Genomic DNA, 53,107 nt, shown 5'->3' with positions numbered 1-53,107 from the left:
GCCATGTGACCAAGGAAGGCGCCCTGGCCGGCCCGCGCGTGCTGGAGCACATGGTGGACACCGTGCTCTATTTCGAGGGCGACACGCACAGCAACTTCCGCCTGGTGCGCGCCATCAAGAACCGCTTTGGTGCCGTCAACGAGATCGGCGTCTTCGCCATGACGGAGAAGGGCCTCAAGGGCGTCACCAACCCCAGCGCCATCTTCCTGTCCCAGCACAGCGAGCCGGTGCCGGGCTCCTGCGTGCTGGTCACGCTGGAGGGCACGCGGCCCATGCTGGTGGAAATACAGGCCCTGGTCGACCAGGGCGGCCCCGCGCCCCGGCGCCTGTCCGTGGGCCTGGACCGGGACCGGCTGGCCATGCTGCTGGCCGTGCTCAGCCGCCATGCGGGCGTGGCCTGCGCGGACCAGGATGTCTTCGTCAATGCCGTGGGCGGCGTGCGCATCAGCGAGCCGGCGGCCGACCTGGCCGTGATGCTGTCCATCACCTCCAGCCTTCGCGGCCGCGCCCTGCCCAAGGGATTCCTGGCCTTTGGCGAAGTGGGCCTGGCCGGCGAAGTGCGCCCCGCGCCGCGCGGCCAGGAGCGCCTGAAGGAAGCCGCCAAGCTCGGCTTCACCATGGCCGTGGTGCCCAAGGCCAATGCGCCCAAGAAGGCCATCCCCGGCCTGACCGTGCATGCCGTGGAGCGCGTGGACGAAGCCATGAACATCGTCCGAGGGATGGGCTGAGGCACTGCCTTGCCGAGCGCATTGCGGGGGCATACGCACTGTCCGCAGCGGTCCTGCGGCGCCTCCATAAGACAATCGGCGCCATGAATTTGCGCAATATCCTGATTCCCCTGGGTCTGCTCGTACTGCTGGTGGCTGCGCACCAGTCCTATGGCTGGATGGGCGTGGTTGCCGTGGGCGGCGGCATCATGATGTGGCTGCTGCTGCATTTCACGCGGCTGATGTCCATCATGAAGAAGGCCTCGGACCGTCCCATGGGCTATGTGGGCAGCGCCGTGATGCTCAACGTCAAGCTCAAGCCCAAGGTCTCGCTGATGCACGTGGTGGCCATGACGCGCTCCCTGGGCGAGCGCCTGTCCGAAGACGGCCAGCATCCCGAGATCTACCGCTGGACCGACGGCACGCAATCCCATGTGACCTGCGAGTTCATGCATGGCCGGCTCGTGAAGTGGACCCTGGTGCGCCCCACGCCCGAACCCGAACCGCGACCCGAGACGGTGGCGGCCCCCGAGGCAGCCCCCGCGCCCTAAAATAGCGGGTTGGTGTTCTGTTCAATACCCCCAAGGATGTTTCTATGAGCCCCGTTGTTCCCTCGATGGCCGATCGTGACGGCAAGATCTGGATGGATGGACAGCTGGTGGACTGGCGCGATGCCAAGATCCACGTGCTGACCCACACGCTGCACTACGGCTGCGGCGCATTCGAGGGCGTTCGGGCCTACAAGACCGAACAGGGGCCGGCCATCTTCCGCCTGGAAGACCACACCAAGCGACTGTTCAACAGCGCCAAGATCCTGCGCATGCAGATCCCGTTCACCCAGGAAGCGGTGAACCAGGCCCAGGTGGAGGTCGTGCGTGCCAACCAGCTGGAATCGTGCTACCTGCGCCCGCTGACCTGGATCGGCGACCGCAAGCTGGGCGTCTCGCCCAAGGGCAACACCATCCACCTGATGGTGGCTGCCTGGGCCTGGGGCGCCTACCTGGGCGAGGAAGGCATGCAGCGCGGCATCCGCGTCAAGATCTCCAGCTTCACGCGCCACCACGTGAACATCACCATGAGCCAGGCCAAGGCGGTGAGCAACTACACCAACTCCATCCTGGCCAACACCGAGGCGCTGGACGACGGCTACGACGAGGCCATCCTGCTGGACGCCTCGGGCTTCGTCTCCGAAGGCTCGGGCGAGAACATCTTCGTCATCAAGGACGGCGTGGTCTACACGCCCGACCTGTCGGCCGGCGCGCTCAACGGCATCACGCGCAATACCGTGATGCACATCTGCAAGGACCTCGGCCTGGAGGTGGTGCAAAAGCGCATCACGCGCGACGAGCTGTACATCGCCGATGAAGTCTTCTTCACCGGCACGGCCGCCGAAGTCACGCCCATCCGCGAGGTGGACCGCATCGAGATCGGCGCGGGCAGCCGCGGCCCCCTGACCGAAAAGATCCAGCAGGCCTTCTTTGACATCGTCAACGGCCGCAACCCCAAGTACGCCCATTGGCTGACTCGGGTCTGAGAAAAATGACCCCCACGCTACCCTTGCTTTGCAAGGTCCACTGCCCCCCGAGGGGGTGCTTTTCATCTTGGGGCGGCCCGGCGATGAAAATGACAGATACCCACGAAAGAGATAAGTAAGCATGACAACGAATGCCACCGTCGAACTGGCGGCCAAGGACCTCAACGCCCAGGGCGGCGTGTTCTGCCCCAGCCCCAAGGCCGACATGAAGCTGTGGAACAGCCATCCCAAGGTCTACCTGGACGTGGCCCACACCGGCGAGGCCAAGTGCCCCTACTGCGGCACGCTGTACCGCTTGAAGGCCGGCGAAGTCTTCGCAGGCGGGCATTGAGCAAAGCGGGCCTCGGCCCGCTTTGCGTGTCTCAGCGCGCCGACAGCGCGCGGCCCCAGATGCTGCCGGGCGCAGCACCTCCGTGCAGGGCCAGCATGTCCGTGAAATGGCGCCGTTCCCCGCCGCGCAGCTTGACGATGGGCGCCGCCACCTGCGGCGCCTTCGCCAGGCACAGCTGGGGGTAGAGCAGGTACCACTTCCAGCGCAGGGCGCGGTGGTAGAAGAAGGCGGTGTCCTCGGCCTTGAACAGCGTGAGCCGGGCATCGGACAGCCGGCGCATCACCTGCTGGGCCGTCACATGGATCAGAAGGTAATTTGGATCGGGGATGCCCTGCAGCACCTCGGCGGCGTCGGGCCGCGACTGCAGGCGCTGCAGGTAGGCCGCAGGGCCCTCCACGATCAGCGCCTGGTGAAACTCCTTTTGCCATTCCGATACAAAGCGCGAGCCGGCCGGAGCGCAGAATGACCAGCTTTCGATCACGGGGTAGCGCCTGTCCCTGGTGAAGCCCTCAAGGTAGAAGCCGGTCAGCTCGGTGGCGCCTGCGCCGGCGCCCATCCAGTCCAGCGGCGCGGTCAGCAGCGTGGTGGCATCGAACCAGTAGCCGCCGTGGTGCGCCACCAGATACAGGCGCAGCCAGTCCGATTGCTTGGTGGGGTGGAGTTCGGCAAATGCCGCAGGAAGGTCGCCGCAGGCCACGTACTGGCCCAGGCTCTCTGGTGTCACGACGATGACCTGGTGATCCGGGCATTGCCGCCGCCAGCTGTCCACGCACTGCTGGACGAAAGGGTCCAGGCCGGACTGGTTCCAGTACGTCCAGATCGTCTTCGGGATGTCCGCTGCAAGACCATCGGCTGCCGGGGGCGATGGGGGCAGCTGCAAGGGCGCGGGCATGGTGTAATCTGCGCCGATTTTGGAAGGGGCTGCCCAGCGATGGAGCAGCCTGAATAAGACCGCAGGAATTTTTTTCATAGCGGATGGAAAGCGGAATGCCCGCATTTTGGGGCAGAAAGTCGCGGTCTTGATGAGATTTGACAAGTCGAAGCTGCCAGGGCTCCTCACGACCCTGGCCGCTGTTCTGGTGCCCGGACTGGCCTTGTGGCTGCGTTCGGGCTATTCCTATGGCGCGGGCCTCATGGCCCTGGGCGCCCTGTGTTTTCTGCCCCGCTGGGTCCGGTACAGGCAGTCGCCTGGCACCTGGCTGCTGGTGGCACTGTTCATGGGCATGGCGGTGATGTGGTACCACCTGTCCGTGCTGGACGGGGGCACCGGTCAGTTCGACCGCCCCGTGAAATTCATCCTGGGCGCGGTCAGCCTGCTGTTCGCCATGTGCTACCCGCCCACGGCGCGGATCTTCCTGTGGGGCATACCGCTGGGCAGCGCAGGCGCGGGCTTCATGGCCCTGTGGCAGGTCTGCGTGCTGGGCATGGAGCGGGCCACGGGCTACACCAATGCCATCCAGTGGGGCAACATGGCCTTGCTGCTGGGCTGCTTCTCCTGCATCTATGCCATGTCCTTCTGGCACCAGCGCTCCCTGCTGTGGCGCCTGCTGGTGCTGGCGGCCGCTGCAATGGGTGCGCTGGCTTCGCTGCTGTCGGGCTCGCGGGGGGGCTGGCTGGCGCTGCTGCCGATGTTCCTCATGCTGATGGTGCTGGTGCGCATGTACCGCCCGCAGTACTTCGGGCGCCTGTTGCTGGGCTGCGCTGCAATCGTGGTGGCGCTGGCCACCGTGATGGCCTTCATACCCCGCGTCAGCGAGCGCGTCGACGAGGTCTACCTGGATGTGAGCAACTACCTTCATGCCGGCAACTCCGACACCTCGCTGGGCACCCGGCTGGAGCAGTACCGGCTGGCCGTGCAGATGATCGGCGAGAAGCCCCTGCTGGGCTGGGGCATGCAGGGCTATGTGGACGAGATGCACCGGCGCGTGGACGCGGGTGACTATGGACGCTCCATCCGCGAATACAACTTCATCCACAACGACTTCCTGGACATCTGGGTCAAGCTCGGCGTGCCGGGCGTGCTGCTGCAGGCAGCGCTGTTCATCTCGCTGCTGTGGCTGTTCTGGCCCTCACGGCGGCGCATGGCGCTGTGGCCTGCGGACAGCACCCCCTGGCGCGAGGCCCTGCTGCTGCGTATCCTGGGCAGCCTGATGCCAGCCATGTACCTGGCGTTCGGCATGTCACAGCAATTTTTCGTGCACAACAGCGGCATCGTCTTCTTCGTCTTCCTCGTGGTGGCCCTGTGGTCATCGCTGCATGGCCTGGAAAGGGCCAGCGGAGCCGTGCGGTGACGGAGCGCGCCACCACCGCCCGGCCCCGGGTGCTGCACTTCGTGACGGGCGGCTTCTCGGGTGCCACCCAGGTGGCGGTGGATCTGGTGTCGGCGCACCGCGCGTCGGGCCGCTTCGACGCCAGGCTGGTGCTGCGGCGCAAGCGCAATACCTCCGATGAACGCGTGCAGAAGCTGCGCGACGGCGGCATCGATGTCGACGTGGTCGCCGGCTGGTCCCATGCCGCCACCGTCTGGCAGCTGCGCCGCATCTGCCTGGACTTCCGGCCGGACATCGTCGTCGCCCATGGTTTCAGCGACCACCTGTGGGGCCGCTTTGCCGCGCTGTGGGCCGGCGTGCCCTGCCTGGTGCATGTGGAACACAACTCGCGCGAGCGCTACACGCGCTGGCGGCTGGCGCAGGCCCTGTGGCTGACCGAGCGCACGGCCGCCATCATCGGCTGCTCCGAAGGCGTGCGCCAGAGCCTGCAGGACCGTGGATTTCCTGCCGCCAAGCTGATGGCCATCAGCAACGGCATCCGGCCCGAGCCCTATCTGCAGGAGCCGCCCCCCTTGCTGCAGCGCCGCCCGGACATCGTCATGGCCGCGCGCTTTGCGCGGCAAAAGGACCATGCCACCTTGCTGCGCGCGCTGGCCGTGCTGCGCCAGCGCGGCCTCAAGCCCACGCTGACCCTGGCCGGCGGCGGCAAGGCGCGCGCCCAGCAGGCGGCGCAGCGGCTCAGCGCCGAACTGGGCCTGCAGGATCAGGTGCAATTCATCGGCATCTGCAACGACGTGCCCGGCCTGCTGCGCGCGCACCGCGTCTGCGTGCTGTCCACGCACTACGAGGGCATGCCCCTGTCCCTGCTGGAGGGCATGGCGGCGGGCTGCGTGGTGGTGGGCAGCCGCGTGGTGGGCGTGCAGGAAGTGGTGCGGCCCGGCGACAACGGCCTGCTGGCCGCGCACGCCGACCCTGAATCGCTGGCCGACGCCCTGCAGCAGGCGCTGCAGGATGACGAGGCCGCCGTGCGCATGGCCGCCACCGCGCGGCAGGAAGCCCTGTCGCACTACAGCCTGCAGCGCATGACCGGCCAGTACGAAGACCTGTTCGCCCGCCTGCTGCAGGGGGAGCGTCCGTGACCTGGCTCAGCATCCTGGTGCCCGTCTACAACGTGGTGCCCTACCTGGAGGAATGCCTGCAGTCCGTCATGGACCAGGCCGATGCCGGCGTGCAGGTGCTGGTGCTGGACGACTGCTCCACCGATGACTCCTGGGCCCTGATGCAGCAGCTGGACCAGCGCTGGCCCGGCCGCCTGCAGCTCATGCAGCATGAGCGCAACGCCGGCCTGAGCGCGGCGCGCAACACCATGATCGAGGCGGCCACGGGCGACTACCTGTGGTTTTTGGACTCCGACGACAAGCTGCTGCCCGGCGCGATTGCCGGGCTGTCGGCCATCGTGAAACAACATGCGCCCGATGCCGTGCTCTGCGACTTCTCCGTCTGGCGCGAGGCCCCGCGCCTCAAGCACCGCCTGCGCGGCGAGGCGCACCGGCACAGCTTCCAGGGCCCCACGCTGCAGCGCTCGCAGGACCGGGGCGCCCTGCTGGCCGGCCTGCTGCGCACGGGCCAGCTGCATGCCTGGTCCAAGATCTCGCGCCGCAGCCTGTGGGATGCCGGCCTGCGCTTTCCTGCAGGCCGCTATTTCGAAGACATGATGACCATGCCGCAGATGGCGCTGCGCTGCAGCAGCTTCTACTACCACCCCCAGCCCTGGGTGGCCTACCGGCAGCGTGCCAACTCCATCCTTGCGTCCATGACGCCTGCCAAGGCCGCAGACCAGTCCGCCGCCCTGTGGCCGTTGGCGCAGGCCGTGCAAGCCCTGCAAGATGATGCGCTGCGCAACGACGGGCGCCTGCAGTTCGCCTGGGCGCACCAGGCTGCGCGCAACCTCATCGGCGCCCTGCGCTTTCTCGACCGGCAGCGGGACATGCCGCCCGCGCAGCGGCAGGCGCTGGCGCAGCAGTTCCTGGCGGACTTCGGCCGCATCTCCCCGCTGTCCCTGCCGGCCCTGCGCCAGGCCTATGTGCGCAGGGGCTGGGTGCTGCGCGCCTGGAAGCTGCGCAGCTGGGAGCAGTGGGCACGCCAGCAAGGAGCCCCTGCATGAGCGCCCTGAAACTGAAAACCCGGGGCGAGCTGTGGCTGGCGGCGGGCATGCGCCGCTTCTACGCCACCTTCGCACGCCGCCTGGAGCAGGGCCCCGCGCCCGACTTCCGCAGCCACGACATTGGGCCTGCGGCGCCCGTGCCCGTCTCCACGCCCATACCCCGCATCATCTGGGCCTACTGGAATGGCGACTCGGTGCCGCTGCTCATACAGCGCTGCTTTGACAACTGGGCCCGCCTGAACCCCGGCTACAGCCTGCGCATCCTCAACGACGCGCAACTGCCGCAATACGTGCCGCAACTGCCCGGCAACCTGCAGCAGCTGCCCGTGGCCAAGCGCTCGGACTGGCTGCGCCTGGAATTGCTGCACCGCCACGGCGGCATCTGGCTGGACGCCAGCACCATCCTCACCGAGCCGCTGGACTGGCTGTTGGAGCAGCAGCAGCGCAGCGGCGCCGACCTCGTCGCCTACTACCTGGAGCGTTACACCCGCGACCCGCAGGTGCCCGTGGTCGAGAACTGGCTCATGGCCGCGCCCCCGGGCAGCGCCTTCATCGCGGCCCTGCACAAGGAATACGTGGAACAGGTCCTGCCGCAGACGGGCGAGGCCTATATCGCCCAGCTCCAGCAGGCCGGCGATTACGAACAACTGCGCCAGGGCATCGACATGCCCGCCTACCTGAGCATGCACCTGGCCATGCAGCGCGTGCTGCGCGCCGGCGGCAGCTACCGGCTGCGGCTGGCCAAGGCCGAGGACGGCCCCTTCTTCCTGCACGTGCAGGGTAACTGGGGCCGCACCCCGCTCAAGATCCGCCTGATGTTCTCGCGCACCGAACTGGCGCCCGTGCCGCTGATCAAGCTGCGCGCGCCCGACCGCAAGAAGCTGGACTTCTACCTGGAGCGCGGCCTCTACGTGCCCGACAGCATCGCCGACCGATACCTGCGGGGCTGAGTGGCGAGCGCGGACTGGGCCATCAGCCCATTGCCGTCTCATGCAGGTAGTGCCACAGCACCCCTTGGCCCGCACGTTTGAGGATCACGACTGATCGGCGCGAGGTCTCCACGCCGTCCAGGCGATGGGTTTCCAGATAGCGCATGGCCAGGCCGGCCGCGTCCCGCCATACGGGCTGCATGTCGCAGACGCATATCTCCAGCCCTGGCCGCTGGCCGGCCGCGCGCCGGAACATCTGTTCCACATCGTCCAGGCCGACGAGTCTGCCCGTGGTGGTCACCATGCTGAACTCCGGGCTGAACTGCGGCATCAGCGCCTGCAGCGCGGCCTGTGCGCCCGCTGGTTGGGTGAAGACGGTGTGGATCAGCTCGTGCACCCGGTGGATGCTGCGTTCGGCGATGCCGATGTCAATGTCACGGTCGATGGGCTTGTTGTCTTGCATGGTGGTCCTCGGGGGTGTGCAGCGATCGCAGTTGCAGCAGGGGTACAAGCCCTGCCAGCGATGCGATCAGAAACGTCATGTGATAGGCCCGGCCTGCGTCCAGGCGGGTGGCGAGCGTGTTGAAAACCATCAGGAAGAACGCAGCGCCCACGCTGAAGGCCATCTGCCGGTTGATGTTCCAGATCACGCTGGCCTGCTGCGTCTGCCGGCCATCGAAGTCCAGCAGCGCCGTCGTCTGCGCGGTATTGGCCCCCAGGCCGCCGCCCAGGCCCATCAGGCCGTAGGCGGCCGCCAGCAGCCAGGGGTCGGCAGGGGCCGCCACGGCGGCCAGCGCCGCAATGCCCAGGCTGTGCAGCACCATGCTGGCGATGAACAGGGGCCGTGCGCCCGCGCGGTTGTACAGCCGGCCGCCCACCAGCATGGACACCAGGGCGCCGCCGGCGTAGACCATCATGAATCGGCCTGTGGCCTGCGCGCTCAGATGCAGCATGTCCTGCAGGTAGAAGATGTTGAGCAGGTTCACGCCCGTGAACACGCCGGGAATGGCGTGGTAGACGGCCACCGACATGCGCAGGCGCGGGCTTTTGAGCAGTTGCAGTTCCATAATGGGGTGGGCCGTCTTGCGGGCATGGAGGGCATACAGCACCGTGAAGGCCAGGCCCGCCGCCATGCCCAGCCAGGCCAGCGCCAGGCCCTGGCCCGAACCTTGGCCTGCGCCATAGAGCGACATGCCCAGCAGCCAGGCGGCCAGCGCGGCGCTGACCAGCACCAGGCCTTTGAGGTCCGGCCGCTGCCGGGCCGTGGCCGGTGCATCGCGCACCCACAGCCAGGCCAGGCCTGCGGCGGCCAGGGCCAGCGCAATATTGGAATGGAACACCCAGCGCCAGGAGCCGTGGTCCACGATCAGCCCGCCCAGCCAGGGCGAGAGGGCCGGTGCAATCAGCGCCACGGCCATGACCAGCGTGGAGACTCGCGCGCGCTCCGGTCCCTGGAACCGGTTGAAGGCCAGGGCCTGGCCCACTGGGATCACCAGCCCGCCCGCCATGCCCTGGATGAAGCGCCAGCCCACCAGCTGGCCGAAGCTGCCCGCCTCGCCGCAGGCCCAGGCGGCCAGGGCGAAGGCCAGCATGGAGCCCGCCATCAGCCCGCGCGCGCCCCAGCGGTCGGCCAGCCGGGGGGCGAGGGGAATGGCCAGCGTCAATCCCAGCATGTAGGCATTGGCCACCCAGGCACCGGCCGAGATGCCCACATGGAACTCGGCCGCAATCGTGGGCAGCGCGACGGCGGGCATGAAGATGTTGATGCAGTCGACGAAGAAACCCATCAGGAAAACGGTGGCCAGGCGGTATCGGTATGTCATCTTGCGCTTTCAGGAGGGGCAAGACTAAAGAGCGCGGGCGGCCACGTCGATGGGGCTATGCTGGACTCTTTGTTTGACTGGATTGAACAATGACCCCCGCAAGCCCGGCCATGCACACACTGCTCCACCGCGCGCAGACGTTTCTGGCTGTGGTGGATTTCGGCTCCTACACCAGGGCGGCGGACTTCCTGGGCATCAGCAAGGCCATGGCCAGCCTGCACGTGAAATCGCTGGAAGAGGCGCTGTCGGTGGCCCTGCTGGTGCGCAACACCCGCAGCATCGCCCTGACGGAAACCGGGCGGGAGTTCTACGACGAGTTCAAGGGCATCGTCCGCGACGTGGGCAGCGCCTTCGACAACGCCATGCACAGCGGCAACCGCATCGCGGGCCGGCTGCGCATCAGCACCACCAGCGAATACGGGGAGAAGTACATTCTTCCGCTGATCCCGGCCTTCCTGGAGCGCTACCCGGGCATCTCGGTGGCCTATGACGTCAACTCTTCACTGAGCGACCTGGTGGCCGAAAAGCTGGACCTGGTCGTGCGCCTGGGCCACCTGGCGGACTCCAGCTTCAAAAGCCGCAGGCTGGCCGGCTACGACATCGTGCTGGTGGCCTCGGCCGCCTTCCTGCGCAGCCATCCCGTGCGCAGGCCCGAAGACCTGGCAGACCTGCCCTGGATTGCCAACAGCAACCTCGCCCATCCCACGGCCTGGACGCTGCGCACTGCCGGCGGCCAGGGCGTGGACGTGGTGGGCCGGGCGGCCCACCAATCCAACTCCTCCACCGCCATCCGCGCCCTGGCCCGGTCCTCGCTGGGTGTGGCGGTGCTGCCTGCGTGGTTTGTGGAGGACGACCTGGCCGGCGGCGTGCTGCAGCGCGTGCTGCCGGACCACGCCCTGCCGCCCCAGCCCATCAGCGTGGTCTTTCCCGACAGCAGCCACCTGCCGCGCAAGACCCGCGTGTTCATCGACTTTCTGTGCGAGCACCTGGGCCGGGATTGAGGGCTCGGCTGGCCGGCCGGCCCTGGCCCCGTTAAACTGCCCGCAAGCCGAAAGGCCCGGTGCGTAGAAACACCTTCCGTGAGGTTGCAGCCCCCACCTTAAAGCGGGGCTTTGTCATGCCTTATCTCGTCGGATTGGCGCATTTGCTTGCGCCTGTCCGCATGGTTTCGGGCGTGGTGGGGGCTATCCGCAAGGACGCCCGCACGGCTACGGACGTGTTTCTAACCACCACGCCCACCTGTTGTGCGTAGAAACTCAACCGGTGGTTTTCTGTGATCTCGTAGGAAAACAGACCATGACCCTCCCCATCCTTGCCAGCCCCAGCGCTGCGCTTGCCCCTTCCAGCCCTCTTCTCTATCAGGAGGGCTGACCCCATGACATCCCGCAAAAACACTGCCGGCGCGGCAGTGCAGGCGCAGCCTTTGCCGTTGCGGCCGCCAGCCGCAAGGCCTTCCGACTGGCCCAGCGCGTGGCAGGCCATGCATGTCTGTCTGGTCGTCATCGAGGGGCGGCTGGTCACCCTGGCCGAGGTCTGTGGCAAAAAGCCCGACCGCAAGGCCCGCCAGTTCGACGTGGAATGCGCGGTGGAGCTGGCGCTGGCGCACATACGCCGCATGCGCGCCGACCCGCCGGACAGCCACCAGGCGTTCGAGCAGCAGTGGCACCTGGCGTCCTGCGCCATCGAACTGGCCGATGGCGCCTACCGCTTCCCCCGCTCGCGCTACGGCCGCCTGCTCAAGCGCACCCGCTGGCATTTCGACCTGCTCAGGGATCTGGTGGAACGTGTGGAGTGGCAGCACCGGCGCGGCTGAGCCGCAGGCGGCAGCTCAGGCCAGCGGCAGCCGCAGCACGAAGCAGGCGCCCGGCTGGCCGTCGGCGCGGCCTTCGCAGTGCACGCTGCCGCCGTGGCGCTGGGCGATGGAGCGCACCAGGGCCAGGCCCAGGCCCACGCCGCCCGAGCGCTCGCTGGCGCCGGGCAGGCGGAAGAACTTCTCGAAGATGCGCTCGCGGTGGGCCGGCGCCACGCCGGGGCCGTGGTCGCAGACGCGGATCTCGGCCATGGCGTCCTGGCGCGCCAGCTCCAGCGTGATGGCGCCCTGGCTGTAGCGGCGCGCGTTCTCCAGCAGGTTGCGCACGGCACGGCGCAGCAGCTTGGAGATGCCGGGCACTTCCAACGCGTCGGTGGACTGCAGGTCCAGGTCGGCATCCACGCGCGCGCATTCCTCGGCGGCCAGGCCGATCAGGTCCACGGGCTCGATCGTGCCCACGTCACCCTCATAGGTCTCCAGCCGGCTGGCCAGCAGGATCTCGTCCACCAGCTGGTCCAGCTCGCTGATGTTGCGCTGGATCTCGGCGCGCGCGCGGGCGCTGGCGGGGTCGTCGCCCATGAATTCCAGGCCCATGCGGATGCGCGTCAGCGGCGAGCGCAGCTCGTGCGAGGCATTGGCCAGCAGCGATTTGTGCGAGGTCACCAGGGTCTCGATGCGCGCGGCGGCGGCGTTGAACTGGTGGGCCAGGTCGGCCACCTCGTCGCTGCCGTGCTCGGGCACGCGCACCGACAGGTCGCCCTCGCCAAAGCGCTTGACGCCGCGCTGCAGGTTCTCCAGCCGCTTGAGCAGGCGGCGGATGATGGGGAACACGCCCACTGCCACGGCCACGCCCACCAGGCCCAGCAGCCACAGAAAGCCGAAGGGCGGGCGCAGCCAGAAGGCGGCGGCGCCGTCGTGCGGCGGGCGGTCACCGCGCGGCGGGCGCGGCGCCATGTGCAGCATGTAGGTCTGGCCGTCCGTGCCTTCGATCTCGAAGCGCAGCCCCTCCTCGGGCGGGCCGGGCAGGCGCCGCGCACGGCCCTGGGCGATGACCTTGCCGTCCGCATCGCGCATGGCCACGTCGCGCGAGGGCGGCGAGCTGGCGCTTTGCACGTTCTGCGCGTTCTGCTCGGCCGCGATCTGCCATGCCCAGGCCACCGTCAGCGTGAGCACGGCCACGCCACCGACCACGGCCAGCCAGATGCGCAGGTACAGGCGCTGGGAGAAGAGGGACAGCAGCTTCATGCAGCGGTCAGTCTTGTTGTTTGGCGAAGACGTAGCCCACGCCGCGCACGGTCAGGATGCGCTTGGGCGCCTTGGGGTCGGCCTCGATGGCGGCGCGGATGCGGCCCATGTGCACGTCGATGGAGCGGTCGAAGGCCTCCAGTTCGCGGCCTCGCACGGCCTCCATGATCTGGTCGCGCGTGAGCACGCGGCCCGCGCGCTCGGCCAGCGTGACCAGCAGGTCGAACTGGTAGGAGGTCAGCTCGCAGGGCTGGCCCGCCACGGTGACGCTGCGCGCGTCGCGGTCGATCTCCAGGCTGCCGAAGCGCAGCGCCGTGGCCGGCTGGCCTGCGGCCGAGCCCTCGCCGCCGCCGCCGCGCCGGCGCAGGATGGCGCGGATGCGCGCCAGCAGCTCGCGCGGCTCGAAGGGCTTGGGCAGGTAGTCGTCGGCGCCGATCTCCAGGCCGATGATGCGGTCCATGGGGTCGCCCTTGGCCGTGAGCATCAGCACCGGCACCTGCGCTGCGGCGCCGGGCAGGGCGCGGATGCGCCGGCAGACCTCCAGGCCGTCCATGTCGGGCAGCATGAGGTCGAGGATGACGAGGTCGGGCAGGTCGGCGCCGGCCACGCCGTCGGCGGGCTGCAGCTGCTCCAGGCCGCTGCGGGCGTCGCCCATGTGCGTGACCTGCAGGCCGTTGTTGCCCAGGTAGTCACCCACCATCTGCGCGAGGCGGGTGTCGTCTTCGATCATCAGAAGATGGTGCGTACTCATGGAGGGCAGTGTATTCATGCTGGGGCCTGGCGTCGTGTTGCGACGATGCTCGCAGCGCCCCGTCAGCCGCGCTTGTCGCTTGCGTAAAGTTCGGTAAAACAGCGCAGCCTGCGGCCAGCCGCTCAACTGCCGCGTTGCGCGGGCCGCACCGCATGCACGCGCGAGGCCAGTGCGATCAGCACCAGCACGGGCAGGCCCAGCAGGGCCGTGGCCTGGAAGAAGCTCACGTAGCCATGCGCATCGACAAAGGCGCCCGAGAAGCCGGCCAGCCATTTGGGCGCCAGCAGCATCATGGAGCTGAACAGCGCGTACTGCGTGGCCGAGTACTGCACATTGGTCAGCCCCGACAGGTAGGCGATGAAGGCCGCCGAGGCGATGCCGCCGGCCAGGTTGTCCGCGCTCACCACCCAGACCAGCGCATTCACGTCATGGCCGCGCGTGGCCAGCCAGGCGAACAGCAGGTTGGTGGCGGCCGACAGCGCGGCGCCCAGCATCAGCACGCGCATCACGCCCCAGCGCATGGCCAGCGCCCCGCCCAGGAAGGCGCCCGCCAGCGTCATGATCACGCCGTACACCTTGGTCACGGCGGCCACTTCGTCCTTGGTGAAGCCCATGTCCACGTAGAAGGGGTTGGCCATGATGCCCATGACCACGTCGCTGATGCGGTAGATGGCGATCAGGCCCAGCACCAGCAGCGCCTGCCAGCGGTAGCGGCCCAGGAAGTCGGCAAAGGGCTCGACCAGCGCGCCACGCAGCCACTCGGCCGCGTTGCGGGCAGGTGCCAGCGGGCGTGGCACCGGTTCCGGCGAGAGCAGCACGGTCAGCATGCCCACGGCCATGGAGGCGGCCATGGCCAGGTAGGCCACCTGCCAGGCGCCGCTCTGGTAGCCCGCCATGCCCGCCACCTCGGCGCGGGCGGCCAGCCACAGCACGCCGGCGCCGGCCCAGATCATGGCCAGCCGATAGCCGGTCTGGTAGGTGGCGGCCAGCGCGGCCTGGCGCTCGGTATCGGCCGATTCGATGCGGTAGGCATCCAGCGCAATGTCCTGCGTGGCCGAGCCGAAGGCCACGGCCAGCGCGCACCACACCAGCGGCGTGAGCGAGACGCGCGGATCATTGAATGCCATGCCGCACAGCCCGGCGACGATGAGCATCTGCGCGAACAGCAGCCAGCCGCGCCGCCGCCCCAGCCAGCGCGTGAGCAGCGGCAGCGGCATGCGGTCCACCAGCGGCGACCAGACCCACTTGAAGGCATAGGCCAGGCCCACCCAGCTCAGGTAGCCGATGGTGGTGCGGTCCACGCCGGCCTCGCGCAGCCAGAACGACAGCGTGCCCAGCACCAGCAGCAGCGGCAGGCCTGCCGAAAAACCCAGGGCCAGCATGCGCAGACTGGCCGGCTCGGCATAGACGCGCAGGGTCTGGCCCCAGCTGCGGCGGGGCGCTTCAGTGGGGGTGGAAGGGGCGGAGGAGGTGGTGGTGGACGGCTCGGTCATGTTGGGCTGCGGCAGGCTGCGGCCATTATCGGGCCCATGGTGGCGCGGACTGGCGCGCGCTACCATCGCGGGCACAGGATGCCGACATGGCCTACACCCTCTCTTCCCTCCACAGCGATGCCGCCGCGCAAGACGGCGCGGCCGATGCCACCGATACCGCCTTCGCGCCGCACAGCTCGGTGCGCAGCTACAGCGGCGAGCACCAGGCCCACGCCCACGGCCATGCGCAAATCCTCTATGCGCTGCAGGGCCGCATGGAGCTGGAGGTGGGCGGGCGCAGCGCCTTTGTGGACGCCGTCAGCGGCATGCTCATCCCCGCCGGCGTGGACCACGGCTACCTGGCGGCGCCGCGCTCGCGCGTGTTCGTCATCGATGCGCCCAGCGGCCCGGGGCTGGACCGGATGCGGCGCTTTTCCGTGCCGCCCGCCCTGCGCGGCCGGGAGTCGGAAGGCCCGGCCACAGAGCAGCTGGCCCAGGTGCTGCAGGCGCCCGGCCTGCTGGCGCGCCGGGGGCTGGACCTGCAGCAACTGACCACGAGCGTACAGGCCGCATTGCACGAGGACTGGCCCACGGCCCGGCTGGCCGCCCTGTGCCATATGAGCGCCCAGCGCTTTCACGCACGCTTCGTGGAGCTGGCGGGCCAGCCGCCCCAGGCCTGGCTGCGCGGCCTGCGCCTGGATGCGGCCGAGCGCGGGCTGGCGCGGGGCCTGCTCCTGGAGGCCACGGCGCTGCGCTGCGGCTATGCCTCGGCCAGCGCGCTGGCCTATGCGCTGCGGCGCGACCGGGGCGTGACGGCGCGGCAGCTGCGCGGCTAGCCCGTTCACAGTCTTGCGGACTACGAGCGTTTCTCGACAAATGCCCGGCCGCGCCAGGCGCAACATGGCGCCATGGTTCGCAACTCTTCCGCTTCTTCCTCCGCCGTCGGCATCGCCTTCGTTTCGGTGGCTGCCGTGCTCTGGGGCACGACGGGCACGGCGCAAAGCCTGGGCGCAGGCGGGCTGTCGCCGTTCTGGGTGGGCGCCGCGCAGTTGGCGGTTTCCAGCCTGTTTCTGGGGGCGCTGCTGGCGGTTTCCCATTGGAGGCTGCGCGGGCGGGCCGGGCAGGGCGGGGCGCGCGTCCAGCCTCTGCTGCCCAACCCGGTGCACCTGGGACTGCGCCCGGCCTGGTTTCTGCTGGCTTCCATGGGAATCGGCGGCTACAGCATCTTCTTCTACGAGGGCGTGACGCTCACGGGCGTGGCCGTGGGCACGGCCGTGGCCATTGGCAGCGGCCCCATCTGGGCCGGGCTGATGCAGGCGCTGGTGCTGCGCGCGCCCCTGTCGGCCCTGTGGTGGGCCGGCACGCTGGTGAGCGTGGCGGGAGGCGCGGCCATGGTGGTGGCCCGGGGCGGCGCCACGCTGTCCTGGAGCGGCCTGGCCCTGTGCCTGCTGGCGGGGCTGTCGTACGCGGGCTATGCGCTGATCAACAAGCGCCTGGTCACCCACATGTCGCCGCGCGTGGTGAATTTCTATGTGTTCACCGGGGCGGCCTGCATGGCGGTGCCGATTGCGCTGGTGCAAAGCGGCCTGCCGCAGTGGAGCCTGGCGGCCGTGCTGGTGGTGGTCTACCTGGGCGTGGTGGTGTCGGGCCTGGCGCACATGCTGTTTTCCATCGGGCTGCGCAGCATCTCCGGCCCCACGGGCGTGACGCTGAGCCTGATCGAGCCCGTGGCGGCCTTCGTGCTGGCGGTGTGGGTCGTGGGCGAGCGGCAGCCGCTGCAATCGTGGCTGGGGCTGCTGGCCGTGCTGGCCGGGCTGATGCTGGTGATCGGCGCCGAGATGCGCTCGCAGCGGGCCGTGATGGCCGCGCAGATGGCGTGACTCTTTGTAGGTCGGCGCCGCTCTTCACGATGCGCTGTTCTCCGCATGTTGCAGGCATGCATGGCCGCTAGACTTGGCGGCATGCAGCAGCCATCCCATCTCTCCTCCGAATCCTGTGCCCCGTCCGCCTGGGGCTGTGCCTGCGCGCCCTGGCGCGCGCGTCGCGGTTTCTTGCTGGCCGGCAGCGCGGCGGCCATGGGCCTGGCCACGGCGCCGGTGGCGGCCCAGGTGCAGGTGGGCGGTGCCTCGGGCCTGCGCAAGCTGGTGCCGGCCGAGACGCTGGAAGGCGCCGCCACCGACCAGTACCAGCAACTGCTGGCCAAGGCCCGCGCCCAGGGCGCACTGGCCGGCGACAGCAACCCGCAGCTGCTGCGGCTGCGCGCCATCGCCCGGCGGCTGATCCCCTACACCGCGCAATGGAATCCGCGCGCCAATGCCTGGCGCTGGGAGGTGAACCTGATCGGCAGCAAGGAGATCAATGCCTTTTGCATGCCGGGCGGCAAGATCGCCTTCTACACCGGCATCATCGACCAGCTGCAGCTGACCGACGACGAGATCGCCATGATCATGGGCCACGAAATGGCCCATGCGCTGCGCGAGCACTCGCGCGAGCAGCTGGCCAAGAACCAGGCCACCAGCATCGGCATCTCGCTGGGCGCCCAATTGCTGGGCCTGGGCGACCTGGGCAATGCGGCGGCCCGCCTGGGCGGCCAGTTGCTGTCGCTGAAATTCAGCCGGGGCGATGAGAGCGAGGCCGACCTCGTGGGCCTGGAGCTGGCCGCGCGCGCCGGCTACAACCCCCAGGCCTCGGTCTCGCTGTGGCGCAAGATGGGCCAGGCCACGGGCGACCGCGGCGGCCTGGAATTCCTGTCCACCCACCCCGCAGGCCCCGAGCGCATCCGCGAGCTGGAGCGCAACATCCCGCGCGTGGAAGGCCTCTACGAGGCCGCACGGCGCGGGTAGGCAGCCGCCTTCAGGCGGCGGCTTTTTGCTTGGGTTGGTAGCCCATCACGGCTTTCACTTCAAGGTACTCCTTGAAGCCGTGCTCGCCCCATTCCCGGCCCGTGCCCGACTGCTTGTAGCCACCGAACGGCGCGCCGAAGTCCAGCCCCGCACCGTTGAGGTGGACCATGCCGGTGCGCAGGCGCGAGGCCACGCGGCGTGCGCGCTCCAGGCTGCCGGACTGCACATAGCCCGACAGGCCGTAGGGCGTGTCGTTGGCCTGGGCGATGGCCTCCTCCTCCGTGTCGTAGGGCAGGATGACCAGCACGGGGCCGAAGATCTCCTCGCGCGCAATGGTCATGTCGTTGCGCACGTCGGCAAACACCGTGGGCCGCACGAAGTAGCCGCGCGCAAGGCCCTCGGGGCGGCCCGTGCCGCCGGCCACCAGGGTGGCGCCTTCGGCGATGCCGGCCTCGATCAGGCCCTGGATCTTGCGGAACTGCGCCTCGCTGACCACGGGGCCCATGTGCATGGCGCCCGTGTCGGCCAGTGCATCGCCCACCTTCATGCCTTCGGCAGCGGCCTTGGCCGCGGCCACGGCGCGCGCATGCAGGGCGCGCGGCACGAACATGCGCGTGGGCGCGTTGCAGCTCTGACCGGAGTTGGTGAAGCAGGCGTTCACGCCCTGGGTCACGGCCTTTTCGATGTCGGCGTCGTCCAGCACGATGTTGGCCGACTTGCCGCCCAGCTCCTGGGTCACGCGCTTGACGGTATCGGCCGAGGCCTTGGCCACGGCAATGCCCGCGCGCGTGGAGCCGGTGAAGGTCATCATGTCGATGCCGGGGTGCACGGACATGGCCTCGCCCACCGAGGGGCCGTCGCCGTTGACCAGGTTGAACACGCCGGCCGGCACGCCCGCTTCGTGCAGGATCTCGGCCACCAGGATGGCGTTCAGCGGCGCGATCTCCGAGGGCTTGAGCACCATGGTGCAGCCCGCCGCCAGGGCCGGTGCCACCTTGCACATGATCTGGTTGATGGGCCAGTTCCAGGGCGTGATCATGCCCACCACGCCCACGGGCTCATGCACGATGCCGGTGGTGCCGCGCACGCTCTCGAACTCGAAGTCCCTGAGCACCTGCAGGGTCTGCTTCAGGTGCCCCGCGCCCACGGTGGCCTGGGCCGCGCGCGACAGCCACAGCGGCGCGCCCATCTCCAGCGAGATGGTCTGCGCCACCTCGTCGATGCGGCGCATGTAGACCGCCAGCACCTTGTCCAGCAGGGCCAGCCGCTCGTCGCGCGTGGTCTGCGAGAAGCCGTCGAACGCGCGGCGTGCGGCGGCCACGGCTGCATCGACATCGGCGGCCGAGCCCATGCTGATGCGGGCCGCCACCTCCTCGGTGGACGGATTGATCACATCCAGCGTGCGCGGCACGGCCGGGGGAACCCATTGGCCGTCGATATAGAACTGCAGGTGCTCTTGCGTGCTCATGAAGCTGTCTCCGTGTCTCGTTGTCATTGGGTGGAAGGGGTGTCGAAGGTGACGCGCTGGTTCACGCGGTAGTGGGGCCAGTAGTCGGCCACAGCATAGTGCTGCGTGCTGCGGTTGTCCCAGATGGCGATGCCGCCCGCGTCCCATTGATGATGCACCATGAACTCCGGCTTCTTCAGCCAGTCCAGCAGGAAGGCGAGCACGCCGCGCGCCTCGTGCCGGTCCACGCCCGTGATGTGGCGCGTGAAATCGGCATTGACGAAGATGCACTTGCGGCCTGAATCGGGGTTGGTGCGCACCACGGGATGCGTCACGGGCTTGAACTGGCGCAGCGCCTCGAACAGCGCCTCCTCGCCCTTGCGGCCCAGGTATTCCCGGAAGCCCGATTCCTCCCAGGTATGGACCGCCTGCAGGCCTTCCAGGTACTGCTGCATGCCGGGCGAGAGCCAGTCATAGGCCTTGCTGGTGCTGGTCCAGCAAGTGTTGCCGCCGGCCGGCGGCGTGGTCACGATCTGGATCACGGTGCCCAGCGGCGGCTGCTGCTTCCAGCTGATGTCGGTGTGCCAGTTGTCTATGGCGGGCGGGCGGTCCTTGTCGGAGATGATCATCTCCACGTCGGGCATGCCGCTCTTGCGCTCGAAGTACGAGCCCTTGGACAGCGGGCCGAACACCTGCGCCAGCGCCACATGCTGCTCGGCCGTGATGGCCTGGGGCCGGAAGAAGATGACCTCGAAGTCGTACAGGGCCTGTCGCAGTTCTGCCTGCACCTCGGGGGACAGGGGCCGGGTCAGATCCACGCCCTCGATCCAGGCCGCGAAGTTGGGCATGCGCGGCACGGGGCGGATGTGGTGGTAGCGGGCGTCGATGTCGATCAGCTGCATGGGGGCGGCATTGGCCATGGGGTACTCCTTGAAGGAACGGATGGAAGGGGAGGAAGAGGAAGGAAGGTGGAGAGAGAGGGCTGGCGGGCTCACTGCCAGTGCAGCAGCCGCCTCTCGGCCCAGGACATGAAGCGCACCATGCCCACGCCCAGCAGGGCCAGCACCAGCAGCAGCGCCATGACGCCATTGATGTCGAAGGTGGAGCCCAGGTAGGCCAGGGTCTGGCCCAGGCCCTTTTCGCTGGCGATGATCTCGGTGCCCACCACGCCCAGCAGGGCATAGATCAATCCCAGGCGCAGGCCCGAGAAGATCACCGGGACGGCGCCGGGCAGCGTGACCTCGAAGAAGGTGGTGGCGGCGCTGGCGCCCAGGGTGCGGCACAGCGTGACGTGGTCCTGGCTGACGCCCCGCATGCCTGCCACCGTGGCCGACAGCACGATGAAGAAGGTCAGCGAGCAGCCCACGGCGATCTTGCTGCCCAGCCCCAGCCCGAACCACAGGATGAACAGCGGCGCCAGCGCGATGCGCGGCATCACGTTCAGCGCGTTGAAGTAGGGCTCCGCAAAGCGCTCGATGGCCGGCCAGCGCACGAAGGCCAGCCCCGTGGCGAAGGCGGCCACGCTGCCCAGCACGAAGGAGCAGGCCACGGCGGCCAGCGTCCAGCCCAGGTCGGACCAGAACCGGGCCGTGCCCGCATGGTTCCAGAGATAGGCGGCCACGCCGCTGGGCTGGCCGAAGAAGGTGGGGTCCAGCCAGCGGCGCGCGGCGGCCCATTCGGCCAGTCCCAACACGAGACAGATGAACAGCGCATGCAGCGCCAGCCATTGCAGACGGTCAGCCTTCATGGTGCACCCATCCCGATTCAAGCTGCGACCACAGGGCCGCATAGAGTTCATGGAAGCGTGGGGACTTCTGCAGGTCGCGGATGGAGCGCGGGCGCGGCAGGTCTATGGGCAGGTCGGCGATGATGCGGCCCGGGCGCGAGGACATCACCACCACGCGGTCGGAGACGGCCACGGCCTCGGCCAGGTCGTGGGTCACGAACAGCACGCTGTGGCGGTGCTGCTGGCACAGGCGCAGCAGCAGGTCCTGCAGCTGCAGCTTGGTCTGCGCGTCCAGGGCGCCGAAGGGCTCGTCCATCAGCAGCAGCTGCGCGTCCAGCGCAAAGGTGCGCGCCAGTGCCGTGCGCTGGCGCATGCCGTGGGACAAGGCCTTGGGCAGGGCCTGCGCATGGTCGGCCAGGCCCACCTCCTGCAGCATGCGCAGTGCGCGCTCCGTGCTGTCGGCCGTGCCGACGCCGCGCACGCGCGCGCCGAAGGCGGCGTTCTCCAGCGCCGTGCACCAGGGCAGCAGGCTGTCGCGCGCCAGCATGTAGCCCACGCGGGAACTGCCCAGGCGCGGTGCCTCGCCCAGCACGCGCAGCGTGCCGGCGCCGGTGTGGGCCACCAGGCCCGCGCAGAGGTTGAGCAGGCTGGTCTTGCCGCAGCCGCTGGGCCCGACCAGCGAGACGAATTCGCCCTCGGCCACCTGCAGCGCAATGTTGTCCAGCACCTGCGTGCGGCCGTCGAAGCTCAGGTGCAGGCCGTCGGCGGCAATGGCCTGCGGCGGCAGTTGCGATCCATTGGAAGTCATGGCGCCCCCCCTTCACTGCGCCAGCAGGGGCGCGGTGTCGATCAGCCGGCTGATCTGCCCCGTGCGCTGCAGGTAGCGCGCGGCATGCTGCAGGGCCTTGGGGTCCACCGCAAACTGCATGGAAGGAATGGCGTTGCGCAGCGCCACTTCCAGGATCCGGTCGCCGCCGGGCGTGTTGATCCTGAAGCTGTCCTGCGCGACTTTGAGCAATGCATCGAAATGGGCCGGTTCGCGGGCATAGTCGGCCGCCTCGTTCATGGCGCGGCGCAAGCCCTCCACGGCCGGGGCGTTCTTGCGCAGGAAGTCGGCGCGCACCACCTGCAGCACGCCGGCGCCGTTGGTGTCCAACACCTCGGCGGGACCCTGGCCCCTGCGCGGATCGACGACGATGCGGCAGGCCTGGCTGACCTCGCAAAAGCCGTCCATGGGCGAGAACAGCATCAGGCCATCGACCTGCTTTTGCGCAATCGCCGGAAAGGCGGTGTTGGGCGAGCCCACTGCGACGATGGTGACGTCGTCCGCCTTCATGCCGGCGCCCTGCAGCAGGCTCACGAGCTGGAACTCGGCCGCGCTGCCGCGCGCCGTCACGCCGATGCGCCGGCCCTTGAAGTCCTGCATCACGGCGGGATAGCCCTGGGCGGCATGCGCCATGGGCAGGGCCGCCGAGGCCATGAGGAAGAACGTCGGCGCGCTGGCGCCGCTGCCGATCACCTTGAGGTCGGCGCCCTTGTTGACCGCCTGAAGCAGCACCTCGGGCGGCGTAAACGCCACTTCGAGGTCACCGGCCAGCAAGGTCTGCAGCGCCAGCGGCGCCTGCGGGATGGGGCGAAGTTCGCATCGTATGCCGTGCTTCTCGCACAGTCCCCGCGCGTTGGCCACGCGCACCAGGAAATTGCCGATGCCGGGGTAGTCCTGGATACGCAGCGTGGGCGTCTGTGCCAGGGCTGCCTGGGTCGAGAGCAGGGCGAACACGAAGGCGGATACCAGGGCGAGCGTGGTGCGGATCATGGGGCGGGCTCCATACGTGTGGGTATGGGGCCGATTACAAGGACGGTGCTATGCGCCAATTGCCGCGAAAGGGACAATGATCGGGTGAACACCAAGCTCGGTTCCCCCAACACCTCTTTGGCGCAGGCGCGCAGCGAGCGCTATCGCGTGGACCTGCTGGCCGAATTGCCGGCCGCATCGGCACGCGGGCTGCGGGCCATAGGCTCCAGGCGCCGCTACCGCGATGGACAGTTCGTGCAAAAGCGCGGCGATGCGGCCGACCATGCGCTGGTGCTGCTGTCAGGGCGCTTTCGTGTCGTGGCCTTCACCGTGGGCGGCACCGAGCGCATGACGCGCTGGCTGGAGGCCGGGGAGATCACCGGCATCAGCTCGGTGCTGGGCAATGCGCCCGTGCCCGTGGACCTGGTGGCCGATGGCGATGTCGAGGTGCTGGTCCTGCCGCGCCAGCCGCTGCTGGACTTCCTGGAGCGCGATGCGCCCGCATGCCTGGCTGTGGCGCGCCTGCTGAGCCTGCGCGTGAACGGGCTGCTGGACACCATCTTCATCAGTTCGGAGGACACGCTGCATGCCCGGGTCTGGGCCACCTTGCAGGTGCTGGCGGCAGAGAACGGCCAGCCCCTGCCCGGCGGCCGCACCCTGCTGCGCATATCGCAGGGTGATCTGTCGCATGTGGTGGGCGCCTCGCGCCAGCGCGTGAACGAGGAGCTGCGCAAGCTGCAGGCGGGCGGCAGCGTGCGTCTGGGCTATCGGTGGATCGAGGTGCTGGGCTGAGGCAGCTGCAGGCTCAGGTCCCGCCCACGTAGGGGTTGCTCTTGCGCTCGCGGCCGAAGCTGCTTTCGGGGCCGTGGCCCGGGATGAACACGGTCTGGTCGCCCATGGGCCACAGGCGCTGGACGATGCTGTCGATCAGCTGCTGGTGGTTGCCCTGGGGAAAGTCGGTGCGGCCGATGCTGCCCGCGAACAGCACGTCGCCCACGAAGGCGCGGTCGATCTGCGGCGCATGGAACACCACGTGGCCGGGCGTATGGCCGGGGCAGTGGCGCACCTGCAGCGTCTCCTGGCCGATGCTCACCGTGTCGCCATCGTGCAGCCAGCGCGTGGGCGTGAAGGGGTCCGAATGCGGGAAGCCGAACATGGCGCCCTGCTGGGGCAGCGCATCGATCCAGAACTGGTCGCCGGGATGGGGGCCGATGATGGGCAGCTGCTGTGCATCGGCCAGCTCGCGCGTGCCGCCCGCGTGGTCTATGTGGGCGTGCGTGAGCCAGATGGCCTTGAGCGCCAGGCCCAGGCGCTCTATCTCCCAGCCGATCTGCTCCAGGTCGCCGCCCGGGTCGATGACGGCGGCTTCCATGGTCTGGTCGCACCAGACCAGCGAGCAGTTCTGCTGGAAGGCGGTGACGGGGATGGTGTGGTACTGGAGCATGGGCGGCGTGGGTGCTTCTGGCGAAAGCGCCCATTATTCCCGCTCCTTCCCCTGATGGCAGCGCAGGGCCCCCCCGCTTGCGCCGTCAGGTGGTCGGTTGGCCGCATTGCCCGCAGAACCGCGCACCGGCCGGATGGCTGGCGCTGCAGCTCCTGCAGGCCTGCGGCAGCACCGCGCCGCCGCACTGCGGGCAAAAGCGCGAGCTGGAGGCAATCGATGCATGGCAGCCGGGGCAGACCGCCGCCACGGCCGCAGGCGGGTATGCGCCGCCGGCGTGATGCCCGCCGATATGGACGCCGATATTGCCGCCGTGATGGCCGCCGCGCGCGTGTTGTCCGAACAGTCTTTGCAAGAGTCCCATGGTGCCTTCCTTCGCACTGCGCGGCTGCGCCGCTGCAGTCGCTCAAAGGTGCATTGGGACACGGCAGCGGTGCGCCAGGACGTGGATGGCGATCATTTAATGTGGCTGTCATTTCGCGGCAATCCGGCGTCTTGTGACGGACAGGCGACATCCTCGCGGGCAGACCCCGTGGCTGCCGCCACGCGGCCGTGATACAAGCTAGCCGTGCCGCCAAGCCAGCCTGCCGTCATGCAGGCGCGCAAGGATTTTTTCGAGGATGGGCCGGGCCGCCGCCTGCGCAATGCAGCGCAGGGCGGGTACCGGCATCACGCGAGGGAGAACCGGTATGTTGATTGGCGTGCCTGCCGAGACCATGGCAGGAGAAACCCGGGTGGCCGCGACCCCCGAGACCGTCAAGAAGCTGCGTGCGCAAGGCCATGTGCTGCGCGTGCAGTCGGGAGCGGGAGTGGCGGCCAGCGTGCCCGATGCCTTGTTCGAGGCAGCGGGCGCCGAGATCGTCGATGCGGCAGGCGCCCTGGGCGCCGATCTTGTGCTCAAGGTGCGCATTCCTTCGGAGGATGAGCTGCCCCTGGTCCGCAAGGGCGCAACGCTGGTCGGCATGCTGGACCCCTTCCAGCCCGCAGGCCTGCAGCGCCTGGCCGATGCGGGCATCACGGCCTATGCGCTGGAGGCGGCTCCGCGCACCACGCGTGCGCAGAGCATGGACGTGCTGTCCAGCCAGGCCAATATCGCCGGCTACAAGGCCGTGATGATTGCGGCCAACCAGTACCAGCGCTTCTTTCCCATGCTGATGACGGCGGCCGGCACGGTGAAGGCCGCGCGCGTCGTGGTGCTGGGCGTGGGCGTGGCCGGCCTGCAGGCCATTGCCACGGCCAAGCGCCTGGGCGCCGTGATCGAGGCCAGCGATGTGCGGCCCAGCGTGCGCGAGCAGGTCGAGTCGCTGGGCGCGAAGTTCATCGATGTGCCCTACGAGACGGCCGAGGAAAAGGAGGCCGCCGAAGGCGTGGGCGGCTACGCCCGCCCCATGCCGCAAAGCTGGCTGGACCGGCAAAAGGCCGAGGTCGCCAAGCGCGTGGCCCAGGCCGACGTGGTCATCACCACGGCGCTGATCCCGGGCCGGCCCGCGCCCGTGCTGGTCACGGCCGAGATGGTGCAGGCCATGAAGCCAGGCGCCGTCATCGTGGACCTGGCGGCCGAGCGCGGCGGCAACTGCCCGCTGACCCAGGCCGGCATGACCGTGGTCACGCATGGCGTGACCATCGTGGGCCTGACCAACCTGGCGGCGCTGGTGGCGGCCGATGCCTCGGCCCTGTATGCACGCAATGTGCTCGATTTTCTCAAGCTCATCATCAACAAGGATGGCGCCCTGCATGTGGACATGGAGGACGACATCGTGGCCGCGTGCCTGATGGCCCATGAAGGCCAACTCGCAGCACAGCGGAGGAAATGACATGGAAGCCGTATCCCCCACCATCATCCATCTCATCATCTTCGTGCTGGCCATCTACGTGGGCTACCACGTGGTGTGGACCGTCACCCCCGCGCTGCACACGCCGCTGATGGCGGTGACCAATGCCATCTCGGCCATCGTCATCGTCGGCGCCATGCTGGCGGCGGCGCTCACGGAAACGGGCCTGGGCAAGACCATGGGCGTGCTGGCCGTGGCGCTGGCCGCGGTCAACGTGTTCGGCGGCTTCCTGGTCACGCGGCGCATGCTGGAGATGTTCCGCAAGAAAGAGCGCAAGAGCGCTCCGGCCAAGGACGGCAAGGATGCCAAGGCGGAGGGCCAGCCATGAGCATGAACCTCGTCACGTTGCTCTACCTGGTGGCCAGCGTCTGCTTCATCCAGGCGCTCAAGGGGCTGTCGCATCCCACCACGTCCATACGGGGCAACCTGTTCGGCATGGCCGGCATGGTGATCGCCGTGCTGACCACGGCGGCGCTCATCGTGCAGCTGGCCGGCGGCAATGCATTGGGGCTGGGCTGGGTGCTGCTGGGCCTGCTGGTCGGCGGCACGGCCGGTGCGGTCATGGCCCAGCGCGTGGAGATGACCAAGATGCCCGAGCTGGTGGCCTTCATGCACAGCATGATCGGCCTGGCGGCGGTGTTCATCGCCGTGGCCGCCGTGGCCGAGCCCTGGGCCTTTGCCATCACGGCCAAGGGCGGCGCCATCCCGGGCGGCAACCGCGTGGAGCTGGCGCTGGGCGCCTTCATCGGCGCCGTGACCTTCACGGGCTCGGTGATCGCCTTCGGCAAGCTCAGCGGCAAGTACAAGTTCCGCCTGTTCCAGGGCGCGCCCGTGCAGTTCAAGGGCCAGCATGCGCTCAACGCCGTGCTGGGGCTGGCTGCGGCCTTCTTCGTCTTCGGCTTCTGGCACAGCCAAAGCTGGATGGACATCGTGCTGGTCATCGCCCTGGGACTGCTGCTGGGCGTGCTGCTGATCATTCCCATCGGCGGCGCGGACATGCCGGTGGTCGTGTCCATGCTCAACAGCTACTCGGGCTGGGCGGCGGCGGGCATCGGCTTCTCGCTGAACAACAGCATGCTGATCATTGCGGGTTCGCTGGTGGGCAGCTCGGGCGCCATCCTGAGCTACATCATGTGCAAGGCCATGAACCGCTCGTTCTTCAGCGTGATCCTGGGCGGCTTCGGCGGCGAGGCCACCAGCGCGGCCGCAGGCTCCCAGCAGCAGCGCAACGTGAAAAGCGGCAGCGCCGACGATGCGGCCTTCGTCCTGGGCAATGCCGAGACCGTGGTCATCGTGCCCGGCTACGGCCTGGCCGTGGCGCGTGCCCAGCACGCGGTCAAGGAGCTGGCCGACAAGCTCAACGAACGGGGCGTGACGGTGAAGTACGCCATCCACCCGGTGGCCGGCCGCATGCCCGGCCACATGAACGTGCTGCTGGCCGAGGCCGAGGTCCCCTACGACCAGGTCTTCGAGATGGAGGACATCAACAGCGAGTTCGGCCAGGCCGACGTGGCCATCATCCTGGGCGCCAACGACGTGGTGAACCCCGCCGCGCACGTCAAGGGCAGCCCCATCTACGGCATGCCCATCCTGGAGGCCTACAAGGCCAAGACGGTGATCGTCAACAAGCGCTCCATGGCGGCCGGCTATGCGGGCCTGGACAACGAGCTGTTCTACATGGACAAGACCATGATGGTCTTCGGCGACGCCAAGAAGGTGGTGGAGGATATGGGCAAGGCGCTGGAGTGAGGCGTGCGCCCGGGCTGAAGTCCGAGGAGGGCAGGGCCCAAGCCCTGGCCTCCTTGAAAACGATCTTGGGTCAGCCCCCGGACCGGGTCAGCAATTCGTCCAGCGCATCGGCGATGGCTTGGCCTTCATGCTCCAGTGAGGCCACCACTTCACCCAATTGATCCAGGGCGACTGAAACCATGTCCTGGGCATGCAGGACGACCGGCACGCCTTCAATGACAAACACGGGATTCATCCTCGCACCCACGGTTGGAGTGCCGCGCGGCAGCAGAGCTCGTCTGCGAACGAACCCACCGAGATGTTGACCGCGTTCCAGTCGCTGGCGCAGGCGTCGGCAAGCCGTTGGCGCTCACGCTGTGCGCCCTCCTGCCTGGCAACGTATTCGGCCAGCAGGGATTCCATGGTGGCCGAGAGATTGTCGGTATAGGCCTTGGCCTGCGTCACCAGATCTGCATTGATCGTGAGATGGATTGGCCGCTTGGTGCTGGAGACAGCAATGGATTTCATCTCGGAACCCTCAGATAAAGATCATGCGCACAGTGTCTGTATGAGAGCGCGACGAGTCAAACCGCCGCGACCCAAGGCCCTGCTTGAACGTCTCACAGCTTCATGTCGTAGCCGATGGTCACCGGCGCATGGTCCGAGAACTTCACATCCTTGTAGATGTTCTCGGTGCGGGCCAGCGCGGCGGTAGCGGGGGTGGCCAGGTGGTAGTCCAGGCGCCATCCCACGTTGTTGGCGTAGGCCTGGCCGCGGTTGCTCCACCATGTGTAGCAGGTGTCGGTGGTGTCGGGCTGGAGCAGGCGATAAACGTCCACCAGGCCGCCCGTGGGATCAGTTTTGTGTAACAACTTTGTCATCCACTCGCGCTCTTCGGGCGTGAAACCGCTGTTTTTCTGGTTGCTGCGCCAGTTCTTGAGGTCGATCTGCTGGTGGGCGATGTTGATGTCGCCGCAGAGGATGAACTCGCGTTCGCCCTTCATGCGCATCAGGTGGGCGTGCATTTCGGCCAGGAAGCGGAACTTGGCCGTCTGGCGCAGTTCGCCGGAGCTGCCGCTGGGAAAGTAGGCGCTGATGATGGACAGCTTGCGCGATGGCGTGTCGAAGCGCGCCTCCACGTAGCGGCCCTCGGCGTCGAATTCGTGCGAGCCGAAGCCGACCACGACGTCGCTGGGCTCGTGGCGGCTGTAGACGCCCACGCCCGAGTAGCCCTTTTTCTCGGCGTAGTGGAAGTGGCCGCGCAGGCCGGCCAGCAGCTCGAAGCGTCCGGTCATGTCGGCGGCCTGGGCCTTGATTTCCTGCACGCAAATACAATCCGGCGCAGTGGCCTCGATCCAGGCTTCGACGCCCTTGGTCGAGGCCGAGCGGATGCCGTTGAGGTTGAGGCTGGTCAATTTGAACAAGGATGAATCCATGGTGGTGAGTAATCTGCAGGCCGATGACGCAGGCCTTCTGGCGCAGGAATTTGTGCAATTCGCCGTTGACGCAGGGGTGCTGCGTTTCGGCGAGTTCAAGACCAAGGCCGGGCGCATGAGCCCGTACTTCTTCAATGCCGGCCTGTTCGATGACGGCGGCAAGATGGGCCGTCTCGCCGAATTCTATGCAAAAGCCATTGCGGCCAGCGGCATCGAGTTCGACATGATCTTCGGCCCGGCCTACAAGGGCATCCCGCTGGCGGCCACCGTGGCGGTGGAGCTGGCCCGCGTGGGCATCAACAAGCCCTTTGCGTACAACCGCAAGGAAGCCAAGGACCACGGCGAGGGCGGCACCCTGGTGGGCGCGCCCCTCAAGGGCCGCGTGCTGATCGTGGACGACGTGATGAGCGCGGGCACGGCCGCGCGCGAGTCCATCGCCATCATCCGCGCCGCCGGTGCCACGCCGCATGCCGTGGCCATCGCGCTGGACCGCCAGGAAATGGCCACGGAAAATGGCCAGGACGTGCCCCACAGCGCCGTGCAGTACGTGCGCAACCAGCTGGGCATGCAGGTCTGCACTATTGCAAAACTGGCAGACTTATTGCTTTATCTTGAGATTCAAGGTGGCAGCGCAGGCAGCGGCCACCATGAGCGCGTGCTGGCCTACCGCCAGCGTTATGGAGTCAACGACAAGGGGTGAGCGGTTGATGAAGCGGGCGATGCATGCACGATCCTTGCTGTGTGCCATGGGCTTGGCCACGCTGGGCTGCGCCGTGCTCGCCCAGGATGTGCCCCTGGGGCCGGGCATCTATTCATGCACCGACGCCCGTGGCCGCCGCCTGACGGCCGACCGCCCGATTGCCGAATGCGTGGACCGCGACCAGCGCGTGCTGGGCAACTCCGGCGTGGAGCTGCGCCGCGTGGGCCCCACGCTGACCGACAACGAACGCGCCGAGCTGGACGCCCAGCGCCGCCGCGACCAGGCAGAGCAGCGCCGCATGCGCGAGGAGCGCTCGCGCGACAAGGCGTTGATCACGCGCTACCCCAACCAGGCCGCCCACGATGCCGAGCGTGCCGAGGCCATCTCCCAGGTCGATCAGGTCATCTCCGTGGCGCGCCAGCGCCAGCAGGAACTGCAGACGCGGCGCACGGCCCTGAATGCCGAGATGGAGTTCTACAGGAAAGACCCCGCCAAGGCGCCGGCATCGCTGCGCCGCCAGCTCGACGAGAACACGGCCTCGCAGGAGGAGCAGCAGCGCTTCGTCCAGCAGCAGGACCAGGAAAAGCGCCGCATCCAGGAGCGCTTCGATGCCGAGCTGCAGCAGCTGCGCCAGCTGTGGGCTGCGAGCGCGCGCCGCTGAGGCAGGCCCAACGCCGCGCCCGCCGCCGCGTTCTTTCTCCTTCCTGCCCCTCCTTTCCTTCCTCCTTCTCGTTGCACGCTTGCTGAGTCGAATTCGTCCTGCATGCGGCGCCCGCATGCAGGGCTAGGCTTTGCGCATCGAGTCTGCGGGCTGACATCAAGGGAGGCAGCATGACGGTGTGGCGTTGGTTGATGGCCTTGCTGCTGTGGGCAGCCGGGGCCTGGCTGTCCTGGGGCGGCGCCCAGCTCCTGCTGGCCGGCGGCAGCGGCTACTACGTGATCGCCGGCCTGCTGCTGCTGCTGGTGGGGTGGGGCGTGGCGCGCCGTTCGGCCATGGCGCTGTGGCTGTTTGCGCTGTGGCTGCTGGGCACCGCGCTGTGGGCGGTCTGGGAGATAGGGCTGGACTGGTGGCCGCTGGCGGGGCGCCTGGGGGTGCCCTGGTTGATGGGCCTGCTGCTGGTGCTGCCCTGGTCGGTGCGTGCGCTGCGCCATGAGCCCGACATGGGCCAGAACCGGGGCCTGGCCCCGGCCCATGCGGCGCTGGCGCTGGTGGTGCTGGGCACGGCCATTCTTGCCGGCCTGTCCTTCGGCCGTCAGCGCGATGCCCATGAAACCCAGGGCCAGTTTGCGGGCGCGGCCGCCGCCGCGTCGGACCTGCCGGCCGACGGCCAGGTCACGGCCGTGCAGAACATGTCCATGGTGGCCTCCGATGCCGGCGGCCTGCGCAGCCCGCCGGTGCTGCAGGGCGATGCCACCGATGCCGTGCCCGATGGCGAATGGCATGCCTACGGCCGCACCGGAGCGGGCCAGCGCTATTCGCCGCTGCGCCAGATCGGCCCGCACAACGTGCGGCTGCTGCAATTGGCCTGGGAGTTCCGCACGGGCGATGTGCGCGGCAAGCCCGGCGATCCCGAAGAAACCACGTTCGAGGTCACGCCGCTGAAGATCGGCGAGCGCCTGTTCCTGTGCACGCCCCACCAGTCGGTGATTGCGCTCGATGCCACCACGGGCAAGCAGCTGTGGCGGCGCGACCTGCCCATGCCCAAGGGGCTGGCGCTGCAGCACCTGACCTGCCGGGGCCTGTCCTACCAGTCGGCGCAGGCGGCCGCGCAGTTCGATGCGGCGGCAGGGCAGACGCATTCGGCGGTGGCGCCGGCTGCAAGGAAGGCCGGCGCACAGGCGGCACAGGCGGTACAGGCTGATCCGGCTTCCTCGGTCTCCCCGGCCCCTTCCTCCGATGATGGCCGCTGTACCGCCAAGCTGTTCATGGCCACGGCCGACGGCAAGGTGGTCGCCCTCAATCCCGCCGACGGCCAGACCTGCGGCAACGTGGCGGGCGGCCAGGGCCAGATCGACCTCTGGCAGGGCATGCCCGAGCGCAAGCCGGGCTCGTACTACTCGACCTCGCCGGTGGTGGTGGCGCGCGACCGCATCATCGTGGGCGGCACGGTGTTGGACAACCATTCCACGCGCGAGCCCTCGGGCGTGATCCGCGCCTTCGACATCCGCTCGGGCGCGCTGCTGTGGGCCTGGGACCCGGGCCGGCCAGCGACCAGCACGCCGCTGCCCGAAGGGCAGACCTATGTGCCCAGCTCGCCCAACAGCTGGTCCATCTCCAGCGTGGACGAGACGCTGGGCCTCGTCTTCGTGCCCATGGGCAATGCGCCGCCCGACCAATGGGGCGGCCGGCGCAGCGCCGAGGCCGAGCAGTATTCGTCCTCCGTGGTGGCGCTGGACATCGCCACGGGCGCCGTGCGCTGGGTGTTCCAGACCGTGCACCACGATCTCTGGGACTATGACGTGCCCTCGCAGCCCAGCCTGATCGACCTGGAGATCGGCGGCCACAGCGTGCCCGCCCTGGTGCAGCCCACCAAGCAGGGCGAGCTGTTCGTGCTGGACCGGCGCACGGGCCAGCCGCTGCTGCCCGTTACCGAGGTGGCTGCGCCGCAGGGCGCGGCACGCGGCGACCGCACGGCGCCCACGCAGCCGCATTCGCAGCTGAGCTTCAATCCCCCGGCCCTGACCGAACGCGACATGTGGGGTGCCACGCCCTTCGAGCAGCTGTGGTGCCGGCTGGCCTTCCACCGGCTGCGCTACGAGGGGCGCTTCACGCCGCCGTCGGAGCAGGGCTCGCTGATCTATCCGGGCAACTTCGGCGTCTTCAACTGGGGCGGCGTGGCCGTGGATCCGCGCCGGCAGGTGGTGTTTGCCACGCCCACGCGGCTGGCCTTCGTCTCCACCCTGGTGCCGCGCGCGGACGATACCTCGCTGCTGGTGCAGGATGGCGGCCCGCCCAAGGACGGCCTGCCCGCGCTCAACGAAAACTTCGGCGCACCGTTTGCGGTGCGGCTCAAGCCCTTTGTCTCGCCGCTGGGCATTCCCTGCCAGGCGCCGCCCTGGGGCTTTGTGGCGGGTGCCGACCTGCGCACGGGCCAGATCGTCTGGCAGCGCCGCAACGGCACGCCGCGCGACCTGAGCCCGCTGCCGCTGGGGTTTCGCATGGGCGTGCCCGGCATTGGCGGCCCGGTGGTGACCGCTGGCGGCGTGGCCTTCTACTCGGGGGCACTGGACAACTATGTGCGCGCCTATGACGTGGACAGCGGCCGCCAGCTCTGGCAGGACCGCCTGCCTGCTGGCGGCCAGGCCACGCCCATGACCTACCTGGGCACGGACCAGCGCCAGTACCTGGTGGTGGTGGCGGGTGGTCATGGTTCGACCGGCACCAAGGCTGGCGACAGCGTGCGTGCCTATGTGCTGCCCAAGGAGGTGGCGGCGCCCTGAGCGCTCAGCGCCGTGGGGGTCTGCGCCGGCTCATGCCGATCCGGCCCGGCCCAGCATGCGCAGCACGCGCGTGACCAGCAGCGCGGCCACCCAGGCCAGTCCGCCGATCAGCAGCGGCAGGCGCAGCAGCGCGCCTTGCTGGGCGAACAGCATCAGCGCGTCTGCCTTCCACAGCGCGGCATAGCCCGTGTACAGGCCGTAGGCCAGCCAGGCCAGTGCGCCCAGGGCGAACAGGGCCGCCATGCGCCGGGCGCTGCGGCCATCGCGCGAATCCGCAGGCAGGGCGCGCGTGCCGTGCCAGACCCAGCCGATGGAGGCGAGCACCAGCAAGGCACTGGCTGCCACGGACAGCTGCAGCCAGGTATGGGGGGAGAGTGAGGACATCAAAAGGAAACTGCGCGCCGGCAAAGTGCCGGCCGCAGCGAGTGTAGCGGCGCAGTGCCCTGCGTGGTTTCGGTGCTCAGGCCGGTTGCCAGACGGTGGCGCCGTGGCCCTGGCCGCCGCTGCCGGGGACGGAATGGATGCCCAGCACGGCTGCATGGCGCTGCAGCAGGGCGTCGAACTGCTCGATGCTTTCCGCCGTGGCCGGGGCGTCGTCGTATTCGCTGGCCACCTGGTCCGTGGTGAAGGAGCTGGCGCCGAACTTCTGGACGATGTTGCGCAGCTTGTCGAGGTTGGGGCTGGAGGATGGTGTCATGGCAACTCCTTGGGGTCATGGACGCCTGCTGCGCCGCAGGCCTGTGGGCCAGTGTAGCCCCGGGGCCTGGAGCGGCCATCCGGGGCATCCCCGCAAAGCGGCGTAGGACTTGGAACCCGCCGTCAGCCGCCCGTGGCCACGGGGCCGGCGCTCAGCACTTCGGCCAGCGGCTTGCGCGGCGTGGGCACCTCGCGCTCGCGCAGATCGTCGGGCAGGGCGGCTGCATCGCCGCGCCAGCCCACGGCGATCACCACCTCGGGCTCCAGGTGCTCGGGCAGGCGCAGCACCTCGCGTGCGGCCTCGGCCGAGAAGCCGCCCATGGCGTGCGTGGCCAGGCCCATGGCGTGGGCCTCCAGCGCCAGGTAGCCCCAGGCGCAGCCCGCGTCGAAGCTGTGCTTGCCGGGCGAGGCCTGGCGGTCGGACATCAGCACGATCAGCGCGCCCGCCTCCAGGCACCAGCGGCGGTTGAACTCGTTGGGGATGGTGCTGAAGGCCTGCCAGTTCGCATCGCCGCGCAGCGCATAGGCAAAGTGCCAGGGCTGCTTGTTGCTGGCCGAAGGCGCCCAGCGCGCGGCGTCGGCCAGCTGCTCGACCTGTGCCTGGCTCAGTGCCTCGGGCCTGAAGGCGCGCGGCGACATGCGGCCCAGGAACTGCGGATGGATGGGGGTGGTGGTGTTGCGTGTCATGCGGAAAGGCGGCAAGCAGAAAGGAAAGCGGCAACGATAGCGCAAGGCCTCAGGGCTGGCGCGGTGCCTGGCCATGCTGTTGGCTGATCACGCGCAGGTGGCGCTCCATGCGGATGAAGACCAGCACCATCACCACCAGCACGAGGAATGACATCAGCATGCTCCAGAAGGCCGTCTCCACGGCGCCGAAGCGTTCCTTCCAGGAGCTGCTGCCGTGGCTGTCCTCGCCGCGCAGCGCGCGCGCCGCATTGTCCAGGGACAGCGTGTAGTTCAGCAGCACCGTGGACAGGATCTGCTGGGCCGTCTGCGCCTGCAGCCGCGGCTCCAGCGCGGCATTGCCGAAGACCTGCTCCAGCGCGGCGGGCAAGCCCTGCACATAGGCCGCATAGGCGCCCTTGCCGTGTTCCAGCTCGGCGGCCTGGGCACGCTCGTGGATGGCGGCGGCGGTATCCACGGGATCGACCATCCAGCTGTCTTCCTCGTCGGCGGAGGCGGCTGCGGCAGCCGCTGCATCGGCAGCCGCTGCATCGGCCGCCGCATCCACGGCCCCGGCATCGCCTTCGCGATGGCCGCGCTCCTGGATGCGGCGCTGCACATCGGCCTCGGTCGGCAGGGCGTCGCCTTGCAGCAGCGGGTGCAGCGGTGCCAGGCCCCGGGCCTGGTGGTCCCGCTCGGTGCGCTCGCGCCGCGCAGGATCTTTGTTCACGAAGGCGCGCACCAGGGCGTCGGCCTTCTGGAAGGCGGGGCGCAGCGCCGGATCGGCCAGGCGCTTTTCCATGGCGGGTTCGCTGCCGCCCGCGCCCAGGTCGCGGCTGGTTTCGTCCACGACGAACTGCAGGTCGGGCCTGGCATCCTTCCAGTTCAATTCCTGGGCCACGGCCTGGGGCGCCTCGGCCTTGCCGGGCCTGAAGCTCTCCCAGGTCCACAGTGCCATGCCCACCAGCACGAGCAGGGAGAACACCAGCAGCACCACGCGCACCACCTGCACCAGCAGGTCCTCGATCCTGCGCAGCATGTTTGTAATCATCGGATTCCTCGGTTGGTTCGTAAAACAAGGGCGCGTCCGGCCCGCCTGCAGGCCTGTTCCTTTGCTATTGATTTGAAAGCACCGGACGCAGACGCGCGAATTCTAGGAAGGCTGCCGCGCACGGGCGCACCGGTTCTCAATGTTTTACATTTCGCGCCAATCTCGAAGTGTGCATGTGCTCCCGTGGCATGCGCCGTCCTGCAATGGGTGTCTGCCGGATGGCGGGATATTCATGGCCGCAGGGCGCATGGTTCTCCCGCTTGCGGGCGCGCTGGCTTTGGGCCTACCGGCTGTAGCGGCTTCCCGAATCCGCTGTAATGCTCGCTTTGATTTCTGACTGACTAGAGAGGGCTCGCCCATGACCAAAACGTCGCTGGATAAATCGAAGATCAAGTTCCTGCTGCTCGAAGGCATCCATCCTTCCGCACTCGAAGTGCTGCGCAATGCGGGCTACACCAATGTGGAGACCGTGACGGGCGCGCTGGAAGGCGAGGAGCTCAAGCGCAAGATCGCCGACGTGCACTTCGTCGGCATCCGTTCGCGCACGCAGCTGACGGCCGACGTGTTTGCCGCCGCGCAAAAGCTCGTGGCCGTGGGCTGCTTTTGCATCGGCACCAACCAGGTGGACCTGGACGCGGCGCGCGAGCGTGGCGTGGTGGTCTTCAACGCGCCTTACTCCAACACGCGCTCGGTGGCCGAGCTGGTGCTGGCCGAAGCCATTCTGCTGCTGCGCGGCGTGCCCGCCAAGAACGCCTCCGCCCACCGCGGCGGCTGGCTCAAGAGCGCCGAGAATTCCTACGAAATCCGCGGCAAGACGCTGGGCATCGTGGGCTACGGCTCCATCGGCACCCAGCTGTCGGTGATGGCCGAGTCGGTGGGCATGCAGGTGCTGTTCCATGACGTGTCCACCAAGCTGCCGCTGGGCAATGCGCGCCAGGCCGCATCGCTGGCCGATCTGCTGGCCGGCAGCGACATCGTCACCCTGCACGTGCCCGAGCTGCCCTCCACCCAGTGGATGATCGGCGCCAAGGAAATCGCGGCCATGAAGCCCGGCGCCATCCTGATCAATGCCTCGCGCGGCACCGTGGTGGAAATCGAGCCGCTGGCCGAGGCCCTGAAGGCCGGCAAGCTGCTGGGCGCCGCCATCGACGTGTTCCCCACCGAGCCGCGCAGCAACAAGGATGAATTCGTCTCGCCCCTGCGCGGCCTGGACAACGTCATCCTGACACCGCACGTGGGCGGCTCCACCATGGAGGCCCAGGCCAACATCGGCCTGGAAGTGGCCGAGAAGCTGGTCAAGTACAGCGACAACGGCACCACCACCTCGGCGGTGAACTTCCCCGAAGTGGCCCTGCCCGCCCACCCCGGCCAGAACCGCATCCTGCACGTGCACCACAACCAGCCCGGCGTGCTGTCGGCCATCAACCAGGTGTTTGCCGAGAACGGCATCAACATTGCCGGCCAGTACCTGCGCACCGACGAGAAGGTGGGCTATGTGGTGATCGACCTGGCGGCCCAGTCCTCGGGCCTGGCGGTCGAGAAACTGACCCAGGTTCCCGGCACCATCCGCTGCCGCGTGCTGTTCTGATGGCCAGGTTTCAGGATGCTGCGCTTGGGCGCACTTCCTGAAACTGGCGCATTGCCGGCTCGCCCTATCTGCCCGGCTGCAGCAGCAGCCGCATCAGGTCCGTGCGCGTGATCAGGCCGGTCAGCCGGCCTTCGCGCATCACGGGAATGCAGGGCACGCTGTGCCGGGCCAGGGCGTCCAGCAACTGGCCCACGGGCGTGTCCTCGTCCACGCTGAGTTCAGGCGCATGAACCAGCTGGGGCAGCTCCGACAGGCGGGGCACGGCCCGGCTCTTGCCGGGCAGGCGCTGGCCCAGCCAGTTCAACAAAGAAGGCTTTGCCGCAGATTCGGCCGGGCGCACGGGGCTCATCCACAGCCACTCGTACAGCTCGGCACGGGAGACCGTGCCGGCCAGGCCGCCATCGGCGTCCAGCACCGGCAGGCTCTTGGCCGGGTGTGCGCGAAAGCGTGCGGCCACGGCGTGCACGTCGTCGTCCAAGGAGCAGCTCACGGGATCGCGCGTCATCAGCTGGGCGCAGCGCACGCCGCCCAGGCGGTGCTCGATGGCGGTTTCCTCGGCGGCGGCCAGCAGCTCGGCCAGGTCGTCGGCTTCCAGGTTGTTTTCCTGGCCGAAGCGCAGCAGCAGCGCCTCCAGATCGGCATGGGACAGGCCCAGGCGCGAGGCATGGCGATGGGCCGAATCGGCGGGCGAGGCCTTGGGCGCCGTGTCGGCATGGTGGGGATAGCGCCGGCCCGTGGCGCGGTGGATCGCCGTGGCCGCCAGGACCAGCGCCAGCGTCAGCGCGCCCACGGGCACGAAGGGCAGCATCCAGCCGGCGGCCAGCGAGGCCTTGGCATTGAGCACCGTCAGCAGGGCCATGGCGCCACCCGGCGGATGCAGCGAGCGCGTCAGCAGCATGCAGCCTATGGCGCCACCCACGGCCAGCGCAGGGGCCAGCTGGGGAGGGCTCCACTGCAGCACGAACAGGGCCCAGAGCGCCGACACCGTATTGCCCACCACGCAGGACCAGGGCTGGGCCAGCGGGCTGGTGGGCACGGCGAACAGCAGCACGGCCGTGGCACCCAGCGGCGCGAACAGGCGCAGGGGAAGATCCCAGGTGCCCGCATGCGCCAGCCAGACCAGGGCCGTGGCCATTCCCATGCCCACGATGGAGCCCATGGCCACGCGCCACATGTCCGCAGGCGCGGGGCGCGGCACCACCGGCCCCCATGCTTTTCTGTTCCAGCCCATGGCCTTGTTGTCTTGTTGTCTTTGCCTGCGCGGCCCCGGGGCAGGGCTGCAAAAGCGCGTCATTTTAGGAAGGGACGCCGCTCTTGCTGGCAACATGGGCTTTGCACTGCCTTGGTGCAAACCTGGAAGATTCAGTCCACCACGGACTGGTACACGCCCTCGCGCATCACCCAGCGGTAGGGAATGCGCTGGGCCATGGACTGCATCATGAGGATGGCGAACAGGTCCTCCTTCGGATCCACCCAGAAGAAGGTGCCGTAGATGCCGCTCCATGAAAAGTCGCCCACGCTGCCCGGCAGCGGGTTGAGGCCCGGCGCCGTGCGCACCGCAAAGCCCAGGCCGAAGCCCTGGCCCACCTCGGGCGAGGGCAGCTGGGCGCCGAAATACGCCATGTCCGGCCCCATGCGCACGCTGGCGGGCAGGTGGTTGGAGGTCATCAGCTCCACGGTCTTGCGCGAGACCAGGCGCACGCCGTCCAGCGTGCCGCCGTTGCGCCAGAACAGGCACAGCCGCGCGTAGTCGGCCATGGTCGAGACCATGCCACCGCCGCCCGACTCGAACATCATGGCACGCGTGACCGGGGGGATGGGCGGCATCTGTTTCTGCGGCCCTTCGGGCTGGGGCCGCGCGGCGCGTGCGATCTCGCTGTCGGGCGCATGAAAGCCCGTGTCGGCCATGCCCAGCGGCCCGGTGATGTGCTCGCGCACGAAGGCGGCCAGCGTCTGGCCGCTGACCACCTCGACCACGCGGCCCAGCACATCGGTGGACATGCCGTATTCCCAGGTCTCGCCGGGCTGGGCCACCAGCGGCAGCTGCGCGAGCCTGGTGATGAACTGCGCATTGGTGAACTTGCCGCTGAACAGGCCCGCATCCAGGTACATCTTCTTGACGGGGTGCTCGGTGCCGGCGAATCCATAGGGAATGCCGGAGGTGTGGCGCAGCAGGTCCTGCAGCGTGATGGAGCGTGCCAGCGGCGCGCGCTCCAGGCCCACGCGCAGCGCGGCCAGCTCGGGCAGGTACTGCTCCACGGGCTCGATGATGGACAGCCGACCCTGCTCGGCCAGCATCATGATGGCCAGCGAGGTGATGGGCTTGCTCATGGAGGCGATGCGGAAGATGGCATCGGGCCGCATGGCCGTGCCGGCCTCGGGGTCCAGCAGGCCGAAGCTCTCCAGATAGGCCAGCTTGCCGCGCCGCGCCACCAGGGCCACGGCGCCCGGGATCTCGCCGGTGTCCACGCCGCGCTGCAGCCGGGCCGACAGGCGCGCCAGGCGCGCGCCGCCCAGGCCTACGGCTTCAGGGGAGTCGGCCCAGGGCAGGCCGGGGATGTGCAGGCGGTCGGTGCTGGCAGTCATGCTGTCTCCTCAGGTGCGATGGCAGGGATTCTGGAGACATGCAGGCGCAGGCGCTGTTCGGTGCGGGACAGCCGGCGCGGAGCGTGCACACGAAAAAAAGCCCGCCACGGTGGGCGGGCCTGGTGGACCGGGTGGACCGGGCGTGTGGTCAGGCCAGCTTGGCCTTGAGCAGCTCGTTGACCTGCGCCGGGTTGGCCTTGCCCTTGGAAGCCTTCATGACCTGGCCGACCAGGGCGTTGAAGGCCTTGTCCTTGCCTGCGCGGTACTGCTCCACGTTGGCCGGATTGGCGGCGATCACCTCGTCGATGATCTTCTCCAGCGCGCCCGTGTCGTTCATCTGCTTGAGGCCCTTGGCCTCGATGATGGCGTCCACGTCCTGGCCCTCACCTGTCCACAGCGCCTCGAACACCTGCTTGGCGGCGTTGTTGGAGATGGTGCCGTCGCCGATGCGCTGGATCAGCGCGGCCAGCTGGGCGCTGGAGACCTTGGCGGCCTCCATGCCGATTTCCTCGGTGTTCAGGCGGCGCGAGATCTCGCCCATGATCCAGTTGCTGGCCAGCTTGGGCGCATTGCAGGCCCGGGCCGTGTCCTCGAAGTAGGCGGCCATGGCCTGGCTTTGCGTCAGCGTGGTGGCGTCGTACTCGGGCAGGCCATATTGCTCGACAAAGCGCGCGGCCATGGCGCGCGGCAGCTCGGGCATGTCGGCCCTGACCTGTTCCACCCACTCGGGCGCGACCACCAGCGGCGGCAGGTCGGGGTCGGGGAAGTAGCGGTAGTCGGCCGCGTCTTCCTTGGTGCGCATGGAGCGCGTCTCGCCCGTGTCGGGGTCGAACAGCACGGTGGCCTGCTGGATGCGGCGGCCGTCCTCGATTTCCTCGATCTGCCAGCGGATCTCGTAGTCGATGGCCAGCTGCATGTTCTTGAAGCTGTTGAGGTTCTTGATCTCGCGGCGCGTGCCCAGCGGCTGGCCGGGCTTGCGCACGGAGACGTTGGCGTCGCAGCGGAAGCTCCCTTCCTGCATGTTGCCGTCGCAGATGCCGATCCAGGTCACGATCTGGTGCAGCGTCTTGGCGTAGGCCACGGCTTCTTCCGTGCTGCGGATGTCGGGCTCGGTCACGATCTCCAGCAGCGGCGTGCCGGCGCGGTTCAGATCGATGCCCGACTGGCCGATGAAGTCCTCGTGCAGCGACTTGCCGGCATCTTCCTCCAGGTGGGCGCGCACCAGGCGGATGGTCTTCTTCTCGTCGCCGAGGAAGAAGGACACCTCGCCGCCCTGGACCACGGGAATCTCGAACTGCGAGATCTGGTAGCCCTTGGGCAGGTCGGGATAGAAGTAGTTCTTGCGCGCGAAGATGCTGCGCGGCGCAATGTGCGAGCCCAGCGCCAGGCCGAGGCGGATGGCGCACTCGACGGCCTTTTTGTTCATCACCGGCAGCGTGCCGGGCAGCGCCATGTCCACGGCGCAGGCCTGGGTGTTGGGCTCGGCGCCAAAGGCGGTGCTTGCGCGGCTGAAGATCTTGGACTGGGTGGCCAGCTGGGCGTGGGTCTCGAAGCCGATGACGACTTCATAGCCCTGGATGAGTTTCGCGGTCATGGGGTCTCAGATGCCCTTCGGAGCTTGAAGGTGGAAATCGGTGGCCTGCTGGAAGAGGTGGGCGGCGTTGAGCAACTGGCCTTCCTTGAAGTAGTTGCCGATCAGCTGCAGGCCCACGGGCATGCCGGCCTCGCCAAAGCCTGCGGGCACGCTCATGCCGGGCAGGCCGGCCAGCGATGCGGGCAGCGTGAAGATATCGGCCAGGTAGTTGGCCAGCGGGTCGCTCTTTCCGCCCAGCTGCCAGGCCACGGTGGGCGCGGCGGGGCCGGCGATCACGTCGCACTGCTGGAAGGCGGCCTGGAAGTCGTCGGCGATCATGCGGCGGATCTTCTGCGCCTGCAGGTAGTAGGCGTCGTAGTAGCCCTCGGACAGCACGTAGGCGCCGATCATGATGCGGCGCTTGACCTCGTCGCCGAAGCCTTCGGCGCGGGTCTTCTTGTACATGTCCACCAGGTCCGTGTAGTCCTTGGCACGGTGGCCGAACTTCACGCCGTCGAAGCGCGAGAGGTTGGACGATGCCTCGGCCGGGGCCAGGATGTAGTACACGGGAATCGACAGCTCGGTGCGCGGCAGCGAGATCGGCACCAGGCGGGCGCCCAGCTTCTCGTATTCCTTGAGCGCGCCATCCACGGCGGCGCGCACGTCGGCCGACAGGCCTTCGCCGAAGAACTCGGCGGGGATGCCGATGCGCAGGCCTTCGATGCCGTCGTTCAGGCGGGCCGTGAAGTCCTCGGCGGGCACGTCCAGGCTGGTGGAGTCGCGGTCCAGGTCGGGGCCGCACATCTCGGACAGCAGCAGGGCGCAGTCCTCGGCGCTCTTGCCCATGGGACCGGCCTGGTCCAGGCTGGAGGCGAAGGCGATCATGCCGTAGCGGCTGGCGCGGCCATAGGTGGGCTTGATGCCCGTGATGCCGCAAAACGATGCGGGCTGGCGGATGGAGCCGCCCGTGTCGGTGCCGGTGACGGCGGGCGCCAGGCCGGCGGCCACGGCCACGGCCGAGCCGCCCGAGGAGCCGCCGGGCACGCGGTCCAGGTTCCAGGGATTGCGCACGGGCGCGGGTGCGTCGAAGCCCACGGGCGCGACGGCCGAGTTCTCGTTGGCCGAGCCCATGGCGAATTCGTCGCAGTTGAGCTTGCCCAGCGTCACGGCGCCGGCCTCGGCCAGGCGGGTGACCACGGTGGCGTCGAAGGGCGAGCGGTAGCCGGCCAGCATCTTGCTGGAGGCCGTGGTCGGGAAGTCGCGCGTGACGAAGATGTCCTTGTGCGCAATGGGCACGCCAGCCAGGCGGCCGCCCTTGCCTTGGGCAATCAGGGCGTCGGCAGCGCGGGCCTGGGCCAGGGTGGCCTCTTCGTCGATGCTGACGAAGGCGCCCAGGTTCTGGTGCGCCTGGGCGCGGGCCAGGAAATGCTGGGCGGCTTCGACGGCGCCGAGCTTGCGCTCGCGCAGCAGGGCCGACAGGGCCGACACGCCGAGCGTGTGCAGATCAGTGGTTTGCTGGGTCATGTATGGGATGCGGAAAACGGGGACGGATGCCAGGGGACAGGAAGCAGGGCGAGCGACGCCCGGCGCTCACTCGATCACCTTGGGGACCAGGAACAGGCCGCGCTCGACGGCCGGGGCGCTGCGCTGATTGGCGTCGCGCTGGTCGGGCTCGCTGGCAATGTCCTCGCGCAGGCGCAGGGCAATGTCCTGGATGGCGGCGACCGGATGTGACAGCGGGCTGACGCCCGAAGTATCCACAGCCTGCATCTTCTCCACGATGCCGAAAAAATCATTGAGCTGGCCTAGCATGCGCTCACTCTCTGCGGAAGAGAGCTCGAGCCGTGCGAGGTTCGCGATGCGTGCGATGTCTTGTGCGTTCAGTGCCATAGGAATTTTGAAGGGGGCAACGGGATGTAAACCCGCATTTCAAGCCCCGGCAGTACAAGTTATTCACAGGGGATACGGTATTATCTCGGCTTTGCCGCAAGACCCTCTCCGAGCTGGTCATTGTGCGAAAAGCCAACCCCATCCAGACTCCCTAACTTTCATCCCGGCGATGGCAGGCCGACGAGCATGCCGTGCCTGAGAGGACTCTCGTAATGTTCGGAGCTTTCCGTCGGTATTTCTCCACCGACCTTGCCATTGATCTTGGCACAGCCAACACCCTGATTTTCGCCCGCGACAAGGGCATTGTTCTGGACGAACCCTCCGTTGTCGCCATCCGCCACGAAGGCGGCCCGCATGGCAAGAAGGTGATCCAGGCGGTGGGCCGTGAAGCCAAGGCCATGCTGGGCAAGGTGCCCGGCAACATCGAGGCCATCCGCCCGATGAAGGACGGCGTGATTGCCGACTTCGTCATCACCGAGCAGATGATCAAGCAGTTCATCAAGATGGTGCATCCGCGCTCGGTGCTCACGCCCAGCCCGCGCATCATCATCTGCGTGCCCTGCGGCTCCACCCAGGTCGAGCGCCGCGCCATCAAGGACGCGGCCGAGGCGGCAGGCGCCACCTCCGTCTACCTGATCGAGGAACCCATGGCCGCCGGCATCGGTGCCGGCCTGCCGGTGTCCGAGGCCTCGGGCTCCATGGTGGTGGACATCGGTGGCGGTACCACCGAAGTCGGCGTGATCTCGCTGGGCGGCATGGTCTACAAGGGCTCCGTGCGCGTGGGCGGCGACAAGTTCGACGAAGCCATCATCAGCTACATCCGCCGCAACTACGGCATGCTGATCGGCGAGCCCACGGCCGAATCCATCAAGAAGAACATCGGCTCGGCCTTCCCCGGCTCCGAAGTCAAGGAGATGGAAGTCAAGGGCCGCAACCTCTCCGAAGGCGTGCCGCGCAGCTTCACCATCTCGTCCAACGAGGTGCTCGAAGCCCTGACCGACCCGCTCAACCAGATCGTCAGCGCCGTCAAGAACGCGCTGGAGCAGACCCCGCCCGAGCTGGGCGCCGACATTGCCGAGCGCGGCATGATGCTGACCGGCGGCGGCGCGCTGCTGCGCGACCTGGACCGCCTGCTGGCCGAAGAGACGGGCCTGCCCGTGCTCGTGGCCGAGGAACCGCTGACCTGTGTGGTGCGCGGCTGCGGCATGGCGCTGGAGACCATGGACCGCCAGGGCAGCATCTTCACCAGCGACTGACGCGGCGCAGGCCGGGGCCCGTTGTCGCGGGCCCGGGCGGCAGCCGACCGACTGCAACGTTTTTCTTCTCCCTTCCGTGGTGACCTGCATGCTTGCCCTGCCTTCCTTCGCACCGGGCCCGGCCCGTGCTTTCCAGGCCGCAGCAAGTGCGGCAGGGCAGGCCCTGCCGCGCGGGAGGGGCGCATGAATCCCAACACCCTGGACCACTCGGCGCCCTCGCTGTTCAAGCGGCGGCCCTCGCGCGTCTCCCAACTGGCCATCTACAGCGCATTGGCGCTGTTTCTGATGGTGGCCGACGCGCGTTTCAGGATCACCGACCCCGTGCGCGTGGCCGTGTCCACCGTGCTGTACCCCGTGCAGTGGGTGATGCTCAAGCCGGTGGAGGCCGTGCACGACGCCAGCCGCTACCTGGGCTCGCTGGACGAGGCCCAGGCCCGGGAGCAGGGCGCGCGCAAGGAACTGGTGGCCATGGCCCAGCGTGCCTCGCTGGCCGACGAACTGATCCAGGAAAACGACCATCTGCGCGAGCTGCTGCAGCTGCGCGACCGCCTGACCACGCCCGGCACGGCGGCCGAAGTGGTCTACGACAGCCCCGACCTCTATACCCGCCGTGTGGTCATCGACCGCGGCCAGGTGGACGGCATCGCCCAGGGCTCGCCCGTGCTCGATGAAAAGGGCGTGGTCGGCCAGGTCACGCGCGTGTATCCGCTGCGTTCCGAGGTCACCCTGCTCATCGACCGCGACCAGGCCATTCCCGTCTTCAACCCGCGCACCGGTGCACGCAGCGTGGCCTATGGCGACCCGTCGCCGCTGCGCACCGGCGGCATCGAGCTGCGCTTCATGCCCAGCAATGCCGATGTGCAGGAAGGCGACCTGCTGACCACCAGCGGCGTCGACGGCCTGTACCCGCCGGGCCTGCCCGTGGCCAAGGTGGTATCGGTGGAGCGCCGCGCGGACTCGGCCTTCTCCCGCATCTACTGCGAACCCGTGGGCCGCGTGCAGGGCGTGCGCCACGTGGTGGTGCTCAAGCCGCTGGACCGCGCCACGCATCCCGAGGCGGAAGGCGCTGCCGAACCCCTGCGCGCCGGCAAGGGCAAGGAAAAAGACAAGGGCAAGGAAAAAGACAAGCCCAAGGATGGCAAGGGCAAGGAAGCCTCCAAGGACGGTGGCAAGGCCGGCAAGACAGATGCGCCGGCCACGCCTGCAGCACCCGCTGCTCCCGCCGTACCCGCCTCCGCCAGGAAGGAGCCCGCATGATCATGCCGCGCGGCCAGCAGCTGCTGCTGCCGGTCAATCCCCTGTTCATCGTCGTCAGCCTGCTGGCGGCGCTGGCACTCAACATGCTGCCGCTGGGACGCCAGGCCTGGCAACCCGACCTGCTCATGGTGCTGCTGGCCTTCTGGGCATTGAACCAGCCCCAGCGCGTGGGCATGGGCGTGGCCTTCCTGCTGGGCCTGTGCATGGATGTGGACCGCTCCTCCCTGCTGGGCCAGCATGCGCTGGCCTATGCGCTGCTGGTGTTCGCGGCCGGCGCCATGGGCCGGCGCCTGTCGTGGTTCTCCACGCCTGTGCAGGCGCTGCACCTGCTGCCGCTGTTTGCCGTGGTGCACGGCCTGCAGGTGCTGCTGCGCATGGTGGCCGGTGGCATCATGCCCGGCCCGCTGGTGGTCGTCGCGCCTTTGATCGAGGCCCTGCTGTGGCCCCTGGTCAGCGGCCTGCTGCTGGCGCCTCAGCGCCGCCCGCCGGACAGTGACGAGAACCGTCCCCTGTGAGGCTTGACGCGTGATGGAAATCCGCAATACAGAAGCCGAGCTGCAGCGATTCAGGTTGCGCGCATGGGTGATGAGCGTGGTGGTGCTGCTGGCCTTCGGGCTGGTGGTGGCGCGCTTGCTGGTGCTGCAGGTGCAGCGCCATGAGGAGCTGTCCGAGCGCGCCGAAAGCAACCGCACGGCCGTGGTGCCCATCGTGCCCAACCGGGGCCAGATCCTGGACCGCAACGGCGTGGTGCTGGCCACCAACTACTCGGCCTACACGCTGGAGATCATGCCCTCGCGCGCGGGCAACCTTGAAGAGACCATCGACAGCCTGGCCGAGATCGTCGAGATCACGCCGCGCGACCGGCGCAAGTTCAAGCGCCTGGTGGACGACTCCCGCAGCTTCGACTCCCTGCCCATCCGCACGCGCCTGACCGATGACGAGGTCGCGCGCTTTGCCGCGCAGCGCTACCGCTTCCCGGGCGTGGACATCAAGGCGCGGCTGTTCCGCACCTATCCCATGCAGGACACGGCCAGCCATGTCATCGGCTACATAGGCCGCATCAACCAGCGCGAGAAAGAGGCGCTGGAAGACTCCGACGACGCCGCCAACTACCGTGGCACCGACGTCATCGGCAAGCTGGGCGTGGAGCAGAGCTACGAAACCGACCTCCACGGCCAGACCGGCTGGGAGGAAATGGAAACCTCGGCCGGCGGACATGCCGTGCGCAAGCTCGGCAGCCGCCCTGCCACGCCCGGCGACAGCCTGGTGCTGTCGCTGGACATCAAGCTGCAGCGCATGGTGGAGGAGCTGTACGGCGACCGCCGCGGCGCCCTGGTGGCCATCGATCCGCGCAGCGGCGAAGTGCTGGCCATGGTCAGCCGTCCCACCTTCGACCTGAACCTCTTCGTCGATGGCATCGACCAGGAGAGCTGGACCACGCTCAACGAATCCATCAACCGCCCGCTGCTCAACCGCGCGCTGCGGGGCACCTATCCGCCGGGCTCCACCTACAAGCCCTTCATGGCGATTGCCGCGCTGGAGTCGGGCAAGCGCCGCCCCGACACCACCATCATGGACAACGGCAGCTGGACCTTCGGCGGCCACACCTTCCGCTCGGGCCACCCCAACGGGCCGACCAACCTGCGCCGCTCCATCATCAAGTCGTCCAACGTGTACTACTACATGCTGGCCAACGACATGGGCGTGGACATGATCCACGACTACATGAAGCCGCTGGGCTTCGGCCAGCTCACCGGCATCGATGTGCGCGGCGAGGCGCGCGGCGTGCTGCCCAGCACCGAGTGGAAGCGCAACACCTACAAGCGGCCCGAGCAGAAGAAGTGGTACGCGGGCGAGACCATCTCGCTGGGCATCGGCCAGGGCTACAACAACTTCACCATCCTGCAGCTGGCCAATGCCATGTCCACGCTGGCGGCCAAGGGCGTCAAGCACCGCCCCCACCTGGCCGTGGGCCGTGTCGATGCCGTCACGCAGCAGTTCTCGGCCATCAACAAGGATCCAGGCACCAGCATGGGCTACAAGCCCGAGAACGTGGAGGCCGTGCGCGCCGCCGTGGCCGCCGTGACGGTGGAGGGCACCTCGCGCGGCATCTTCGGCAACGCGCCCTACACCTCCACCGGCAAGACCGGCACGGCCCAGGCCGTGGGCGTGCGCCAGAACGAGAAGTACAACGCGGCACGCCTGTCCGAGTTCCAGCGCGACCACTCGCTGTACATCGCCTACGCGCCGGCCGACAACCCCACCATTGCCGTCGCTGCCATCGTGGAGAACGCCGGCTTCGGTGCCGCTGCCGCCGCACCGCTGGCGCGCCGCGTGTTCGACTACTGGCTGCTGGGCCGTTACCCCAGCGTGGAAGACATGGCCGCCATGCGCAAGGGCCAGGCCGGCGTGCCCATAGGCACCCCGCGCCGCGTCTCCGAAATCACGCTGGATGCGGAAACCGTGAACCTGCCCGGCCTGCCGCGCTATGAGCCGCCCGAGGCGCCGGTCCCCGTGCCCGCAGGCCGCCCGGCGGTGCTGTCGCCGCCTTCGGCTGCCGAGCTGGAGGATTGAGGCACGCTTGTGTGCCGCTGCAAGCGGGTCTGAGCCCTGCGCGGCAGATTCAGCGCTGCCAGGGATCGATGACCGTGACCCCGCAGTCCGCAAAGTCCCGCACATTGCGGGTGGCAAGGCTGGCTCCCCTTGAGCGGGCGATGGCCGCAATCATGGCGTCGAACTGGCTGATGGGTCTGCCGGACTGCCTTCGGGCCGCAGCGATCTGCGCATAAGCGTCAGCGGCACCGTTGTCGAACTCCAGGACGCGGCCTGCCATATCGATGTCCAAGATGGCCTGCACTGCAGCCAGCAACCCATGCTTGCGCTGTCCCTGCGGCAACAGCAGGACGCCGTACAGCAATTCGCCGCGCGTGATGGCTGTGGTGAGCAAACTGGAGCGGGGCTGGCTGGCCAGCCATTCCATGGCGCGCCTGTCGGGATCGGGGCGCAGAGCCTCGGACAGGACGTTGGTGTCGAGAATGATCACCGGCTGGCACCCAGCGGATTGCGAATGGGCTCGCGCTGCGCAAGCACCAGTTCAACGCCGCCCAGGGGCTCGACCCGGGCCCGGATGGAGTCGAACAGTGAATGCCCCTCCGCCGCATTGGCTGCGAGTGCCGCGCGCAAGATGTTGCGGGCCTCTTCTTCCATGGAGTGGCCGTGCAGGTCCGCCTGCAGACGCAGCCGGGCCTGCAGGTCTTCATCCAGATCGTGGATCGTCATGGTAGTCATGGCCAGGCTCCTTTCGGGTCAATGACGCATGGTAGTCATGGACACGCAAGGCGACAACGGCATGCCCCCTGCGCATGAGGGCACGCAAGGCGACGAATCAGGGCTTCGGCCTCAATGCCCCATGCGCCCGATGAACGCCGCGATCCGCTCGCTGGCCGGGTTGCCGAAGAATTCGGCCGGTGGCGCCTCGTGGGCGATGCAGCCCTGGTCGAAGAACATCACGCGGTCGGCGACCTCGCGGGCGAAGCCCATTTCGTGGGTGACCACGATCATGGTCATGCCGCCGCGTGCCAGCTCGCGCATCACGTCCAGCACCTCCTGGACCATCTCCGGGTCCAGCGCGCTGGTGGGCTCGTCGAACAGCATCACCTGCGGCTCCATGGCCAGGGCGCGTGCAATGGCCACGCGCTGCTGCTGGCCGCCCGACAGCTGCCACGGGTACTTGTGGGCGTGGGCCTGCATGCCCACGCGCTCCAGCAGGGCCATGGCCTTGGCATTGGCCTGGGCGCGCGGCGTTTTGTGAATGCGGCGCGGCGCCAGGGTCACGTTGTCCAGCACCGTCATGTGGCCGAACAGGTTGAACTGCTGGAACACCATGCCCACTTCGCAGCGCTGCTTTTGCAGCGTGGCTTCGTTGTCGGTGACTTCGACGCCGTCGATGGTGATGCGCCCGCCATCATGCGGCTCCAGCCGGTTGATGGCGCGCAGCAGCGTGGACTTGCCCGAGCCCGAGGCGCCGATGATCACCGTCACCTCGCCCGTGCAGAACTGCGTGGAAACGCCCTTGAGCACCTGGTGGCTTCCAAAGGACTTGGTGACCTTGTCGGCCACGATGTAGGGCATGCCCCGTGCCAGCTTGTCGGCGCTCATTTGTGACGGCCCTCCACGTCGAAGCGGTACTCCACGGCAGCCGTGACCTGGGTCACCAGCGTGGTCAGCACCAGGTAGGTCACGCCCACGGTGACCAGGGTCTCCACGGGCTGGAAGGTGGCCGACTGGATGCGGTTGCCCACATTGGTCAGCTCCACCACGCCGATGGCGTACGCCAGCGACGAATCCTTGAGCAGGGCCACGAAGTTGCTCACCAGCGGCGGCAGCGAGATCTTGAAGGCCTGCGGGAACACCACGTCCATGAAGACGCGGCTGCGCGGCAGGCCCAGCGCGCGTGCGGCCTCGGCCTGGCCGCGCGGCACGGCCTGCAGGCCGGCACGCACGGCTTCGGCGTTGTAGGCGCCCACGTTCAGCGCCAGCGCAATGCAGGCGGCGGCGAAGTCGGGCAGGTTCAGGCCCGGGATCAGCACCGGCAGCGCGAAGTAGATGAACAGGATCTGCACCAGCAGCGGCGTGCCGCGGATCGCCCAGACGTAAAAGCCTGCAGCCCAGCGCAGGGCGGCCGTGCGTGAGGTGCGCGCCAGCGCGGCGGCGATGCCCAGCACCAGGCCGGCGGCGCCGCTGGCCAGCGTCAGGTACAGCGTGGTGCGCGCGCCATCGGCGAAGGTGTCGGCATTGGAGCCTATGGGCTCGGGCAGCAGGGACAGCAACTGCCCCAGCAGCGAAACCACGAGCACCATCAGCAGCAGGGCCGTGACCAGGGTGGCGTTGCTGCGCTGCGAGCGGCTCCAGTGGGCGGGCCAGAGGACGGTAAGCATAGGTGGGCTAGAAACAAAAAGGCGCCCTGCAAGTGGGCGCCGGTCGGGCAGATCTGCCCGGGGCCTCAGTCAGGGCAGCGGATGTCTTCGTGGAAATATTTCTGCGACAGCTTGGCGTAGCTGCCGTCGGCCAGGGCGTCCTTGAAGGCCTTGTTCCAGGCGTCGGCCAGCGACTTGTTGTCCTTGGCCACGGCGGCGGCGATGCGCTCGACCAGCAGCATCTCGCCCTGCTTGAGCTGGGCATTGGGGTTCTTCTGCTGCAGTTCCTTGGCAATGAAGCGCTCGGTCACCCAGGCGTCCACCCGCTTGGACAGCAGCGCATTGCGCGCGGCCTCGTTCGTGGGGAAGTTGACCAGGCGCTTGATGCCGGTCACGTTCTTCTCCATGTACTGCAGATAGGTGGAGCCGGTCTGCACCGACACCGTCTTGCCCGCCAGGTCCTTGGCCGAACGGATGGCCGGGTCCAGCGACATCACGATGCCGCCCGAGCAGTAGTGGGGCTGGGTGAAGGTCACGGCCTTCTCGCGCTCGGGCGTGATGCCGTGCGAGGAAATCACCAGATCCCAGCGGTCCTGCTGCAGGCCGGTCAGCAGGGCGTCGAAGCTGATGGTCTTCCACTCGTACTTCACGCCCATCTTGCCGGCCAGCATCTGTGCCAGCTCGACCTCGAACCCGGTCAGCTGCTTGCCCTCGAAATGGGCAAAGGGCGCGTAATAGCCTTCGGTGGCCAGGCGCAACGTGCCTTCCTTCTGGATGGCGTCGAAGGGGCGGGCCTGAACGCCTGCGGCGGTCCACAGGGCCAGCGCGGCGGCGGCGATGACGGTAATGCGTTTCATGGAAGCTCCAGGAGGGCTGTCGCTCAGGACCTGACCCCGGCGCCGCAAGATGGGGAAAGCGCCAACGCACGGATCGGTGCATGGCCATGGACGGCGGGGCCGATTGCGTGGCTGCGCGGCGGGTCGGGTGCAGCCGCTGGCAGGGGTGCGACATGCACCTGCCGCCGCAGCTCAAGGCGAAAAGTCGGCAATTATAGAAGGTTGCCGTCGCCGATGCCGATGGCAGGTGTTGCGGATGCCGCTGGCCTGCGTGCTCAGGCGATGAAGGCGTCGTAGCCGGTCTTGAGGATCAGCAGGCTCACCACGCCGATGAAGATGCCCCGCACGAAGCCCGTTCCATGGCGCAGGGCCATGTGCGTGCCCAGCATGGCGCCCAGCACGTTGGCCACCGCCATGGGGACGGCCAGGTGCCACCAGATATGGCCCTTGAGCGTGAACAGCGCCAGCGCCGCCAGGTTGGTGGCCATGTTCAGCAGCTTGGCCGAGGCCGAGGCGTTCAGGAAGTCATAGCCCATCAGCCGCACGAACAGGAACACGAAGAAGCTGCCCGTGCCGGGGCCGAAGAACCCGTCGTAGAAGCCGATGGCCAGGCCGATGGCGCAGGCGATCAGCGTCTCGGCGCGGCCCGAATAGCGCGGCGTGTGGTTGCGGCCCATGTCCTTGCGCGCCAGCGTATAGACCAGCACGCCCAGCAGCACCAGCGGCAGCAGCTGGCGCAGGAAGTCGGGGGAGATCTGCGTGACGGCCCAGGCCCCCGCAAAGGAGCCCGCCATGCCCACGCAGGCGGCCGGCATCATCGCGCGCCAGGGCAATTGCACCTTGCGGCCGTACTGCCAGGTGGACATGGCCGTGCCCCAGACGGAGGCGCTCTTGTTGGTGCCCAGCAGGGTGGCCGGTGGTGCGGTGGGGAAGGTGGCGAACAGCGCGGGCAGCAGGATGAGGCCTCCGCCGCCCACGATGGCGTCCACGAAGCCGGCCAGCATCGAGGCCAGCGAGACGATGATCCATTCCATAGGGCGGCGATTGTCGCACCGCCACGGTGCCGCATCAGGCTGGCCGCAGGCATAAAAAAAGCGCCGGACTTGCCGGCGCTCTGGGAAATGCATCTTGGGATGCTATTTATGAATGTTGATCTGGTTGTGTACGAGTTGTCTCCTCGGCCCCTCTTGTGCAGCACTGTGGTACCGCGAGAGTGGATGGACTTTAATGGCCGCACCTGGGTGGTGCATCGGGGATTTCCCGCAGTTGCCGCGAAAGTGCGGGATTGCACCAGCAAGGGGCTGGGACGATGATTGCCGGTTGCCGGACGTTCAGCGCATGCGCAGCACCAGCTTGCCGAAAGCACCCCG

General features: G+C 68.3%; 58 protein-coding genes (2 of these 58 only partly in view). 26 read left to right on the top strand and 32 right to left on the bottom strand.

Features of this window, described 5'->3' with window-relative positions:
- From radA to AC5I49_RS00820, 4 genes are all read left to right on the top strand, one after another.
- Positions 1 to 728, top strand: partial view of a DNA repair protein RadA gene (radA, locus tag AC5I49_RS00835; protein ID WP_016448587.1) — the 3' portion only. Its footprint begins 658 nt before the window's first position; only the last 728 of its 1,386 coding nucleotides appear in the window; its start codon lies off the left edge, out of view; its stop codon occupies positions 726 to 728.
- A gap of 83 nt (positions 729 to 811) precedes the next feature.
- A complete protein-coding gene (locus AC5I49_RS00830; RefSeq protein ID WP_047468078.1) occupies positions 812 to 1,258 on the top strand; it encodes a hypothetical protein in 447 nt (148 codons plus the stop codon).
- Positions 1,259 to 1,302: 44 nt separating this feature from the next.
- Positions 1,303 to 2,241, top strand: coding sequence for a branched-chain amino acid transaminase (locus AC5I49_RS00825; RefSeq protein WP_016448585.1), 939 nt, complete (start codon positions 1,303 to 1,305; stop codon positions 2,239 to 2,241).
- Positions 2,242 to 2,362: 121 nt separating this feature from the next.
- Positions 2,363 to 2,572 (top strand): zinc-finger domain-containing protein, encoded by a 210-nt coding sequence (locus AC5I49_RS00820; protein WP_012202256.1) that lies wholly within the window; start codon positions 2,363 to 2,365, stop codon positions 2,570 to 2,572.
- A 31-nt stretch (positions 2,573 to 2,603) separates the two neighbouring features.
- Here the strand turns inward: AC5I49_RS00820 and AC5I49_RS00815 are convergent, their stop codons facing one another.
- The gene (locus AC5I49_RS00815; protein WP_154833187.1) at positions 2,604 to 3,464 is read right to left on the bottom strand and encodes a capsular polysaccharide synthesis protein; all 861 of its coding nucleotides are present in this window, start codon (positions 3,462 to 3,464) and stop codon (positions 2,604 to 2,606) included.
- Positions 3,465 to 3,594: 130 nt separating this feature from the next.
- On the opposite strand from AC5I49_RS00815, the gene AC5I49_RS00810 reads away from it, so the two are divergent.
- Genes AC5I49_RS00810 through AC5I49_RS00795 form a run of 4 tightly spaced genes read left to right on the top strand, consistent with a single transcriptional unit; the run spans position 3,595 to position 7,956 of the window.
- Positions 3,595 to 4,863, top strand: coding sequence for an O-antigen ligase family protein (locus AC5I49_RS00810; protein ID WP_047468084.1), 1,269 nt, complete (start codon positions 3,595 to 3,597; stop codon positions 4,861 to 4,863).
- Positions 4,860 to 5,981: a glycosyltransferase gene (locus tag AC5I49_RS00805; RefSeq protein ID WP_495788699.1), complete on the top strand. Its 1,122-nt coding sequence runs from the start codon at positions 4,860 to 4,862 to the stop codon at positions 5,979 to 5,981. Before AC5I49_RS00810 ends, AC5I49_RS00805 begins: the two co-directional genes overlap by 4 nt.
- Positions 5,978 to 7,006, top strand: coding sequence for a glycosyltransferase family 2 protein (locus tag AC5I49_RS00800; RefSeq protein WP_203400279.1), 1,029 nt, complete (start codon positions 5,978 to 5,980; stop codon positions 7,004 to 7,006). The genes AC5I49_RS00805 and AC5I49_RS00800 overlap by 4 nt, the downstream gene beginning before the upstream one ends.
- Positions 7,003 to 7,956, top strand: coding sequence for a glycosyltransferase family 32 protein (locus tag AC5I49_RS00795; protein ID WP_495788698.1), 954 nt, complete (start codon positions 7,003 to 7,005; stop codon positions 7,954 to 7,956). The genes AC5I49_RS00800 and AC5I49_RS00795 overlap by 4 nt, the downstream gene beginning before the upstream one ends.
- A gap of 22 nt (positions 7,957 to 7,978) precedes the next feature.
- Here the strand turns inward: AC5I49_RS00795 and AC5I49_RS00790 are convergent, their stop codons facing one another.
- A complete protein-coding gene (locus AC5I49_RS00790) occupies positions 7,979 to 8,398 on the bottom strand; it encodes a DUF4440 domain-containing protein (protein ID WP_374006546.1) in 420 nt (139 codons plus the stop codon).
- Complete coding sequence (locus AC5I49_RS00785; protein WP_495788697.1) at positions 8,370 to 9,758, bottom strand: MFS transporter; 1,389 nt, start codon at positions 9,756 to 9,758, stop codon at positions 8,370 to 8,372. The genes AC5I49_RS00790 and AC5I49_RS00785 overlap by 29 nt, the downstream gene beginning before the upstream one ends.
- 110 nt (positions 9,759 to 9,868) lie before the next feature.
- Between AC5I49_RS00785 and AC5I49_RS00780 the strand changes: the two genes are divergently transcribed.
- Together AC5I49_RS00780 and AC5I49_RS00775 are read left to right on the top strand one after the other, a co-directional pair.
- Entirely contained in the window at positions 9,869 to 10,759 is an 891-nt protein-coding gene (locus tag AC5I49_RS00780; protein ID WP_373765300.1) for a LysR family transcriptional regulator, read from the top strand.
- Positions 10,760 to 11,133: 374 nt separating this feature from the next.
- Complete coding sequence (locus AC5I49_RS00775; protein ID WP_160855951.1) at positions 11,134 to 11,571, top strand: hypothetical protein; 438 nt, start codon at positions 11,134 to 11,136, stop codon at positions 11,569 to 11,571.
- 15 nt (positions 11,572 to 11,586) lie between these two features.
- On the opposite strand, the gene AC5I49_RS00770 is transcribed toward AC5I49_RS00775, so the two are convergent.
- The 3 genes from AC5I49_RS00770 to AC5I49_RS00760 form a co-directional block, all read right to left on the bottom strand.
- Positions 11,587 to 12,813, bottom strand: a complete 1,227-nt coding sequence (locus AC5I49_RS00770; protein WP_016453614.1) for an ATP-binding protein — start codon at positions 12,811 to 12,813, stop codon at positions 11,587 to 11,589.
- 7 nt (positions 12,814 to 12,820) lie between these two features.
- Positions 12,821 to 13,582: a response regulator gene (locus AC5I49_RS00765; protein WP_016448575.1), complete on the bottom strand. Its 762-nt coding sequence runs from the start codon at positions 13,580 to 13,582 to the stop codon at positions 12,821 to 12,823.
- Between the two features lie 104 nt (positions 13,583 to 13,686).
- Positions 13,687 to 15,057, bottom strand: coding sequence for an AmpG family muropeptide MFS transporter (locus AC5I49_RS00760; protein WP_431604980.1), 1,371 nt, complete (start codon positions 15,055 to 15,057; stop codon positions 13,687 to 13,689).
- An 86-nt stretch (positions 15,058 to 15,143) separates the two neighbouring features.
- Here AC5I49_RS00760 and AC5I49_RS00755 point away from each other — a divergent pair, with 86 nt between their 5' ends.
- The 3 genes from AC5I49_RS00755 to AC5I49_RS00745 all read left to right on the top strand — a co-directional run bounded on the left by AC5I49_RS00755 (position 15,144) and on the right by AC5I49_RS00745 (position 17,879).
- Complete coding sequence (locus tag AC5I49_RS00755; protein ID WP_495788696.1) at positions 15,144 to 15,872, top strand: helix-turn-helix domain-containing protein; 729 nt, start codon at positions 15,144 to 15,146, stop codon at positions 15,870 to 15,872.
- Positions 15,873 to 15,944: 72 nt separating this feature from the next.
- Positions 15,945 to 16,916, top strand: coding sequence for a DMT family transporter (locus AC5I49_RS00750; protein ID WP_495788695.1), 972 nt, complete (start codon positions 15,945 to 15,947; stop codon positions 16,914 to 16,916).
- 60 nt (positions 16,917 to 16,976) lie between these two features.
- Positions 16,977 to 17,879 carry a M48 family metallopeptidase gene (locus AC5I49_RS00745; RefSeq protein WP_495788694.1) on the top strand — a complete coding sequence of 301 codons (903 nt, stop codon included), beginning with the start codon at positions 16,977 to 16,979 and terminating at the stop codon, positions 17,877 to 17,879.
- A gap of 10 nt (positions 17,880 to 17,889) precedes the next feature.
- Here the strand turns inward: AC5I49_RS00745 and AC5I49_RS00740 are convergent, their stop codons facing one another.
- The 5 genes from AC5I49_RS00740 to AC5I49_RS00720 all read right to left on the bottom strand — a co-directional run bounded on the left by AC5I49_RS00740 (position 17,890) and on the right by AC5I49_RS00720 (position 22,868).
- Positions 17,890 to 19,347, bottom strand: a complete 1,458-nt coding sequence (locus AC5I49_RS00740; protein ID WP_495788693.1) for an aldehyde dehydrogenase family protein — start codon at positions 19,345 to 19,347, stop codon at positions 17,890 to 17,892.
- 23 nt (positions 19,348 to 19,370) lie between these two features.
- Entirely contained in the window at positions 19,371 to 20,246 is an 876-nt protein-coding gene (locus AC5I49_RS00735) for a TauD/TfdA dioxygenase family protein (RefSeq protein WP_016448570.1), read from the bottom strand.
- A 71-nt stretch (positions 20,247 to 20,317) separates the two neighbouring features.
- Entirely contained in the window at positions 20,318 to 21,073 is a 756-nt protein-coding gene (locus AC5I49_RS00730) for an ABC transporter permease (RefSeq protein WP_013800204.1), read from the bottom strand.
- A complete protein-coding gene (locus AC5I49_RS00725) occupies positions 21,063 to 21,860 on the bottom strand; it encodes an ABC transporter ATP-binding protein (RefSeq protein WP_016448569.1) in 798 nt (265 codons plus the stop codon). Before AC5I49_RS00725 ends, AC5I49_RS00730 begins: the two co-directional genes overlap by 11 nt.
- Positions 21,861 to 21,872: 12 nt before the next feature.
- Positions 21,873 to 22,868 (bottom strand): ABC transporter substrate-binding protein, encoded by a 996-nt coding sequence (locus AC5I49_RS00720; RefSeq protein ID WP_495788692.1) that lies wholly within the window; start codon positions 22,866 to 22,868, stop codon positions 21,873 to 21,875.
- Positions 22,869 to 22,952: 84 nt separating this feature from the next.
- Between AC5I49_RS00720 and AC5I49_RS00715 the strand changes: the two genes are divergently transcribed.
- Positions 22,953 to 23,639, top strand: a complete 687-nt coding sequence (locus AC5I49_RS00715; protein ID WP_013800207.1) for a Crp/Fnr family transcriptional regulator — start codon at positions 22,953 to 22,955, stop codon at positions 23,637 to 23,639.
- Positions 23,640 to 23,652: 13 nt separating this feature from the next.
- Here the strand turns inward: AC5I49_RS00715 and AC5I49_RS00710 are convergent, their stop codons facing one another.
- Together AC5I49_RS00710 and AC5I49_RS00705 are read right to left on the bottom strand one after the other, a co-directional pair.
- Positions 23,653 to 24,291: an MBL fold metallo-hydrolase gene (locus AC5I49_RS00710; protein ID WP_012202273.1), complete on the bottom strand. Its 639-nt coding sequence runs from the start codon at positions 24,289 to 24,291 to the stop codon at positions 23,653 to 23,655.
- A gap of 85 nt (positions 24,292 to 24,376) precedes the next feature.
- A complete protein-coding gene (locus AC5I49_RS00705; protein ID WP_074922588.1) occupies positions 24,377 to 24,652 on the bottom strand; it encodes a zinc ribbon domain-containing protein in 276 nt (91 codons plus the stop codon).
- Here AC5I49_RS00705 and AC5I49_RS00700 point away from each other — a divergent pair.
- From AC5I49_RS00700 to AC5I49_RS00685, 4 genes are all read left to right on the top strand, one after another.
- Positions 24,581 to 24,844 (top strand): hypothetical protein, encoded by a 264-nt coding sequence (locus AC5I49_RS00700; protein WP_495788704.1) that lies wholly within the window; start codon positions 24,581 to 24,583, stop codon positions 24,842 to 24,844. The two genes, AC5I49_RS00705 and AC5I49_RS00700, sit on opposite strands and share 72 nt — an antisense overlap.
- A 133-nt stretch (positions 24,845 to 24,977) precedes the next feature.
- A complete protein-coding gene (locus AC5I49_RS00695; protein WP_016453602.1) occupies positions 24,978 to 26,102 on the top strand; it encodes a Re/Si-specific NAD(P)(+) transhydrogenase subunit alpha in 1,125 nt (374 codons plus the stop codon).
- 1 nt (position 26,103) lies between these two features.
- Entirely contained in the window at positions 26,104 to 26,448 is a 345-nt protein-coding gene (locus AC5I49_RS00690) for an NAD(P) transhydrogenase subunit alpha part 2 (RefSeq protein ID WP_016453601.1), read from the top strand.
- A complete protein-coding gene (locus AC5I49_RS00685) occupies positions 26,445 to 27,869 on the top strand; it encodes an NAD(P)(+) transhydrogenase (Re/Si-specific) subunit beta (protein WP_495788691.1) in 1,425 nt (474 codons plus the stop codon). The genes AC5I49_RS00690 and AC5I49_RS00685 overlap by 4 nt, the downstream gene beginning before the upstream one ends.
- Before the next feature lie 70 nt (positions 27,870 to 27,939).
- Here AC5I49_RS00685 and AC5I49_RS00680 read toward each other — a convergent pair whose 3' ends face one another.
- From AC5I49_RS00680 to AC5I49_RS00670, 3 genes are all read right to left on the bottom strand, one after another.
- Entirely contained in the window at positions 27,940 to 28,104 is a 165-nt protein-coding gene (locus AC5I49_RS00680; protein ID WP_016453600.1) for a CcdB family protein, read from the bottom strand.
- Positions 28,101 to 28,376, bottom strand: coding sequence for a type II toxin-antitoxin system CcdA family antitoxin (locus AC5I49_RS00675; RefSeq protein ID WP_016448563.1), 276 nt, complete (start codon positions 28,374 to 28,376; stop codon positions 28,101 to 28,103). Before AC5I49_RS00675 ends, AC5I49_RS00680 begins: the two co-directional genes overlap by 4 nt.
- Before the next feature lie 92 nt (positions 28,377 to 28,468).
- Positions 28,469 to 29,272 (bottom strand): exodeoxyribonuclease III, encoded by an 804-nt coding sequence (locus AC5I49_RS00670; RefSeq protein WP_034365711.1) that lies wholly within the window; start codon positions 29,270 to 29,272, stop codon positions 28,469 to 28,471.
- A 10-nt stretch (positions 29,273 to 29,282) separates the two neighbouring features.
- On the opposite strand from AC5I49_RS00670, the gene pyrE reads away from it, so the two are divergent.
- The 3 genes from pyrE to AC5I49_RS00655 all read left to right on the top strand — a co-directional run bounded on the left by pyrE (position 29,283) and on the right by AC5I49_RS00655 (position 33,425).
- Positions 29,283 to 29,984, top strand: a complete 702-nt coding sequence (gene pyrE, locus AC5I49_RS00665; RefSeq protein ID WP_338499465.1) for an orotate phosphoribosyltransferase — start codon at positions 29,283 to 29,285, stop codon at positions 29,982 to 29,984.
- Positions 29,985 to 30,030: 46 nt separating this feature from the next.
- Positions 30,031 to 30,645 (top strand): hypothetical protein, encoded by a 615-nt coding sequence (locus tag AC5I49_RS00660; RefSeq protein ID WP_016453597.1) that lies wholly within the window; start codon positions 30,031 to 30,033, stop codon positions 30,643 to 30,645.
- 170 nt (positions 30,646 to 30,815) lie between these two features.
- A complete protein-coding gene (locus tag AC5I49_RS00655; protein WP_495788690.1) occupies positions 30,816 to 33,425 on the top strand; it encodes a membrane-bound PQQ-dependent dehydrogenase, glucose/quinate/shikimate family in 2,610 nt (869 codons plus the stop codon).
- Between the two features lie 30 nt (positions 33,426 to 33,455).
- Here the strand turns inward: AC5I49_RS00655 and AC5I49_RS00650 are convergent, their stop codons facing one another.
- The 4 genes from AC5I49_RS00650 to AC5I49_RS00635 all read right to left on the bottom strand — a co-directional run bounded on the left by AC5I49_RS00650 (position 33,456) and on the right by AC5I49_RS00635 (position 35,835).
- On the bottom strand, positions 33,456 to 33,809 hold the full coding sequence (locus AC5I49_RS00650) for a hypothetical protein (RefSeq protein WP_016448558.1): 354 nt from the start codon (positions 33,807 to 33,809) through the stop codon (positions 33,456 to 33,458).
- Between the two features lie 76 nt (positions 33,810 to 33,885).
- Positions 33,886 to 34,122 carry a hypothetical protein gene (locus AC5I49_RS00645; protein WP_016448557.1) on the bottom strand — a complete coding sequence of 79 codons (237 nt, stop codon included), beginning with the start codon at positions 34,120 to 34,122 and terminating at the stop codon, positions 33,886 to 33,888.
- Positions 34,123 to 34,244: 122 nt separating this feature from the next.
- Entirely contained in the window at positions 34,245 to 34,808 is a 564-nt protein-coding gene (locus AC5I49_RS00640; protein WP_043791108.1) for a nitroreductase family protein, read from the bottom strand.
- Positions 34,809 to 34,857: 49 nt separating this feature from the next.
- Positions 34,858 to 35,835: a hypothetical protein gene (locus AC5I49_RS00635; RefSeq protein ID WP_374006558.1), complete on the bottom strand. Its 978-nt coding sequence runs from the start codon at positions 35,833 to 35,835 to the stop codon at positions 34,858 to 34,860.
- 358 nt (positions 35,836 to 36,193) lie between these two features.
- Between AC5I49_RS00635 and serA the strand changes: the two genes are divergently transcribed.
- Positions 36,194 to 37,423, top strand: a complete 1,230-nt coding sequence (serA, locus tag AC5I49_RS00630) for a phosphoglycerate dehydrogenase (protein ID WP_012202286.1) — start codon at positions 36,194 to 36,196, stop codon at positions 37,421 to 37,423.
- 64 nt (positions 37,424 to 37,487) lie between these two features.
- On the opposite strand, the gene AC5I49_RS00625 is transcribed toward serA, so the two are convergent.
- The 5 genes from AC5I49_RS00625 to gatC all read right to left on the bottom strand — a co-directional run bounded on the left by AC5I49_RS00625 (position 37,488) and on the right by gatC (position 43,472).
- Positions 37,488 to 38,654: an HPP family protein gene (locus AC5I49_RS00625; protein WP_495788689.1), complete on the bottom strand. Its 1,167-nt coding sequence runs from the start codon at positions 38,652 to 38,654 to the stop codon at positions 37,488 to 37,490.
- A 131-nt stretch (positions 38,655 to 38,785) separates the two neighbouring features.
- Complete coding sequence (locus AC5I49_RS00620; RefSeq protein ID WP_016448553.1) at positions 38,786 to 40,009, bottom strand: serine hydrolase domain-containing protein; 1,224 nt, start codon at positions 40,007 to 40,009, stop codon at positions 38,786 to 38,788.
- 148 nt (positions 40,010 to 40,157) lie between these two features.
- Positions 40,158 to 41,603, bottom strand: a complete 1,446-nt coding sequence (gene gatB / locus AC5I49_RS00615) for an Asp-tRNA(Asn)/Glu-tRNA(Gln) amidotransferase subunit GatB (RefSeq protein ID WP_017404913.1) — start codon at positions 41,601 to 41,603, stop codon at positions 40,158 to 40,160.
- A gap of 6 nt (positions 41,604 to 41,609) precedes the next feature.
- Positions 41,610 to 43,106: an Asp-tRNA(Asn)/Glu-tRNA(Gln) amidotransferase subunit GatA gene (gene gatA / locus AC5I49_RS00610; protein WP_495788688.1), complete on the bottom strand. Its 1,497-nt coding sequence runs from the start codon at positions 43,104 to 43,106 to the stop codon at positions 41,610 to 41,612.
- 66 nt (positions 43,107 to 43,172) lie between these two features.
- Positions 43,173 to 43,472, bottom strand: a complete 300-nt coding sequence (gatC, locus tag AC5I49_RS00605) for an Asp-tRNA(Asn)/Glu-tRNA(Gln) amidotransferase subunit GatC (protein WP_016448550.1) — start codon at positions 43,470 to 43,472, stop codon at positions 43,173 to 43,175.
- A 212-nt stretch (positions 43,473 to 43,684) separates the two neighbouring features.
- Here gatC and AC5I49_RS00600 point away from each other — a divergent pair, with 212 nt between their 5' ends.
- The 4 genes from AC5I49_RS00600 to mrdA all read left to right on the top strand — a co-directional run bounded on the left by AC5I49_RS00600 (position 43,685) and on the right by mrdA (position 48,559).
- The gene (locus AC5I49_RS00600; RefSeq protein WP_012202293.1) at positions 43,685 to 44,728 is read left to right on the top strand and encodes a rod shape-determining protein; all 1,044 of its coding nucleotides are present in this window, start codon (positions 43,685 to 43,687) and stop codon (positions 44,726 to 44,728) included.
- Between the two features lie 183 nt (positions 44,729 to 44,911).
- The gene (gene mreC / locus AC5I49_RS00595; RefSeq protein ID WP_495788687.1) at positions 44,912 to 45,985 is read left to right on the top strand and encodes a rod shape-determining protein MreC; all 1,074 of its coding nucleotides are present in this window, start codon (positions 44,912 to 44,914) and stop codon (positions 45,983 to 45,985) included.
- Positions 45,982 to 46,500, top strand: a complete 519-nt coding sequence (gene mreD / locus AC5I49_RS00590) for a rod shape-determining protein MreD (RefSeq protein ID WP_016448548.1) — start codon at positions 45,982 to 45,984, stop codon at positions 46,498 to 46,500. Before mreC ends, mreD begins: the two co-directional genes overlap by 4 nt.
- A gap of 13 nt (positions 46,501 to 46,513) precedes the next feature.
- Positions 46,514 to 48,559, top strand: a complete 2,046-nt coding sequence (gene mrdA, locus AC5I49_RS00585) for a penicillin-binding protein 2 (RefSeq protein ID WP_047326955.1) — start codon at positions 46,514 to 46,516, stop codon at positions 48,557 to 48,559.
- A 49-nt stretch (positions 48,560 to 48,608) separates the two neighbouring features.
- On the opposite strand, the gene AC5I49_RS00580 is transcribed toward mrdA, so the two are convergent.
- The 7 genes from AC5I49_RS00580 to AC5I49_RS00550 all read right to left on the bottom strand — a co-directional run.
- Entirely contained in the window at positions 48,609 to 49,028 is a 420-nt protein-coding gene (locus AC5I49_RS00580) for a type II toxin-antitoxin system VapC family toxin (protein WP_043791093.1), read from the bottom strand.
- Positions 49,025 to 49,273, bottom strand: coding sequence for a FitA-like ribbon-helix-helix domain-containing protein (locus tag AC5I49_RS00575; protein ID WP_016453586.1), 249 nt, complete (start codon positions 49,271 to 49,273; stop codon positions 49,025 to 49,027). Before AC5I49_RS00575 ends, AC5I49_RS00580 begins: the two co-directional genes overlap by 4 nt.
- A gap of 111 nt (positions 49,274 to 49,384) precedes the next feature.
- Positions 49,385 to 50,143 carry an amino acid ABC transporter ATP-binding protein gene (locus AC5I49_RS00570; protein ID WP_016448544.1) on the bottom strand — a complete coding sequence of 253 codons (759 nt, stop codon included), beginning with the start codon at positions 50,141 to 50,143 and terminating at the stop codon, positions 49,385 to 49,387.
- On the bottom strand, positions 50,140 to 50,922 hold the full coding sequence (locus AC5I49_RS00565; RefSeq protein WP_016448543.1) for an amino acid ABC transporter permease: 783 nt from the start codon (positions 50,920 to 50,922) through the stop codon (positions 50,140 to 50,142). The genes AC5I49_RS00570 and AC5I49_RS00565 overlap by 4 nt, the downstream gene beginning before the upstream one ends.
- A gap of 65 nt (positions 50,923 to 50,987) precedes the next feature.
- Positions 50,988 to 51,758, bottom strand: a complete 771-nt coding sequence (locus AC5I49_RS00560; RefSeq protein ID WP_017404916.1) for an ABC transporter substrate-binding protein — start codon at positions 51,756 to 51,758, stop codon at positions 50,988 to 50,990.
- Between the two features lie 254 nt (positions 51,759 to 52,012).
- Complete coding sequence (locus tag AC5I49_RS00555) at positions 52,013 to 52,771, bottom strand: sulfite exporter TauE/SafE family protein (RefSeq protein WP_016448541.1); 759 nt, start codon at positions 52,769 to 52,771, stop codon at positions 52,013 to 52,015.
- A gap of 297 nt (positions 52,772 to 53,068) precedes the next feature.
- Positions 53,069 to 53,107, bottom strand: the 3' portion of a protein-coding gene (locus tag AC5I49_RS00550) for a zinc-dependent alcohol dehydrogenase family protein (protein ID WP_495788686.1). The gene runs 990 nt beyond the window's last position; 39 of the gene's 1,029 nt are visible here — the last part of the coding sequence; its start codon lies off the right edge, out of view; its stop codon occupies positions 53,069 to 53,071.

The sequence above is a fragment of the Delftia sp. genome (assembly GCF_059499305.1).
This window is presented reverse-complemented; position numbering and strand designations above follow the sequence as displayed.

What these genes read in the sequence shown, in the direction of transcription:
- AC5I49_RS00775 (WP_160855951.1), top strand. Translation starts at nt 11,134, where the DNA reads ATGACATCCCGCAAAAACACTGCCGGCGCGGCAGTGCAGGCGCAGCCT.
- AC5I49_RS00795 (WP_495788698.1), top strand. Translation starts at nt 7,003, where the DNA reads ATGAGCGCCCTGAAACTGAAAACCCGGGGCGAGCTGTGGCTGGCGGCG.
- AC5I49_RS00745 (WP_495788694.1), top strand. Translation starts at nt 16,977, where the DNA reads ATGGCCGCTAGACTTGGCGGCATGCAGCAGCCATCCCATCTCTCCTCC.
- AC5I49_RS00575 (WP_016453586.1), bottom strand. Translation starts at nt 49,273, where the DNA reads ATGACTACCATGACGATCCACGATCTGGATGAAGACCTGCAGGCCCGG.
- AC5I49_RS00570 (WP_016448544.1), bottom strand. Translation starts at nt 50,143, where the DNA reads ATGAGCGCCGACAAGCTGGCACGGGGCATGCCCTACATCGTGGCCGAC.
- AC5I49_RS00655 (WP_495788690.1), top strand. Translation starts at nt 30,816, where the DNA reads ATGACGGTGTGGCGTTGGTTGATGGCCTTGCTGCTGTGGGCAGCCGGG.
- AC5I49_RS00710 (WP_012202273.1), bottom strand. Translation starts at nt 24,291, where the DNA reads ATGCTCCAGTACCACACCATCCCCGTCACCGCCTTCCAGCAGAACTGC.
- AC5I49_RS00735 (WP_016448570.1), bottom strand. Translation starts at nt 20,246, where the DNA reads ATGGCCAATGCCGCCCCCATGCAGCTGATCGACATCGACGCCCGCTAC.
- AC5I49_RS00770 (WP_016453614.1), bottom strand. Translation starts at nt 12,813, where the DNA reads ATGAAGCTGCTGTCCCTCTTCTCCCAGCGCCTGTACCTGCGCATCTGG.
- AC5I49_RS00560 (WP_017404916.1), bottom strand. Translation starts at nt 51,758, where the DNA reads ATGAAACGCATTACCGTCATCGCCGCCGCCGCGCTGGCCCTGTGGACC.
- AC5I49_RS00720 (WP_495788692.1), bottom strand. Translation starts at nt 22,868, where the DNA reads ATGATCCGCACCACGCTCGCCCTGGTATCCGCCTTCGTGTTCGCCCTG.
- AC5I49_RS00820 (WP_012202256.1), top strand. Translation starts at nt 2,363, where the DNA reads ATGACAACGAATGCCACCGTCGAACTGGCGGCCAAGGACCTCAACGCC.
- AC5I49_RS00685 (WP_495788691.1), top strand. Translation starts at nt 26,445, where the DNA reads ATGAGCATGAACCTCGTCACGTTGCTCTACCTGGTGGCCAGCGTCTGC.
- AC5I49_RS00755 (WP_495788696.1), top strand. Translation starts at nt 15,144, where the DNA reads ATGGCCTACACCCTCTCTTCCCTCCACAGCGATGCCGCCGCGCAAGAC.
- AC5I49_RS00690 (WP_016453601.1), top strand. Translation starts at nt 26,104, where the DNA reads ATGGAAGCCGTATCCCCCACCATCATCCATCTCATCATCTTCGTGCTG.
- AC5I49_RS00825 (WP_016448585.1), top strand. Translation starts at nt 1,303, where the DNA reads ATGAGCCCCGTTGTTCCCTCGATGGCCGATCGTGACGGCAAGATCTGG.
- AC5I49_RS00645 (WP_016448557.1), bottom strand. Translation starts at nt 34,122, where the DNA reads ATGACACCATCCTCCAGCCCCAACCTCGACAAGCTGCGCAACATCGTC.
- AC5I49_RS00725 (WP_016448569.1), bottom strand. Translation starts at nt 21,860, where the DNA reads ATGACTTCCAATGGATCGCAACTGCCGCCGCAGGCCATTGCCGCCGAC.
- AC5I49_RS00810 (WP_047468084.1), top strand. Translation starts at nt 3,595, where the DNA reads ATGAGATTTGACAAGTCGAAGCTGCCAGGGCTCCTCACGACCCTGGCC.
- AC5I49_RS00785 (WP_495788697.1), bottom strand. Translation starts at nt 9,758, where the DNA reads ATGACATACCGATACCGCCTGGCCACCGTTTTCCTGATGGGTTTCTTC.
- AC5I49_RS00565 (WP_016448543.1), bottom strand. Translation starts at nt 50,922, where the DNA reads ATGCTTACCGTCCTCTGGCCCGCCCACTGGAGCCGCTCGCAGCGCAGC.
- AC5I49_RS00695 (WP_016453602.1), top strand. Translation starts at nt 24,978, where the DNA reads ATGTTGATTGGCGTGCCTGCCGAGACCATGGCAGGAGAAACCCGGGTG.
- AC5I49_RS00680 (WP_016453600.1), bottom strand. Translation starts at nt 28,104, where the DNA reads ATGAATCCCGTGTTTGTCATTGAAGGCGTGCCGGTCGTCCTGCATGCC.
- gatC (WP_016448550.1), bottom strand. Translation starts at nt 43,472, where the DNA reads ATGGCACTGAACGCACAAGACATCGCACGCATCGCGAACCTCGCACGG.
- AC5I49_RS00675 (WP_016448563.1), bottom strand. Translation starts at nt 28,376, where the DNA reads ATGAAATCCATTGCTGTCTCCAGCACCAAGCGGCCAATCCATCTCACG.
- gatA (WP_495788688.1), bottom strand. Translation starts at nt 43,106, where the DNA reads ATGACCCAGCAAACCACTGATCTGCACACGCTCGGCGTGTCGGCCCTG.
- AC5I49_RS00730 (WP_013800204.1), bottom strand. Translation starts at nt 21,073, where the DNA reads ATGAAGGCTGACCGTCTGCAATGGCTGGCGCTGCATGCGCTGTTCATC.
- AC5I49_RS00740 (WP_495788693.1), bottom strand. Translation starts at nt 19,347, where the DNA reads ATGAGCACGCAAGAGCACCTGCAGTTCTATATCGACGGCCAATGGGTT.
- AC5I49_RS00765 (WP_016448575.1), bottom strand. Translation starts at nt 13,582, where the DNA reads ATGAATACACTGCCCTCCATGAGTACGCACCATCTTCTGATGATCGAA.
- AC5I49_RS00830 (WP_047468078.1), top strand. Translation starts at nt 812, where the DNA reads ATGAATTTGCGCAATATCCTGATTCCCCTGGGTCTGCTCGTACTGCTG.
- AC5I49_RS00650 (WP_016448558.1), bottom strand. Translation starts at nt 33,809, where the DNA reads ATGTCCTCACTCTCCCCCCATACCTGGCTGCAGCTGTCCGTGGCAGCC.
- AC5I49_RS00555 (WP_016448541.1), bottom strand. Translation starts at nt 52,771, where the DNA reads ATGGAATGGATCATCGTCTCGCTGGCCTCGATGCTGGCCGGCTTCGTG.
- AC5I49_RS00750 (WP_495788695.1), top strand. Translation starts at nt 15,945, where the DNA reads ATGGTTCGCAACTCTTCCGCTTCTTCCTCCGCCGTCGGCATCGCCTTC.
- AC5I49_RS00705 (WP_074922588.1), bottom strand. Translation starts at nt 24,652, where the DNA reads ATGGGACTCTTGCAAAGACTGTTCGGACAACACGCGCGCGGCGGCCAT.
- serA (WP_012202286.1), top strand. Translation starts at nt 36,194, where the DNA reads ATGACCAAAACGTCGCTGGATAAATCGAAGATCAAGTTCCTGCTGCTC.
- AC5I49_RS00790 (WP_374006546.1), bottom strand. Translation starts at nt 8,398, where the DNA reads ATGCAAGACAACAAGCCCATCGACCGTGACATTGACATCGGCATCGCC.
- AC5I49_RS00600 (WP_012202293.1), top strand. Translation starts at nt 43,685, where the DNA reads ATGTTCGGAGCTTTCCGTCGGTATTTCTCCACCGACCTTGCCATTGAT.
- AC5I49_RS00760 (WP_431604980.1), bottom strand. Translation starts at nt 15,057, where the DNA reads ATGACCGAGCCGTCCACCACCACCTCCTCCGCCCCTTCCACCCCCACT.
- mreD (WP_016448548.1), top strand. Translation starts at nt 45,982, where the DNA reads ATGATCATGCCGCGCGGCCAGCAGCTGCTGCTGCCGGTCAATCCCCTG.
- AC5I49_RS00640 (WP_043791108.1), bottom strand. Translation starts at nt 34,808, where the DNA reads ATGACACGCAACACCACCACCCCCATCCATCCGCAGTTCCTGGGCCGC.
- pyrE (WP_338499465.1), top strand. Translation starts at nt 29,283, where the DNA reads ATGGTGGTGAGTAATCTGCAGGCCGATGACGCAGGCCTTCTGGCGCAG.
- mrdA (WP_047326955.1), top strand. Translation starts at nt 46,514, where the DNA reads ATGGAAATCCGCAATACAGAAGCCGAGCTGCAGCGATTCAGGTTGCGC.
- AC5I49_RS00780 (WP_373765300.1), top strand. Translation starts at nt 9,869, where the DNA reads ATGCACACACTGCTCCACCGCGCGCAGACGTTTCTGGCTGTGGTGGAT.
- AC5I49_RS00815 (WP_154833187.1), bottom strand. Translation starts at nt 3,464, where the DNA reads ATGCCCGCGCCCTTGCAGCTGCCCCCATCGCCCCCGGCAGCCGATGGT.
- gatB (WP_017404913.1), bottom strand. Translation starts at nt 41,603, where the DNA reads ATGACCGCGAAACTCATCCAGGGCTATGAAGTCGTCATCGGCTTCGAG.
- AC5I49_RS00620 (WP_016448553.1), bottom strand. Translation starts at nt 40,009, where the DNA reads ATGACTGCCAGCACCGACCGCCTGCACATCCCCGGCCTGCCCTGGGCC.
- AC5I49_RS00700 (WP_495788704.1), top strand. Translation starts at nt 24,581, where the DNA reads ATGGACGCCGATATTGCCGCCGTGATGGCCGCCGCGCGCGTGTTGTCC.
- AC5I49_RS00625 (WP_495788689.1), bottom strand. Translation starts at nt 38,654, where the DNA reads ATGGGCTGGAACAGAAAAGCATGGGGGCCGGTGGTGCCGCGCCCCGCG.
- AC5I49_RS00635 (WP_374006558.1), bottom strand. Translation starts at nt 35,835, where the DNA reads ATGATTACAAACATGCTGCGCAGGATCGAGGACCTGCTGGTGCAGGTG.
- mreC (WP_495788687.1), top strand. Translation starts at nt 44,912, where the DNA reads ATGAATCCCAACACCCTGGACCACTCGGCGCCCTCGCTGTTCAAGCGG.
- AC5I49_RS00660 (WP_016453597.1), top strand. Translation starts at nt 30,031, where the DNA reads ATGGGCTTGGCCACGCTGGGCTGCGCCGTGCTCGCCCAGGATGTGCCC.